The organism is Leifsonia sp. ZF2019, from assembly GCF_019924635.1.
Classification (GTDB): Bacteria; Actinomycetota; Actinomycetes; order Actinomycetales; family Microbacteriaceae; genus Leifsonia.
Map to the genome: position 1 here is coordinate 3,556,176 of NZ_CP065037.1, position 57,084 is coordinate 3,613,259.

The 57,084-nt window shown below is 71.7% G+C and carries 53 protein-coding genes (2 of these 53 running past the window's edge); 19 read left to right on the forward strand and 34 right to left on the reverse strand.

The genetic code is table 11. The features are described from left to right. Positions 1-474, forward strand: partial view of an L-2-hydroxyglutarate oxidase gene (lhgO, locus tag IT072_RS17480; protein WP_223358106.1) — the 3' end only. The gene continues 711 nt to the left of window position 1, outside the view; only the last 474 of its 1,185 coding nucleotides appear in the window; its start codon lies beyond the left edge, outside the window; it ends in the stop codon at positions 472-474. 10 nt (positions 475-484) lie between these two features. After that, the gene (locus IT072_RS17485; protein ID WP_223358107.1) at positions 485-1,687 is read left to right on the forward strand and encodes a glycosyltransferase family 4 protein; all 1,203 of its coding nucleotides are present in this window, start codon (positions 485-487) and stop codon (positions 1,685-1,687) included. A gap of 19 nt (positions 1,688-1,706) precedes the next feature. Here IT072_RS17485 and IT072_RS17490 read toward each other — a convergent pair whose 3' ends face one another. Further along, the gene (locus tag IT072_RS17490; RefSeq protein WP_223358108.1) at positions 1,707-2,402 is read right to left on the reverse strand and encodes an SDR family NAD(P)-dependent oxidoreductase; all 696 of its coding nucleotides are present in this window, start codon (positions 2,400-2,402) and stop codon (positions 1,707-1,709) included. A 108-nt stretch (positions 2,403-2,510) separates the two neighbouring features. Here IT072_RS17490 and IT072_RS17495 point away from each other — a divergent pair, with 108 nt between their 5' ends. Further along, positions 2,511-3,158, forward strand: coding sequence for a TetR/AcrR family transcriptional regulator (locus IT072_RS17495; protein WP_223358109.1), 648 nt, complete (start codon positions 2,511-2,513; stop codon positions 3,156-3,158). Positions 3,159-3,241: 83 nt separating this feature from the next. Here the strand turns inward: IT072_RS17495 and IT072_RS17500 are convergent, their stop codons facing one another. The 14 genes from IT072_RS17500 to IT072_RS17565 form a co-directional block, all read right to left on the reverse strand. Further along, positions 3,242-4,162, reverse strand: a complete 921-nt coding sequence (locus IT072_RS17500; protein WP_223358110.1) for a glycosyltransferase family 2 protein — start codon at positions 4,160-4,162, stop codon at positions 3,242-3,244. A gap of 126 nt (positions 4,163-4,288) precedes the next feature. Beyond that, the gene (locus IT072_RS17505; RefSeq protein WP_223358111.1) at positions 4,289-5,422 is read right to left on the reverse strand and encodes a hypothetical protein; all 1,134 of its coding nucleotides are present in this window, start codon (positions 5,420-5,422) and stop codon (positions 4,289-4,291) included. A 153-nt stretch (positions 5,423-5,575) separates the two neighbouring features. Beyond that, positions 5,576-7,597 (reverse strand): O-antigen ligase family protein, encoded by a 2,022-nt coding sequence (locus tag IT072_RS17510; protein ID WP_223358112.1) that lies wholly within the window; start codon positions 7,595-7,597, stop codon positions 5,576-5,578. Positions 7,598-7,616: 19 nt separating this feature from the next. Continuing rightward, on the reverse strand, positions 7,617-8,369 hold the full coding sequence (locus IT072_RS17515) for a hypothetical protein (protein WP_223358113.1): 753 nt from the start codon (positions 8,367-8,369) through the stop codon (positions 7,617-7,619). After that, positions 8,366-9,622 carry a rhamnosyltransferase WsaF family glycosyltransferase gene (locus tag IT072_RS17520; RefSeq protein ID WP_223358114.1) on the reverse strand — a complete coding sequence of 419 codons (1,257 nt, stop codon included), beginning with the start codon at positions 9,620-9,622 and terminating at the stop codon, positions 8,366-8,368. The genes IT072_RS17515 and IT072_RS17520 overlap by 4 nt, the downstream gene beginning before the upstream one ends. 2 nt (positions 9,623-9,624) lie before the next feature. Further along, complete coding sequence (locus IT072_RS17525) at positions 9,625-10,719, reverse strand: glycosyltransferase family 2 protein (RefSeq protein ID WP_223358115.1); 1,095 nt, start codon at positions 10,717-10,719, stop codon at positions 9,625-9,627. Beyond that, positions 10,716-11,822: a DegT/DnrJ/EryC1/StrS family aminotransferase gene (locus IT072_RS17530; RefSeq protein ID WP_223358116.1), complete on the reverse strand. Its 1,107-nt coding sequence runs from the start codon at positions 11,820-11,822 to the stop codon at positions 10,716-10,718. The genes IT072_RS17525 and IT072_RS17530 overlap by 4 nt, the downstream gene beginning before the upstream one ends. Positions 11,823-11,990: 168 nt before the next feature. Further along, on the reverse strand, positions 11,991-13,496 hold the full coding sequence (locus tag IT072_RS17535) for a lipopolysaccharide biosynthesis protein (RefSeq protein WP_223358117.1): 1,506 nt from the start codon (positions 13,494-13,496) through the stop codon (positions 11,991-11,993). After that, entirely contained in the window at positions 13,493-14,530 is a 1,038-nt protein-coding gene (locus IT072_RS17540) for a glycosyltransferase family 2 protein (RefSeq protein WP_223358118.1), read from the reverse strand. Before IT072_RS17540 ends, IT072_RS17535 begins: the two co-directional genes overlap by 4 nt. Further along, entirely contained in the window at positions 14,527-15,171 is a 645-nt protein-coding gene (locus IT072_RS17545) for a NeuD/PglB/VioB family sugar acetyltransferase (protein WP_223358119.1), read from the reverse strand. The genes IT072_RS17540 and IT072_RS17545 overlap by 4 nt, the downstream gene beginning before the upstream one ends. Before the next feature lie 233 nt (positions 15,172-15,404). After that, entirely contained in the window at positions 15,405-16,541 is a 1,137-nt protein-coding gene (locus tag IT072_RS17550) for a DegT/DnrJ/EryC1/StrS family aminotransferase (RefSeq protein ID WP_223358120.1), read from the reverse strand. After that, complete coding sequence (locus IT072_RS17555) at positions 16,541-17,533, reverse strand: NAD-dependent epimerase/dehydratase family protein (RefSeq protein WP_223358121.1); 993 nt, start codon at positions 17,531-17,533, stop codon at positions 16,541-16,543. The genes IT072_RS17550 and IT072_RS17555 overlap by 1 nt, the downstream gene beginning before the upstream one ends. Beyond that, positions 17,530-18,612 carry a Gfo/Idh/MocA family protein gene (locus IT072_RS17560; protein ID WP_223358122.1) on the reverse strand — a complete coding sequence of 361 codons (1,083 nt, stop codon included), beginning with the start codon at positions 18,610-18,612 and terminating at the stop codon, positions 17,530-17,532. The genes IT072_RS17555 and IT072_RS17560 overlap by 4 nt, the downstream gene beginning before the upstream one ends. Before the next feature lie 68 nt (positions 18,613-18,680). Continuing rightward, positions 18,681-23,255: a DUF4082 domain-containing protein gene (locus IT072_RS17565; protein WP_223358123.1), complete on the reverse strand. Its 4,575-nt coding sequence runs from the start codon at positions 23,253-23,255 to the stop codon at positions 18,681-18,683. 197 nt (positions 23,256-23,452) lie between these two features. On the opposite strand from IT072_RS17565, the gene IT072_RS17570 reads away from it, so the two are divergent. Next, positions 23,453-24,307 (forward strand): glycosyltransferase, encoded by an 855-nt coding sequence (locus IT072_RS17570; RefSeq protein WP_223358124.1) that lies wholly within the window; start codon positions 23,453-23,455, stop codon positions 24,305-24,307. Positions 24,308-24,424: 117 nt separating this feature from the next. Here the strand turns inward: IT072_RS17570 and IT072_RS17575 are convergent, their stop codons facing one another. The 3 genes from IT072_RS17575 to ypfJ are packed head-to-tail and all read right to left on the reverse strand — an operon-like array spanning position 24,425 to position 27,504. After that, positions 24,425-25,642, reverse strand: a complete 1,218-nt coding sequence (locus tag IT072_RS17575) for an amidohydrolase (RefSeq protein ID WP_223358125.1) — start codon at positions 25,640-25,642, stop codon at positions 24,425-24,427. Beyond that, a complete protein-coding gene (gene pip / locus IT072_RS17580) occupies positions 25,639-26,598 on the reverse strand; it encodes a prolyl aminopeptidase (protein WP_223358126.1) in 960 nt (319 codons plus the stop codon). Before pip ends, IT072_RS17575 begins: the two co-directional genes overlap by 4 nt. 21 nt (positions 26,599-26,619) lie before the next feature. After that, positions 26,620-27,504: a KPN_02809 family neutral zinc metallopeptidase gene (ypfJ, locus tag IT072_RS17585; RefSeq protein ID WP_223358127.1), complete on the reverse strand. Its 885-nt coding sequence runs from the start codon at positions 27,502-27,504 to the stop codon at positions 26,620-26,622. A gap of 120 nt (positions 27,505-27,624) precedes the next feature. On the opposite strand from ypfJ, the gene IT072_RS17590 reads away from it, so the two are divergent. Then, positions 27,625-28,608, forward strand: a complete 984-nt coding sequence (locus IT072_RS17590) for a malate dehydrogenase (protein WP_223358128.1) — start codon at positions 27,625-27,627, stop codon at positions 28,606-28,608. Positions 28,609-28,644: 36 nt separating this feature from the next. Here the strand turns inward: IT072_RS17590 and IT072_RS17595 are convergent, their stop codons facing one another. From IT072_RS17595 to IT072_RS17610, 4 genes are all read right to left on the reverse strand, one after another. After that, a complete protein-coding gene (locus tag IT072_RS17595) occupies positions 28,645-29,457 on the reverse strand; it encodes a zeta toxin family protein (protein WP_223358129.1) in 813 nt (270 codons plus the stop codon). Next, entirely contained in the window at positions 29,454-29,990 is a 537-nt protein-coding gene (locus IT072_RS17600; RefSeq protein ID WP_223358130.1) for a winged helix-turn-helix domain-containing protein, read from the reverse strand. The genes IT072_RS17595 and IT072_RS17600 overlap by 4 nt, the downstream gene beginning before the upstream one ends. Positions 29,991-30,058: 68 nt before the next feature. Next, the gene (locus tag IT072_RS17605; RefSeq protein ID WP_223358131.1) at positions 30,059-32,158 is read right to left on the reverse strand and encodes an acyl-CoA dehydrogenase family protein; all 2,100 of its coding nucleotides are present in this window, start codon (positions 32,156-32,158) and stop codon (positions 30,059-30,061) included. A gap of 171 nt (positions 32,159-32,329) precedes the next feature. Next, complete coding sequence (locus tag IT072_RS17610) at positions 32,330-32,893, reverse strand: hypothetical protein (protein ID WP_223358132.1); 564 nt, start codon at positions 32,891-32,893, stop codon at positions 32,330-32,332. A gap of 131 nt (positions 32,894-33,024) precedes the next feature. Between IT072_RS17610 and IT072_RS17615 the strand changes: the two genes are divergently transcribed. The 3 genes from IT072_RS17615 to IT072_RS17625 all read left to right on the forward strand — a co-directional run bounded on the left by IT072_RS17615 (position 33,025) and on the right by IT072_RS17625 (position 34,667). Then, positions 33,025-33,633: an RNA polymerase sigma factor gene (locus IT072_RS17615; protein ID WP_223358133.1), complete on the forward strand. Its 609-nt coding sequence runs from the start codon at positions 33,025-33,027 to the stop codon at positions 33,631-33,633. Beyond that, positions 33,626-34,132 (forward strand): hypothetical protein, encoded by a 507-nt coding sequence (locus IT072_RS17620; RefSeq protein ID WP_223358134.1) that lies wholly within the window; start codon positions 33,626-33,628, stop codon positions 34,130-34,132. The genes IT072_RS17615 and IT072_RS17620 overlap by 8 nt, the downstream gene beginning before the upstream one ends. 112 nt (positions 34,133-34,244) lie before the next feature. Next, positions 34,245-34,667: an Hsp20/alpha crystallin family protein gene (locus IT072_RS17625; protein ID WP_223358135.1), complete on the forward strand. Its 423-nt coding sequence runs from the start codon at positions 34,245-34,247 to the stop codon at positions 34,665-34,667. Positions 34,668-34,788: 121 nt separating this feature from the next. On the opposite strand, the gene IT072_RS17630 is transcribed toward IT072_RS17625, so the two are convergent. Then, the gene (locus tag IT072_RS17630; RefSeq protein ID WP_223358136.1) at positions 34,789-35,232 is read right to left on the reverse strand and encodes a DapH/DapD/GlmU-related protein; all 444 of its coding nucleotides are present in this window, start codon (positions 35,230-35,232) and stop codon (positions 34,789-34,791) included. Positions 35,233-35,401: 169 nt separating this feature from the next. Further along, positions 35,402-37,384 carry a DNA helicase RecQ gene (gene recQ, locus IT072_RS17635; RefSeq protein WP_223358137.1) on the reverse strand — a complete coding sequence of 661 codons (1,983 nt, stop codon included), beginning with the start codon at positions 37,382-37,384 and terminating at the stop codon, positions 35,402-35,404. A 94-nt stretch (positions 37,385-37,478) separates the two neighbouring features. Between recQ and IT072_RS17640 the strand changes: the two genes are divergently transcribed. From IT072_RS17640 to IT072_RS17650, 3 genes are all read left to right on the forward strand, one after another. Continuing rightward, positions 37,479-38,063 (forward strand): dihydrofolate reductase family protein, encoded by a 585-nt coding sequence (locus tag IT072_RS17640; protein WP_223358138.1) that lies wholly within the window; start codon positions 37,479-37,481, stop codon positions 38,061-38,063. After that, positions 38,063-38,932, forward strand: a complete 870-nt coding sequence (locus tag IT072_RS17645; protein WP_223358139.1) for an EamA family transporter — start codon at positions 38,063-38,065, stop codon at positions 38,930-38,932. The genes IT072_RS17640 and IT072_RS17645 overlap by 1 nt, the downstream gene beginning before the upstream one ends. A gap of 94 nt (positions 38,933-39,026) precedes the next feature. Then, positions 39,027-39,281 (forward strand): hypothetical protein, encoded by a 255-nt coding sequence (locus IT072_RS17650; RefSeq protein ID WP_223358140.1) that lies wholly within the window; start codon positions 39,027-39,029, stop codon positions 39,279-39,281. A gap of 45 nt (positions 39,282-39,326) precedes the next feature. Here IT072_RS17650 and IT072_RS17655 read toward each other — a convergent pair whose 3' ends face one another. Beyond that, positions 39,327-40,550 carry an IS30 family transposase gene (locus IT072_RS17655; protein WP_442786773.1) on the reverse strand — a complete coding sequence of 408 codons (1,224 nt, stop codon included), beginning with the start codon at positions 40,548-40,550 and terminating at the stop codon, positions 39,327-39,329. A gap of 152 nt (positions 40,551-40,702) precedes the next feature. On the opposite strand from IT072_RS17655, the gene IT072_RS17660 reads away from it, so the two are divergent. Genes IT072_RS17660 through IT072_RS17675 form a run of 4 tightly spaced genes read left to right on the forward strand, consistent with a single transcriptional unit; the run spans position 40,703 to position 45,463 of the window. Continuing rightward, positions 40,703-42,274, forward strand: a complete 1,572-nt coding sequence (locus IT072_RS17660; RefSeq protein ID WP_223358141.1) for an amino acid permease — start codon at positions 40,703-40,705, stop codon at positions 42,272-42,274. 47 nt (positions 42,275-42,321) lie between these two features. Further along, complete coding sequence (locus tag IT072_RS17665; RefSeq protein ID WP_223358142.1) at positions 42,322-42,915, forward strand: ECF transporter S component; 594 nt, start codon at positions 42,322-42,324, stop codon at positions 42,913-42,915. 5 nt (positions 42,916-42,920) lie between these two features. Then, positions 42,921-44,663, forward strand: coding sequence for an ABC transporter ATP-binding protein (locus IT072_RS17670; RefSeq protein ID WP_223358143.1), 1,743 nt, complete (start codon positions 42,921-42,923; stop codon positions 44,661-44,663). Further along, on the forward strand, positions 44,660-45,463 hold the full coding sequence (locus IT072_RS17675; RefSeq protein WP_223358144.1) for an energy-coupling factor transporter transmembrane component T family protein: 804 nt from the start codon (positions 44,660-44,662) through the stop codon (positions 45,461-45,463). Before IT072_RS17670 ends, IT072_RS17675 begins: the two co-directional genes overlap by 4 nt. Positions 45,464-45,470: 7 nt before the next feature. On the opposite strand, the gene IT072_RS17680 is transcribed toward IT072_RS17675, so the two are convergent. Continuing rightward, positions 45,471-45,791, reverse strand: a complete 321-nt coding sequence (locus tag IT072_RS17680; protein WP_223358145.1) for a DUF7882 family protein — start codon at positions 45,789-45,791, stop codon at positions 45,471-45,473. A gap of 134 nt (positions 45,792-45,925) precedes the next feature. Between IT072_RS17680 and IT072_RS17685 the strand changes: the two genes are divergently transcribed. Continuing rightward, the gene (locus tag IT072_RS17685; protein WP_223358146.1) at positions 45,926-46,186 is read left to right on the forward strand and encodes a hypothetical protein; all 261 of its coding nucleotides are present in this window, start codon (positions 45,926-45,928) and stop codon (positions 46,184-46,186) included. Positions 46,187-46,205: 19 nt separating this feature from the next. Here IT072_RS17685 and IT072_RS17690 read toward each other — a convergent pair whose 3' ends face one another. Further along, a complete protein-coding gene (locus tag IT072_RS17690; RefSeq protein WP_223358147.1) occupies positions 46,206-46,991 on the reverse strand; it encodes an EAL domain-containing protein in 786 nt (261 codons plus the stop codon). Positions 46,992-47,167: 176 nt separating this feature from the next. Here IT072_RS17690 and IT072_RS17695 point away from each other — a divergent pair, with 176 nt between their 5' ends. Both IT072_RS17695 and IT072_RS17700 read left to right on the forward strand, forming a co-directional pair. Beyond that, positions 47,168-47,989 (forward strand): alpha/beta fold hydrolase, encoded by an 822-nt coding sequence (locus IT072_RS17695; RefSeq protein WP_223358148.1) that lies wholly within the window; start codon positions 47,168-47,170, stop codon positions 47,987-47,989. After that, positions 47,986-49,368 (forward strand): sensor domain-containing diguanylate cyclase, encoded by a 1,383-nt coding sequence (locus IT072_RS17700; protein ID WP_223358149.1) that lies wholly within the window; start codon positions 47,986-47,988, stop codon positions 49,366-49,368. Before IT072_RS17695 ends, IT072_RS17700 begins: the two co-directional genes overlap by 4 nt. Before the next feature lie 12 nt (positions 49,369-49,380). Here the strand turns inward: IT072_RS17700 and IT072_RS17705 are convergent, their stop codons facing one another. The 5 genes from IT072_RS17705 to IT072_RS17725 all read right to left on the reverse strand — a co-directional run bounded on the left by IT072_RS17705 (position 49,381) and on the right by IT072_RS17725 (position 53,576). Beyond that, positions 49,381-50,031, reverse strand: a complete 651-nt coding sequence (locus tag IT072_RS17705) for an HAD family hydrolase (protein WP_223358150.1) — start codon at positions 50,029-50,031, stop codon at positions 49,381-49,383. A gap of 146 nt (positions 50,032-50,177) precedes the next feature. Continuing rightward, on the reverse strand, positions 50,178-50,639 hold the full coding sequence (locus tag IT072_RS17710) for a hypothetical protein (protein ID WP_223358151.1): 462 nt from the start codon (positions 50,637-50,639) through the stop codon (positions 50,178-50,180). 82 nt (positions 50,640-50,721) lie between these two features. Then, entirely contained in the window at positions 50,722-51,195 is a 474-nt protein-coding gene (locus tag IT072_RS17715) for a MarR family winged helix-turn-helix transcriptional regulator (protein ID WP_223358152.1), read from the reverse strand. Beyond that, positions 51,179-52,921, reverse strand: coding sequence for an MFS transporter (locus IT072_RS17720; RefSeq protein ID WP_223358153.1), 1,743 nt, complete (start codon positions 52,919-52,921; stop codon positions 51,179-51,181). Before IT072_RS17720 ends, IT072_RS17715 begins: the two co-directional genes overlap by 17 nt. Positions 52,922-53,084: 163 nt before the next feature. Beyond that, positions 53,085-53,576, reverse strand: a complete 492-nt coding sequence (locus IT072_RS17725) for a hypothetical protein (protein ID WP_223358154.1) — start codon at positions 53,574-53,576, stop codon at positions 53,085-53,087. Between the two features lie 121 nt (positions 53,577-53,697). On the opposite strand from IT072_RS17725, the gene IT072_RS17730 reads away from it, so the two are divergent. Next, positions 53,698-54,783, forward strand: coding sequence for an alkene reductase (locus tag IT072_RS17730; RefSeq protein ID WP_223358155.1), 1,086 nt, complete (start codon positions 53,698-53,700; stop codon positions 54,781-54,783). 73 nt (positions 54,784-54,856) lie between these two features. Here the strand turns inward: IT072_RS17730 and IT072_RS17735 are convergent, their stop codons facing one another. Together IT072_RS17735 and pfkB are read right to left on the reverse strand one after the other, a co-directional pair. Continuing rightward, on the reverse strand, positions 54,857-56,980 hold the full coding sequence (locus IT072_RS17735; protein ID WP_223358156.1) for a PTS fructose transporter subunit IIABC: 2,124 nt from the start codon (positions 56,978-56,980) through the stop codon (positions 54,857-54,859). Positions 56,981-57,012: 32 nt separating this feature from the next. Then, positions 57,013-57,084 carry the 3' portion of a 1-phosphofructokinase gene (gene pfkB / locus IT072_RS17740; protein ID WP_223358157.1) on the reverse strand. The gene runs 876 nt beyond the window's last position, so 72 of the gene's 948 nt are visible here — the last part of the coding sequence; its start codon lies off the right edge, out of view; it ends in the stop codon at positions 57,013-57,015.

A 57,084-nucleotide genomic window follows, 5' to 3' on the forward strand; every position in this document is an offset into this window, starting at 1 on the left:
ATCTACCCCGTCCCCGACCCCGACCTCCCCTTCCTCGGCGTGCATCTGACGCGCGGAGTCGACGGCGGCGTGCACGCCGGCCCGAACGCCGTGCTCGCGCTCGCTCGGGAGGGGTACCGATGGTCCGACATCCGCCTCGGCGACGCGTGGGACGCCGCGACCTATCCCGGCTTCCTGCGCCTGGCGCGCCGCAATCTCGGCACCGGCGCCGCCGAGGTGGCGCGCTCCTTCTCGCGCACCCTGTTCGCCCGCAGCCTCGCGCGGCTGGTTCCGGCCCTCCAACGCGACGACATCGTGCGCGCCGGATCGGGGGTCCGCGCGCAGGCCATGCGGCGGGACGGCTCCCTCGCGGACGACTTCGTCATCCAGCCGGCGGCACGCCAGCTGCACGTGCTCAACGCCCCGTCGCCCGCAGCGACCAGCTCGCTCGAGATCGCCGCCCACATCGTCGCCGCGGCCGACGGACTGGACTGAGGAGCCCGACGTGGACGTGACACCGGACCCGCCGCGGGTGCTCTACAGCTTTCCGCACACGCTCGGACGCGCCGGCATCGCCGAGACCGCCCTGCAACAAGTGCGCGGTCTGGCCCGCGCCGGGGTCCCCGTCGTCCTCTTCTGCACGTCGGCGATCGGCGTCGAGCTGCCGCCCGGCGTCGAGCTGCACGAGACCCTGGTGCTGGCGGGCCGCCGCATCCCGCACCGGGCGCTCGGAGTGCAGCGCGCGTACGACCTCCACGACCGCCGGGTGTCCGCCTGGCTGCGCCGCCATCCCGACGCCGTCGACGTGGTCCACGCCTGGCCTCGTGGATGCCTGCGCACGCTCGCCACTGCGGCCGGGCTCGGGATCGCCGCGCTGCGCGAGTCCCCCAACGCGCACACGACCAGCACCGTGCGGGCCTCCGCCGCCGCGTCCGCCGATGCGGGCATCCCGCTGCCCGCCGACCACTCCCACGCCGCCTCCGCAGCCGTGCTGGACCAGGAGGACCGCGAGTACCGCGCCGCGACCGCCGTCCTCGTGCCCTCGGACTACGCCCGGCGCGAGTTCGTCGCCCAGGGCTTCCCCGCCGACCGGCTGCTGCAGCACCGGTACGGATGCGACCTGCAGCGGTTCCCCGCCCGCGGCCCGTTCGGCCCGCACCCTTTCCGTGCCGTGTTCATCGGGCGGGGCGACCCCACGAAGGGGCTGCACGTCGCGCTGGAGGCCTGGGTCCGCGCAGCGATCCCGGACGGCGAGCTCCTCATCGCCGGCCGGATCCAGCCCGACTACGAGGCGGCCCTTCTCCCCCTGCTCGAGGAGCCCGGCGTCCGCCGCCTCGGTTTCGTCGACGATGTGCCGGCCCTGCTCGGCACGGCCGATGTGCTGCTCCTCCCGAGCTGGACCGAGGGCAGCGCGCTCGTCATCCTGGAGGCGCAGGCGAGCGGCTGCGTCCCCCTCGTCAGCGACGCCGGCGGAGCACTCGGCACCCCCGGCGAAGACTACCTGCGCCACACGGTCGGCGACGCGGACGCCCTCGCCGACCAGCTGCGCTCCCTCGCCACAGACCCCGTCCGCCTTGCGCGGCTCTCCGCGCACCTGACGGCCGGCCGGACCGCGTTGGGCTGGGATGCCGCAGCGACGGCGCTCATCGGGTGCTACCGGGAGGCGCTGCTGATGCGGGCGGCGGAGGGGGTGGAGCGGGCGCGCTAGCGTCCGGCGGCGCGGACGGTCAGGGGCGCTGCTCGGCGATGTGGACGTGCGTCTCGACCCGCTCCGCCGCCATCCGCCACAGACGCTCGGCGATCTCGGCCGGATCGATCGCCGTGGGACCGGCGTGCGGCGAGCCCTGCACGGAGCCGTTGATGACGACCTCGCCGACGTAGACGCCCTCCGGGCGCAGCCGGGCGGCGAGGAGGCCGACCAGCTTGGTCTTCGCGGAGCACTCCAGAGCGACGCCGTCGCCGCCGAACGACACCGCGTACCCGTCGATGGCGTCGTCGTGCAGTCCCAGCGCGCCGTTGACGACGAGGACCGCACCGGAGGCGGTCCGCAGGTCGTCGAGTGTCGTCTGGACGGCGGCGAGCAGACCCGCGACGCCGATGTCGAAGACGTGGGCGACGGTCTCCGGGTCCGCGATCAGGACATCGTCCACGACGACGTTCCGGTAGGCGGTGAGAGCGACGGCGGAGACCGGCCCGAGGTCGGCGCGGATCGCCCGCAGTGTGGCCCGGAGCGAGTCGGGGTCGCCGGCGTCGCCGACGAACGCGTGGGCGGCGACACCCGTGGCCTCCAGCTGCGCGACGCCGGCCTGAAGCCGTTCGGCGCGCCGTCCGACGAGGGCGATCGACCAGCCCTCCCGGCCGAAGCGGTGGGCGATGGCGTGGCCGTTTCCTGGGCCGTATCCGATGACGATGAGCACGGGCATGGTGTGCGCTCCTCCGGTGTCGTGCAGCCCGGGCCGGGCCGCGAGAGGACCAGCCTAGCATTAAGTGGAATAGGAGCTTCCGTTTCCGTTTCGGCGTACTCTGACGCCATGAGCACGACAGCATCTCCTGCCCGACGGCCGCGGGCCGACGCCGAACGCAACCGCCGACGGGTCCTCGACGCCGCGACGCAGGTGTTCGCCGAGCACGGCCCGGCTGCGACGCTGGGCGACGTCGCCCGCGCAGCCGGTGTCGGGGTGGGGACGATCTATCGCAAGTTCCCCGACAAGCAGGCGCTTCTCGACGCGCTGTTCGACGACAAGATCGACGGGATCATGCGGATCGTCGACGAGGCGTCGCTGATCTCGGACGCGGGCGAAGCGTTCCGCAGCTACCTCTTCGGCATGATCGAACTCCACGCGTGCGACCGCAGCATTGCCACCGTGCTGTTCGCTCCCGGCCGGTACGACCGATTCCCGCCCGAGCTGAGCGAGAGGCTCGGCTCGACGGCGGACCGCCTGATCGCCGACGCCGTGGCGGCCGGCGAACTACGCCCGGGCTTCACCCGGCAGGACACCATCGCGCTCGCGGCGATGGTCAGCACCATCGCACTCGCCGCGCGCGACACCGACCCCGACCTGTGGCGGCGATACGCCTCGGTCGTGGTCGACGGAACGCGCCCGGGTGCGGGCGACCGGCTGGCGCCGGAGCCGCCGGCGTTCCGCGCCATGACCGAAGCCCTCAGCAGGGTGCTCTGAAGCCCCCGTGACATCATCCGCATCGGCCCGCGAGCCGCTTGAGGAGCCAGGCCTGGAGGCGCAGGCGAGCGGATGCGTCCCCCTCAGACCGCGACCCCGGCCACCCGCACTCCACCGGGCAGCGCGTCGCGCCGTCCGCGGGAGAACAGCGCGGCCAGCGACGCCCGGGCGCTGGCCTCGTTGATGCGCAGGAGGTTGTGGACGACCAGGGTGCCCGCGAACGCCGCGGTCGCCGCCCGGCCGTGCCACTTGCCGTAGTAGCGGAGCTTGTTGACGGTCTGGAGGGCGTCGAGACCGGCGGAACGCCCCGAGCCGCCCTGCTCGTGGACGACGACGGCGGACGGCACATAGACGAGAGGGAGGCCGGCGGCGCGGAGACGGCGGCAGTAGTCGGTCTCCTCGGAGTAGAGGAAGAAGCGCTCGGCGTCCCACGGGCCGAGGGCGCGCGCGGCCTCGGTGGGGACGGCGAGGGCGGCACCGGTCGCCCAGTCCGCGGTGCCGGCGCGCTCGTAGCGGTCGGGTTCGCGGACGAGCTCGGCCAGCGCGCCGGGCCGGGAAGCCCAGTGGTCGCCGAAGAGGGCCTCGCCGAGCGAGCGCAGCACCGTCGGCTCGCGCCGCAGGGAGGGCTGGGTGGCACCGCCGTCGTCGCGGATGCGCGGGGCGGCGGCGGCGCCGTCGGCCGCCTCCACGAGGGCGCGCAGCGCGCCGGGCTCCAGCGTGAGGTCCGGGTTGAGGAAGACCGTGACCGGGGCGGCGGGCGCGGCGGCGAGACCGACGTTCAAGCCGCCGGAGTAGCCGATGTTGCCGGGCGACGCGACGACCGTCACATCCGGTTTGCCGGCGAGGGCGGCGGCGAGGCCGTCGGTGCCGTCGTTGTCGACGACGACGAGATGCCAGCGGACGCCGTCGGCGGCGGCAGGGAGGGAGGCGACCAGCCGCGGCAGGTCGGCGGCGCTGCGGTAGGCGACGGCGATGATCGCGCAGTCGAGGTCGTGTGCTCCCACGGCGGCATCCTATTCACGAAACCGAGGGATGCTCAACTCCCCGTGCGGGGCACACGGTATGACGGAGCGGCCGGCCCCGAAGGGTCCGGCCGCTCTCTTCACGCCGTTCCGATCAGGCGCTTCCGGTCAGCCGCGACCCGGGGTCGCCACGGTCGCACCGGAGGACTGGAGCACGTTGCCCGTCCACTGGTTGCCATTGCCGGTCGCGTACGCGATGGCCGGACCGTAGCCGCCGCACTTCTTGTCGTACTTGTCGCCGAAGGTGTTGCCGATGAAGCGCGTGTTGCTGGCGCCGTAGCTGCCACCGAGGCCGGCGTAGACGCAGTAGCCGCCGCCGTCGAACAGATTGCCCTGCACGAGCACGTTGTTGAACGCGGCCATCTGACTGTAGAGGGCGAGCGAGGCGGAGACGTTGGGCGCATCCCCGGCGTCGAGACGGTTGTTGGTCACCGTGAGGTTGGTGCCGCCGAGGCTCAGGATGGCCTCGTTGTGGCTGCCGCCATTGGCCGGGTCGCCGTAGACGACGATGTCGTAGACCCACGAGTTCTTGATCGTGACGTCCTTGACCAGACCGAAGCCCTTGCCCCAGCCGTGGATGACGCAGCCGTCGCACGTGAATCCGGTGTAGCCCACCGCGGGCGAGCCCGAGTCCTTGGCGCCGTTGTACGGGCCGATGATCTCGACGCGCTTGATCATCGTGTTCGGCGCGGCGCCGTTGTCGCTCGTGTCGATGCGGCCGTGCACCTTCGAGTTCTCGATGGTCACATTGGCCGCACGCACGAGCACGTCGCCGTTGATATCGAGTCCCGAGATGACGGTCCCGGCCGTGGTGATGGTCATGCCGCCCGAGGGGGTGAGCTTCACCCCGGCGGGCACGCCGGTGTTCGACGCGTCGGGCCAGGCGCCCGATCCGGCGTTCGGATCGGTCGTCGGCGACGTGGTGGGCGTCGACGACGGCGTCGGAGACGGGGACTTCGTCGGTGCCGGGGTCGACGTCTTGGTCGGCGTGGGGGCGGGGGTCGCGGTCGGCGAGGGGGACGGCGCCGGTTCGGTCGTCGGCTTCGATGCGCTGTAGCGGTGGTGCTTCTTCCAGTCGTTCCACTGCTTGGACGCCGCGGAGGCGGTCGTGCGGTGCTGACTGAAGCTGTGCGCAGAGGCGACGGAGACCGTGGTCAGGGCGAGCGCCACGGCGATCGCGGAGGCGATGGCCGTGACCTTGCGCACACGCGTGCCCAGGATCGATCTGAAGAACTGCTTCACGAGGGGGATGTTCCTTCCAGTGTCGGCGGGGGTCGACCTGTGAGAGGTGATCACTGACAAGACCCGCGGCTCCGGCCCCCATTTGGGGGCATGGCCGCGAATCGCCTCCCTGTATAGCACAGATGACGAAACATCATTAATCGTGAGCGGATGTTATCCGTTCTCCCAAACGCTTGTCAAACGAAACGCCGCTCCCTTCTTTTTCGGCGCGGGTCGCGTGGGCCGCTGGCGAGGCACGGCGAGCAGCAGCGCCGCGAGCGCGGCCACGAAGCCGCCCAGCACGGCGCCTCCCGCGATGGCACTCGTGCGGCTCACCGGCACGCTGAACACCTCGATCGACGAGAACGAGTCCTCGAGCCGGATGTGCAGGTCCGGGTTGGTCGCCGGCCCCTGCAGCGCGTCGAGCTGCTGCTGCAACGTCGTCCGCAGGGTGATCAGCTTCTCCTTCGCCTCGTCCACGGTCACCCCGCGTGCGGCGAGCTGCATCAGATCGCCGTAGCCGAGCACGTCCGTGTAGGGTGCGAGGCTGCCGGAGCCGACGGCGACCGCGTAGTAGTCGACGCCTGCTGCGGCCAGCTCGTCGTGCACCTGCTGTCCGTCCATCCGGTACTTGAGCACGACGGAGAGGCCGTCGGTGTCGATGCGGGTGTCGAAGGCGTTGGTCGACTTGGGAGGGTCCACCTGCGGGACGACGGACTCCCGCGCCTCGAAGACGCCCTCGGCGCGCCGGGAGGCCAGGAAGCAGGCGGCGAACACCGCGAGCCCCGCGGCGACGGCGCCGAGCACGATCGCCCAGCGCGGCAGCAGCGCGGGCGGCTTCGGGGCGGCGACCGTGGGCCGGCCGCCCGGTGCGAGCGCGGCCTCCGCCCGGTGGACGCGCCACGCGCCTCCCGCCGCCCCGACCAGCAGGCAGAGCGTGCCGAACGCCATCGGGAAGCTGAAGAAGTCGAACGTCGCCGCCAGGATGGCCGCGCAGGCGATGCCCGCGGCGATGGCGAACGCCTGGGTCTGCACGAAACGGTCGCGCGCACCTGACCCGGCGATCAGCGACGCGACGAACGGCACCCCGAAGAACGCGATGAGGGCGAGGGCGCCGATCAGCCCGGCCTCCACCGCCGTCGCCAGGTACTGGTTGTCCAGCGTCCGGTAGATGCTCGGGATGAAGGTGTTGAGTCCGCGCCCGATCAGCGGGGACTGAGCGAAGAACGCCTCCACCGCTTGGAAGTCCTGGGTGCGCCCGCTGATCGAGTTGTCGCTCCCCGCATCGGCGAAGAGGTTCCCGATCGCGCCGTAGAGGCCGGGCACGAAGAGCCGGAAGACCAGCGCGGCGATCGGGGCGATGAGGAGGAACTTGAGCCGCTGCGACGTCGAGGCGATGAGGAGTGCGAACAGCACGCCCAGCAGGAGGGCGATGGCGCCCGACCGGGCGACCGTCAGCGGGAGGGCGCCGAGGATGACGATGAACTGGGCCCACGCCCACCAGCGCCGGTTCGCCGCGTTCAGCGCGTAGTGCGCCGCGAGCGGCAGCAGCATCCCGAGCACGGCGGCGAACTCGATCGAGTGCGTCGCCGTGCCGCTGATACGACGGAAGCCCGCGCGCACGTACAGGCCGCCGATATCGCTGTTCGCCTGCAGACCGGGCAGGTGGAGGAGCGACACGACATCGAGGCCGGTGAAGAACTGCAGGATGCCCATCGCCGCCAGGCAGGCGCCCATGAGCACCGCGAACCGGAGCAGGGAGGACAGCGCGGCGCGCGTGCGCATCGTGTCCGCCGCGTAGAGGATGACACCCATCCCGCCCGCGAGCGAGATCAGCCCGCGCAGGGAGGACGACACCTCCTCCGCGCTGATCGGCCGCAGCATCCCGCCGACGAAGCTGAGGACCATCGCCGCCGAGTAGGCCAGCGCCATCCAGTGCACCGGCGTCAGCCCGATGCGCTCCCGGCTCGAGCTCAGCCGCCCGACGATCCACAGCAGCAGGACGAGGCAGCCGAAGACCGTCGCCGGGGTCCCGGCGGCGCCGAGCGGCTTGATGACGTAGATCGCGGGCGAGAAGACGAGCAGGACGAGATAGATCTGGAAGACGACCAGCGGGTCGAGGCGTCGCCGATCCCTCGCCCGGGGCGGGTCGACGACCTGCCCCGTGCGATCGGGCTTCCCGGCGAGGACGGTCACGTCGGCTCCGTCGTCCCCGTCAGCCGCCGAGGCCGGAGTTGTGCGATGTCAGCGCCGGCCGTGCCGCCTTGCCTCCTGCGGCGCGCTTCGCCGTCGAGAGCAGCTCTTCCTGCACCGGGAGCGCCTTGATCGCGTCGGTGCGCTTGCGGACGGGGGCGGCGGCCCGCTGGGCGTGCCCGGCGCGGATGCGCTCGGCGATCGCGACCGCGATCCCGACCACCAGCATCACACCGGCGAAGCCGATGAGGCCGTTGCGGATGGGCGTGCTGTAGGAGATCGTCGGCTTGCGGTCGGTGGTCAGGTTCGTGGTGGTGACCCACTGCTCCTGCGGTGCGCCGGCCTTCTGCTGCAAGGCGTCGAGCCGTGACGGCACCAGCTTGCCCAGTGCGTCCAGCGTCGAGCGCGCGTAGGCGAGGTCGCTGTCCTCGACCGAGATCGTCATCAGCGGGGCCGCCAGCGAGGTGTCGCGGCTGACCGTGTACTTGAGGTCGGGGTGGTGCTCCGAGAAGGTCCGGACCGTGTCGCCGTCCATCAGCGAGACGGCGACCACGTCGACGGACAGCGGGACGCCGTTGCCGAGGGTGAGGAGCGGATTGCCCGCGACCCCCTTCACGTCCTTCACCGGCGAGAGGAAGAGGTAGCTCGACTCGACCGTGTAGGTGCGCGGGGTCTTCATGAACAGGAAGCCGCCGACGCCCAAGGCGACCACGAGACCGGGAAGGAGCACCCACTTCCAGCGGACCACGATGGCCCAGATGCTGCGCAGTGTCATGATCGCTCCATCCTCGCGGTGGCGGTTTCGGGCTCGGCGGGGGCATCCCCGCGGGCGCAGGCGCGCTCGACGGCGCGGACGACGGCCTGCTTGGCCGGCTCCCAGCTCAGCGCGTCGACGGAGGCGCGGAGCGCACGCGGGCCGGCGGCCCGCTGGATGCGCAGCGCGTCGGCCAGGGCGTCGGCCACGCCCTGCGGCGTCGGTCGCGCCCACGCGACGTGCGGGTTGTCGAGGTCGGCGCGCGTGCCGGGCCAGTCGTTGACGACGGGCACGACCCCGGCCGCGAGCAGCTCGCTGGCGATGAGGGAGACGTTCGTGAACGAGAGGGCGAGCCCGGCGCCGCAGCGGTTGTAGAGGTCGTTGAGCGCGTCCGGGGTCAGGTGCGCGTGCACCTCCGCCGGGAACGGGAGGCGCTTGGCCGGGATGCCGAAGGTGTGGATGGTGACGTCGGGGTGATCCCGGTGGAACCGCTCCAGTGCCAGCACCCCGAGCTCGTAACCGCGCCGGGCGATCCCGGGCTTGGCATAGAAGACGACGTCGTCGCGGCCGGTCTGCGCCGTCACCCCGTAGCGGGAGGTGTCGCAGCCGAACTCGGCGACCGTCGACTCGACGCCGAAGCGGTGGCGGAGTTCGTCGGCGACCATGTGGCCGACCGTGATCGACTCGAAGCCGAAGCGGTAGGTGTCCTCCGCGAGCTGGTAGGCGCTGCCGCGCGGGTAGAAGTAGGGCTCGAAGTCCTGTGCCAGGTAGAAGCGGCGCCCGGGGACGCCAGCGCCGCGGCTGGCGAGCACGTGCGCGGTGTTCCAGGCGGTGGCGATGTACGCGTCCATCCCGCCCAGGCCGTCGGCGAGGTCGCGGATCTCGGCGCGCACGCGCGGCCACCAGGTGCGGATGAGCTGCTCGGAGGCGGCTGCCGGACCGCCGTGGCCGTCGTAGACATAGAGCACGCACGTGTGCCCCGCCCGCTCGAGCGCCTCCACGAACCGGAACATCGTGGTGTGGCCGCCCGACGCCGGGCCCGGAGCGCTGACGACCCACCCGATCCGCAGCGGCTCGCCCTCGGGGACGACGCGGCCGGCGGGCGCCGGGACGACGCGGGCGGAGTCGGCGACATCGTCCGCGAGCAGGTTGAGCTCCTCCGCGTTGTCGCCCCACTTGCGGTGCGCCTTGCGCAGAGCGCGTGCGGTCAGGCCGCCCACGCCCTCGTCGCGGAGGATGCCGGTCGCCCGGTTGACCATCGAGGAGACGGACACGGTCAGACCCCCCTCGCGCGCCAGGCGAACCGTCCGAACTCGCGTGAGGCGCGGAAGAGTCCGGCCCGCGCCACGACCGTCGGCGAGAACCGGGCGCGGGCGGGCCCGACGCGCTCGGCGTGGGCCACGGTGCGCGCGTGCGGGAGGCGGTCGACGTCGACCCCGCGGGCGGCGGCGAACTCGAGGTACGCCTCCGTCTCGGCGGAGCCGCCGCGGCCTTTCGCGTACGCGGAGGCGGCGCGGGCGAGCGCCTCGTCGGCGAGGGCGCGCTCGGCGATGCTCAGGAGACGCTGGTTCTCGGCCTCGTCGCCCATCCCGTCGCTGAAGAGCACCTCGAACGCGAGGGCCCGCTCGTGCAGATCGGAGAGCACGTCGTTCGACCGCGAGAGGCTGCCGTCGTGCTCGCGGTGCCAGGCCTGGTCGACGCCCGCGACCCAGCCGACGTCGGAGGCGCGGGCCACGCGGAACCACATCTCCATGTCGTGCGTGTGGGCGAGCGGTCGCTGGCCGCCGACCTCGTCGACGACGCTGCGGCGCAGCACGACCTCGGGCGACGTGATGCAGTTGACGCCGCGACGGCAGCGGTCGGCGAGCCAATCGCCGCCGCGCCAGACGTCCCAGGCCTTCACCCGGTCGCGGTGCCCGGAGGGGACGACGCCGCTGAAGTGCACCGGGTGGCCGTAGATCAATCCGACCTCCGGGAACGCCTCCCCGAGGGCCACCGAGCGGGCGAGCGAGCCGGGGGTGAGCAGGTCGTCCGCGTCGAGGCGGACGATGTACTCGCCGGTCGCCTCGGCCAGGCCGTCGTTGAAGGTGGCGACAGCTCCCTGGTTCTCGGCGTGCGCGAACACCCGGACGCGCGCATCGAACCGGGCGAGGCCGCGCGCGACCGCGAACGACTCGTCGGTGGAGGCGTCGTCCACGACGACGACGTCCACGCGCACACCCTCCTGGGACAGCGCGCTGGCCACCGCCTCGGGCAGGTAGAGCGCGTAGTTGTAGCAGGGGATCACGACCGTGACGGTGGGCTCGCCGGTCGCCGCGACCGGGGCGTGGCGCGCGGGACCGACGCGGTCCGGCGCGATCGGGGCGCTCATCCGAGGCTCCGGCGGAACGCGGCGATCACGTGCTCCTGCTGCTCGGCGTCGAGCCCGGGATGGATCGGAAGCGAGAGGATCTCGGCGGCGTAGGCCTCGGAGCGCGGGTGCGAGCCGCCGAGGTGGGCGAAGGCCGGGGTGCGGTGCACGGGTGCCGGGTAGTGGACGGCGGCGCCGATGCCCTGGGCGTTCAGCTCGGCGACCACGCGGTCGCGCTCGGGCACCCGGACGACGTAGAGGTGGTGGACGTGCTCCTCGCGGTCGCCGCGCCGCGGGAGGACGACCCCCGGGAGGCCGGCGAGCGCTTCGTCGTACCGGTCGGCGACGGCGCGGCGACGCTCGTTCCACGCGTCGAGGCGCGCGAGCTTGGCCGAGAGCACGACCGCCTGCAGCCCGTCCAGACGCGAGGTGGTGCCGATCTCGAGGTGCTCGTACTTGGCCGTGCCGCCGTGGTTGCGCAGGCGGCGCACCCGTTCGGCGATCGCGGGATCGGACGTGGTGACGGCTCCGGCGTCGCCGTAGGCGCCCAGGTTCTTGCCGGGGTAGAAGCTCGTGGCGGCCACGTCGCCGAGCGCCCCGGACCGGAGGCCGCTGTCGCTGCTGCGTGCGCCCTGCGATTGGGCCGCGTCCTCCACGATCGCGACGCCGGGGCCGACGGCCGCGCGGAGCCGCTCGATGGGGGCGAGCCTGCCGTAGAGGTGCACGCCGACGACGGCGCGGGTGCGTGGCGTGACGGCGGCGGCCGCCTGCTCCACGTCGATGAGGTAGTCCTCGTCGCAGTCGACGAGCACCGGGACGCCACCCGCACGGGCGACCCCCTCCGCCGTCGCGACGAACGTGTTCGCAGGGATGATGACCTCGTCGCCCGCCGCGACGCCCGCCCCGCGCAGGGCGAGCTCGACCGCATCGGTCCCGCTCCCCACGCCGACCGTGTCGGTGACGCCGCAGTAGGAGGAGTACGCGCGTTCGAACGCCTCGGCCTCGGCCCCGAGGATGAACCCCGTCGTCTCGAGCACGCGGTCGAAGCCGGCGCGGACCTCGTCGGCGATCTGCGCGTGCTGCCACGCCAGATCGACCGCGGGAACCTTCTGACTGACGATCATGAGACCAAAGATCCTTCCTCGCGTCGGGCACGCGAGCATCCCCAGAAGAGGCGGGCGGGTCGGTCGGGTAAATGACTCTTCCTCACCTCTTGCAGAATGAGAATACCTCGCTTTTTCGGGATGGTCTTGCCCCCTAACGGGGCGCAGACCGGAAGAGGCGGGGCGGGCTCAGCGCGCGTGCTCGGCGCTGCGACCGGCGGCCAGCGCCGCCTTCGCCCGGCGCAGGAACCAGCGGAGCACGCACGCGGCGTACACGATGCCCCCGGCGAGGGCACCGCCCAGCAGGGCGAGCAGGGCACCGGGGAGCAGAGAGGCGACGAGGAGGCCCGCCGTGGCCGCAGGGAGCATCGCGACCGTCGGCACCAGGCACGCCCGCACCAGTGCCCCGAGGCGGACGTCCGCCCGCCGAAGGGCGATGAAGTACGCGGGGAGCACGAAGACGAGGGACACCGCGAGGTGCACCCATCCCGCGCCGACGATCCCCCAGGACGTGGTCGCGACGATCAACGCCGGGATCAGCGCGACGAACCAGACGAGCTGCGTCCAGAGCACGGCACGGGAGGCTCCCCGCGCGAGGAGGAACGACGCGAACAGGTCGAAGAGGGCGCGGAGGGCCCCGAACAGGCCGAGGGCCGCGAGCACGCTCGCGGACGGGAGCCACTTCTCCCCGTAGACGACCACGATCAGAGGCGCCGCGAGCACCGCGAGGAAGCCGCCGGCGGGGAGCGCGATCGCCCAGGTCAGTGCGGCCGTCGCGGGGAGGACTCCCCCGCCTTCCGTGCGCGAGAAGAGCGGAAGGGCGATCGATCGGACGATCTGCCCGATCGCGCTCATCGGCCAGTTGGAGATGTTGAAGGCGAGCACGTAGAAGCCGAGAGCGGTCGCCCCGACGACGTGGGCGATCACGACGTTGTCGATGTTCAGCAGCGACCACGAGAGCACGTTCGCCCCGGCGACCGGGATGCCGAACGCGAGCACGGCGCGGGCGACCGAGCGGTCGAAGCCGTAGCGCGGCCGCTCGCGCGCGAAGACGAACTGCAGCACCAGGGTCACCGTCTGCGCGACGACCCGTCCGACGGCGAGCGCCATCACTCCCCAGCCGGCGGCGAGCAGGCCGAGGGTGATCCCGGTGCCGACGACGAAGTCGATCGAGGCGATGACGAAGAGCTGGCGCTGGGCGAACCTCCGCTGGAGCGCGGCGTACGGCACGACGCCCGCACTGCCGAGCACGAGGGTGACGGCGAGTACCGCGATGGCGCCGGAGGCGGCGGGGCTCCCCATCAGGTCGGCGACCGGCTGCGCGGTCGCGATCATCACGATGGTGAGTGCGCCGCCCACGGTGAGGCCCAGGGAGGCGACGGTCGGAGCGAGGCGCTCGTGGTCGGGCGAGCGGATGAGGTCGGCGCTCAGGCCGAGATCCGCCAGCGTCATCAGCACCGACTGCACGGTCAGGGCGACCGCGTACACGCCGAACTGCTCGGGCGCGAGGATGCGGGCGAGCACGATGCCGACGGCGAGGCTTCCGATGCGGAGCACCAGGTTGTTGACGGTGCTCCAGGCGAGCCCGCCTCCGACCGCGCGGCCGAGGGACCGGCGGGGCGGTGCGGGCGCGGCGGGCGCCTGGGCCGCCTCGTTCGCGACGGCCGGATCCGGGGTCGGGGTCGGGGTGCTCACAGGCCGTATCGCCTCCACCGCCGCCAGCGCAGCGCTCCGGTCACGCTCGTCACCTGCGACTCGACGGCGCGCCGCAGTGCGCCGGGCGGGCGGTGCCGCCGGGTCGCCGTCTGCCGCCAGAGCCGGGTGGCCGTGATTCCCGGCCAGGTCTCGGCGGCGAAGGCCGAGAAGTCGTCGGCCAGCTCGGGGTCCAGCCCGCCGCCACCGGCACGGGCGACCCGTTCGAGGCGCACCGCCTCCGTGGCCAGGGTGCGGTGGGCGGCGTCGCGGCGCTCCCGCGCTCGGGGCAGACCGGCTCCCGGGCCGTCGAAGAAGGAGGTGAACGTGTCGCGCCGGGCACGGATCTCGGTCAGCAGGCCGCGGTAGTCCGTGAGGTGCATGTTCGCGTCGTGCACCCGGTAGAAGCCCTGGTACGGGCCGGCGACACGGCCGACGTCGGAGATCGCTGCGGCCCGCATCCACAGTTCCATGTCCGCGGTCTGCGGCAGGTCGGGGTCGTAGCCGACCAGGCGGTCCATCACGTCGCGGCGCAGGATCGCCTCCGGGTTGACGATGAGGTTGGTGCCGCGGTCGCAGATGCGCTGAAGCCAGCGATCCCCCTTCCACACCTGCTCGCGGGCGCGCGCCCGCAGCTGCGGCGGCGGCGTCTCGCTGAATTCGGGCGCGTAACCGTAGACGAGGCCGACGCGGGGGTGCCTGCGCATCAGCCCGGTCGATCGGGCGAGCGCCCCGGGCGCCAGCAGGTCGTCCGCGCTGAGCAGCACCACGTAGTCACCCGTGACCTCCGCCAGCCCGTCGTTGTAGGTGCGGATGTGGCCGCGGTTCTGCTCGTGCTCGATCACGCGCACCCGGGCGTCGCGGGAGGCCAGCGCCCGCGCGACGGCCACGCTGCCGTCGGGCGACGCATCGTCGACGATGATCACGTCCACGTCGACCCCGGGCTGCTCGAGAGCGCTGCGCACCGCGGCCGGCAGGTAGTGGCCGTAGTTGTAGCACGGGATGACGACCGTCACCCGCGCCAGCGCGGCGCTCACGATCGGCCCTCCGGGTGCGGGACCCCAACGGGCCGGGCGGGGACGCCCACCCAGGTCTCGCCGTCGGGGACATCGGCGAGCACAGCCGCACCCATCCCGATCACCGCTCCGGCGCCGATCGCGAGACCCTGCCGCACCGCGGCGTTCATGCCGATGTAAGCGGCCTCCCCCACCCGCACGGAGCCGGCGAGCGAGACCCCGGAGGTCACGGTGGCGAAGTCGTGGAGGCGCACATCGTGCGTCAGCGTGGAGTTCGGCATCACCACGACGTGGCGGCCGATCGTCACGTCGGCCGTGAGCACGACCCCGCCGAGCAGGATGCTGCCCGCGCCGACCGCGCAGCCGTCGGGGACGCGCACCGCGTCGTCGATCAGGGTCGTGTACCTCCGGTCGTCGACGCCGAGCGCGTCGAGCCGGTCGACCACCGATCGGCGGCCCGCCCCGGAGCCGACGCACACCAGGAGGTCGGCGTCGTATTCGGCCGCGTGTGCCATTCCGCCGAGCACCTCGGCGCCGGCGACGCGTGTGCCGCGCAGGGCGGGGTCGTCGTCCAGCACGCCGATCACGCGGTGCCGGCTCTGGGCGGCGGCGGCGGCCTCTCGTGCCAATCCGCTCGCGCCGAGCAAGAGCAGGTCTCTCACGGTGCTCCCCCATCCGAAGTCCGTTTCCACCGCGGGCGAGACCCCCGCGGACACGTAACTGATTCATCCTCACTTACGCACAACTGAGAATAACTCACCTGCGATCTCCGCGTCTCCCCCTCTCCGGGGGCCGCTCACGAAGCCTCCGCCGAGGCGGCGAATTGTTCGCCGCCTCGGCGTTTTCGCGCGCACTTTTCGCCGCCTCGACGAGGCGGGAGGAGGGAGGGCGCAGGTCAGGCGAGGGAGGCGACGGGGACCGCGGCGCGCAGAGCGTCGACGACGCGGTCCTGCTCGGCCTCCGTCAGCTGGTGGAACAACGGCAGGATGAGCGTGCCGTCGGTCAGCCGCTCGGTGACGGCGAGCGACGCCGCGCCGGTGTCCCGGTCGCGGTACGCCGGCTGGCGGTGGGAGGCCATGATGCCGCGCCTCGCCGAGACGCCCGCCTCGGCGAGGGAGGCCAGCACGCCTTCGCGGTCCGGCACCTCCACCCAGTACGACTGGAAATTGCCCGTGCCGTACTCGGGATCGGTCACCGGGCGAACCCCCGGCAGGTCGGCCAGGAGATCCGCATAGCGCGCCGCCAGCTCGCGGCGGCGCTCCACGATGGCCGGGAGCTTCGCCAGCTGGACGATGCCGATGGCGGCCTGGAGGTCCGTCATGCGGAAGTTGTAGCCGACCTCGGTGTACTGCTCGGCGGGCGCGAGGAGGCTGGCCTGCCGATCGGCGGCGGAGATGCTCATGGCGTGCTCACGCAGGTGGCGGGCGCGATCGGCCCACTCCGCGTTCGCGGTCGTCAGCATCCCGCCCTCGCCCGTCGTGAGCAGCTTGCGCGGGTGGAACGACCAGGCGGCGACGTCGGCCGTCGCTCCGACCGGGCGGCCGCGGTACGTCGAACCCGCGCCGCATGCGGCATCCTCGACCACGACGATCCCCCGCGGGTCGGTCAGGGCCCGGATGGGCGCGAGGTCGGCCGGAACGCCACCCTGGTCGACCACGATCACCGCGCGGGTGCGGTCGGTGAGCGCAGCGGCGAGGGTCTCGGCCGTGACGTTGCCGGTGCGCTCGTCCACGTCCGCGAAGACGGGCCGGGCGCCGACGTAGACCACCGCGTTGGCCGTGGCGATGAACGAGAAGGACGGGACGACCACGTCGTCGCCCGGCCCCACCCCCGCCACGACCAACGCGAGGTGCAGGGCGGTGGTGCAGCTGGAGGCCGCAACGGCGTGGGGGGCCTCCATGGCGGCCGCGAACTCCTGCTCGAAGCGGGCGACGCGCGGCCCCTGGGCCACCCAGCCGGACTCGATGACCTCGGTGACCGCGGCGACCTCCTCGGCCCCGAGCCACGGCTTCATGACGTTGATGCGCTCCATCACGCCACCAGCTCCCGCCCGGCCGCGATCTCGTCGCGGAGCGGACGCCACCAGTCGACGAGGTCGCGCAGCCCCTGCTCGAGCGGCACTTCGGCGGTGAAGCCGAGGTCGCGCGCAGCGGCGGTCGTGTCGGCGAGGCGGCGGGTGACGCCGTTGACGGCCCGCTCGGGGCCGTGCTCGACGGGGAGGTCGGAGTCCATCGCCGCGAGCAGCGCCTCCGCCAGCCCGAGCAGGCTCGTCTCGACCCCGGAGGCGACGTTGTAGACGCCCTCGCGCACGTCGCTCGCGGCGGCCAGGATGTTCGCGCGCGCCACGTCGGACGCGACCACGAAGTCCATCGTCTGCAGCCCGTCGCCGAAAATCAGCGGCGGCGTGCCGTCGGCGATCCGCTCCATCCAGCGCACCAGGACCTCGGTGTAGAGGCCGTGCACATCCATCCGCGGCCCGTAGACGTTGAAGTAGCGCAGCGCGACGTAGTCGAGGCCGTTCATCGCGCGGAAGCTGCGGAGCATCCCCTCGTTGAACGACTTCGCGGCGCCGTAGAAGGTGTCGTTGTTGTGGTGGTGGTGCCGCTCCCCGGTCGGGAACTCCTCCGCCAGGCCGTAGACCGAGGCGCTGGAGGCGGTGATGAGCTTGTCGACGCGCTCGGCGACGGCGGCCTCGTAGACGTTGAACGAGCCGTCGACGAGCACCTCCAGCGCGAGACGCGGCTCCTCCGCGCACTGGGTGATGCGGATGGCGGCCTCGTGGAACACGATGTCCTTGCCGCGCGTCACGTCGTGCACCAGGTCGCGGTCGCGCAGATCGCCCTCGACCAGAGTGACGCGGCCCGAGGCCAGGGCGCCCTCCAGGTTGGCGACGCGACCGCGGACCAGGTTGTCCAGCACGTCGATGTGGGAGGCGCCGGCGTCGAGCAGCTGGTCGACGATGGTGGAGCCGATGGTCCCGGCGCCGCCGGTGACGAGCACGTCCGCTCCCTGCAGGGCGGTCATCGCGCGCCTCCCGCCAGCTCGAACTCGGTCGCCAGGTCGATGGGTTCGTCCACCGGGGTGACGGCACCGCCACCGGCGAGGCTGCGGGATGCGGCCTCCAGCACCGAGAGCACGCGCAGCCCGGCACGGCCGTCGGTGCGGGGGGCGCGGGCCTCGCGGATGCTGCCCGCGAACTCCTGCGCCATCGCTCCGAGCGCCTCGCGTTCGGGCAGAGCAGGGGACCAGGTGTCGCCGAGCCGGTACGAGACGGTCGCGTCGCGCCGCTCCGCGCCGTCGATCGCCTGCAGGTCGAGGTCGACGCCGCGGTCGTACACGCTGAGTCGCTGCTGCGGGTTGAGGTCGTCCCAGACCAGGGTCCGCTTGGTGCCGCCCACGATCATCTGACGGATCTTCGTCGGGCTGAGCCAGTTGACGTGCACGTGGGCGATCGCACCACCGGCGAGCGGCATCATCAGGTATCCGACGCACGACTTGCCCGCACCGAGCGGATCGGCCCCGTGCGCCGAGACCGTGGTGGGCCGCAGACCGCCGGGGAGGATGAAGTCGATGATGGAGAGGTCGTGGGGAGCGAGGTCCCAGAACACGTCGACGTCCGGCTGGACGAGACCGAGGTTGATGCGGGTGGAGTCGACGTACAGGATCTCGCCGAGCGTCCCCTCCTCGATCAGCTCGCGCATCTTGAGCACGGCGGGCGTGTAGCAGTAGGTGTGGTCGGCCATGAGCACGAGGCCGCGTTCGCGCGCGGCGGCCACCATGGCCTGCCCGCGCTCGCCGGTGTCGGCGAGCGGCTTCTCGACCATGACGTGCTTGCCCGCCGCGAGGGCGGCGCGGGCGATGTCGTGGTGCGTGCGGGCCGGGGTCGCGATGGCGACCGCGTCGATGGCGGAGTCGGCGAGCACCGTCGCGAGGTCGGTGTCGATGCGGTCGAGTCCGACCTGGTCGGCGACACGGCGGGCGCGCGCGGCGTCCAGGTCGCAGATCGTGACGAGCTCCCAGTCCGGGCTGCCGCGGAAGTTCCGGGCGAGGTTCGGGCCCCAGTACCCGGCGCCGATGACGGCGATGCGCAGTCGTGTTGTCATTGTCGTGCCCCCAGCACCTTTCTGTCTGCTCCGGCCGCTTCGGGTGCGACCGGATGCGGGATCCGTCGTCAGGACGACGGGGTGAAGCGGATGTCGACCCAGTAGTTGTGGGTCACCACCTGATCCGGGAAGCCGGTCGAGTACGAGTACGCGCCGCCGTTCGCCGGGATCGTGAGCGCCCCGCTCGTGACCGCCGACGCGAGCCCGCCGACGGTCACGGCGTACGTGGACGCCGTGGTGTGGTACGAGGCCCGGTACTCGACACCGGCCTGGATCGGCACCGGCGTCGCGAACGTCACCTCCTGCCAGCCGCTCGCGGTCTCCGCCGTGTAGTTGGCGGTCGCGAGCACCTGACCCGTCGCGCTCCACAGCGTGGCCGTGTGCGTCCCGGTGTCTCCTGCGCCCTTGTAGAAGCGGATGCCGGAGATCGTCCCGGCCGTCGACGAGCTGAAGCGCACGCCGAGCTGGACGGGGCTGCCGTCCGGCCAGGAGGTCGACCCCGGAACCGAGGCGTCGGAGAAGAGGGTGGTCGAGGCGGGCGTGGTCGTGCCGCCTCCGGTCGAACCGCCGCCCGTGCCGCCGCCGGAGCCGGTCGAGCCGCCCGTCGTCCCGGTCGAGCCGCCCGTCGTCCCGGTCGAGCCTCCCGTCGTCCCGGTGGAGCCGCTGCCGGAGCCGCTCGACGCCGGGGCGAACACCACGTCGACGAAGTAGTTCGTCGCGTTGTAGCTGTAGGTCGGGAAGCCGCCCGCTGGGCCGTAGAAGTACCGGCCGTTCCCGGTCGTGCCGGCGGTGAGGGGTCCGGCCGTCTTGGCGGTGGCGAAGTCGTTCGACGTGTACGAGTAGTTGCCCTTCGGCGCCAGGTACGAGACCACGTAGGTGCTCCCGGGCGTCAGGGTCAGCGGCGTGCTCAGCTGCGCGGTCTGCCAGCCGGTCGCCGTCTCGTTCGTGAACGTGACGGTGGCGAGGCGGTTGCCGCTCGCATCCCAGATCGAGCCGGTGTGCGTCCCGGTGTTCGTGGCCCCCTTGTAGAACCGGATCGCGGTCACGGTGCCGGCCTGCGAGCTCGAGAACGACATCCCGAGCTCGACGGCGGAGGGGTCGTCCGTCGCCGCGAGCGTGGCCGGGGTGCTGCTGCCGAAGAAGGAGTAGGTGGTCGGCTGCGCGACGGAGGCCGTGGTGAACGACCAGTTCTGGGTCGGCAGTGTCGCGCCGTCGGTCGAGGTGACCCCGGAGACGCTCACCGAGATCGTCGCCCCGGCGGGCAGTGCCGCCGACGGGGTGAAGGTGAGGGTCTTGCCGTCGGCGGAGAGCGCCGTCGCTCCGGCGATCGCCGTCGAGCCGCTGGTCACCGTGTAGGTCGCCCCGGCGTTGATCGGCGCCGAGAGGGTGATCGAGATCGGGCTGTTCGTGGCGACCCCGGTCGCTCCGCTCGCCGGGGACTGCGAGCTCACTGCGATCGCGGGCGCCTGCTTCGTGAAGACGACGTCGACGAGGTAGTTCGCGGTGGAGCTGCTGCCCGGGAAGCCGGTCGGGTACGTGTAGGCGCCCGCGTTCGTCCCGGCGCTCAGCGGAGTCCGCGTGATCCCGGAGCCGCTGAAGTCGCCCGGCGTGACCGAGTAGGTGCCCGTCGGCGAGGAGTAGGCGGCGACGTAGGTCGTGCCCGCCGCGATGGTCACCGGTGACGAGAACGTCACCGTCTGCCAGCCCGACGTCGACTCGCCGCTGAAGGTCGCGCTCGCCAGGAGCCCGCCGGTCGCGGTGTAGAGGTAGCCGGTGTGCGTGCCCGTGTTGCCCGCGCTCTTGTAGAACCTGACCCCCGAGACCGTGCCGGCGACCGAGCTCTGGAACTTCACGCCGAGCGTGACCGGGCTGTCCGTCACCTGGAGGATGCTCGGGGTGGTCGAGTCGGTGAAGAGGCCGCACGGGCAGGTGCCGGGCGCGGGGTCCGGCTTGACCGTGGTGAAGCTCCACGTGCCTCCGCTCGAGAGCGTCAGGCCGCCCGTGTCCTTCGCGGTCATCGTGACGGAGTACTGCACGAACCCGTTCAGGGCGGCCGACGGCGTGAAGGTCGCGGTCCGGGTGGTGGACGCGTACGAGACGGTGCCGGCGACCGGGTTGCCCAGCTGATCCTTGACGGTGAACGCGATGGTGGACGCGGTGACCGGCTTCGAGAACACGGCCCCGATGGTCGACGACGTCGGAACGCTCGACGATCCCGGGAGCGGGAACTGCCCGGTCGCGGTCAGCGGCGAGCTGTCGGTGGTGGTGAAGACCGCGTCGACCCAGTAGTTGGCGGAGTCGTAGCTCGAGGTCGGGAACTGACCGGGCGTCGTCGTGTAGACGCCCGCACCGGCGGCGCCGTACCCACCCGCCACGGTCAGCGGGCCGGCGGTGATCCCGCGGTAGTAGAAGGACTCGTTCGTGGCCGAGTAGTGCCCGTTCGGCGCCGTGTACGAGACGACGTAGGTGGTCCCGGACGAGACCGCGACGGCGGGGCTGAAGTTGGCCGTCTGCCATCCGCTGGCCGTCTCGTTCGTGAACGTGACGGTCGCGAGGCGCGTGCCGCTCGCGGTCCACAGCGACCCGGTGTGCGTTCCGGTGTTGGAGGTCGCCTTGTAGAAGCGAACGCCCGACACGAATCCGTCCTGGTTGGGCGTGAACTGCAGGCCCGCCTCGATCGGCGTCGCGTCACCCGCGTCAGCAGTGGCCGGAGCGGCGGTGCCGAACACGGTGTACGGCCCGGTGACGGTGAACGACCGGCTGGCGGGCGTCGCCGCGAAGTTGCCGCTGTCGTCCATCGCCCTCACCTTGACGGCCTGGGAGCCCGCGCCCTGCTGCGTGTACGTGTACGTCCAGCTCGTCGTTCCTGTCGCCGCGTGGTAGGTGGAGCCTCCGTCGGTCGATACCTCGACGCCGGCGACGACGCCGCCCACGTCGCTGGCGGTGCCGGTCAGGGTGACCTTCGCCCCGTTGGCGATCGAGGCGCCGGAGGCCGGGGCGGTGATCGAGACGGTCGGAGCCGTCGTGTCGGTGGACTTGGTGGCCGCGACGAGTCCCGCCATCAGCGTCCCCGGCTGCGCGTTCATGTCGGCCAGGAGGTTGACCTGCGCCTGCTGCATCCGCACGTCGGCGGGCGCGCCGTCTCCGTCGTGCTCCTGGTCGAGTCCCCACGACCATTGGATGGTGCCGGCCGAGAAGACCAGGGCCCCGCTGGCCGCGCGGTACAGGGTGACGTGGTGCGTCGTCGTCCCGGGGATGACCGTGTTGCCGTAGTCCTGCAGGTACTGGGGCACGGCGCCGACCGTCGTCGAGAGCTGCACCAGTCCGGCGGGCCGGAAGCCGTTGTCGACGTCTTCGTCCGACTCGTAGCCGATGGTGTGGGGCGCGAGCGCCGTCGTGGAGCCGGCCGCCATGCTCGAGAGGCCGGTGTTGCGCCAGAGCCTGGTCTTGCCCTGCGCCGCCGTGACGGTGATCGCGAGGTCGCTGAAGTTGGACATGTACTGCGTGCCGGTCAGGCCGTTCTCCGGCATTCCCGCGCCGTTGGCCTGGGAGGCGAACCGCGGATCCCGCCAGGTTCCCGTCCACTCGGCAGTCGGGTCGATCTTCTTGTCGGCCCAGGTCTCCTTGTACGACACCAGCGTCCGGTAGGCGGTCGGTGTCCCGGCGACGGAGTTCTCGTAGCGCGTGTGCCAGTACATCTCGTTGCCCGACAGGAACTGCAGGTTCACGCCGGCATCCCGCGCCGCGAGCACGTTCGCACGCTGGTTCGCCGACCAGTACTCGTCGTGGCCGACGGAGAGGAAGACCTTGTGCTTCGTGAGGAGCGAGCCGTAGCGGTCGGTGTCGACGCCCGCCATGTAGGCGACGTTGTACCCGTTCTTCTCGAGGAATCGGACCTCGGGATACTCGTTGGCGAAGTAGAAGTCGCGCCCGCTGTTGTCGCCGCGCGTGACCACCGGCCGGTTGTAGCTGATCTTGTAGGCGCGGCCGTTCGCGGCGCCCTGGTAGAAGTCGGAGCCGCCGTAGGTGTTGTACGCCTGCCACGTCGGGTCGGAGGTCTGGAAGAGCACGGGGGCCGTCGACGCGTCGTTGCGCACGATGAACGTGATCTGGCTCTTGCCGCCGGTGTCGGTGCGGGTGAGGAGGGCGATGTAGACGCCCGAGACGACATCCGTCGGGACGTTCCAGGAGGCCGACTGGGCCCAGTTGCCGCAGTCGTAGAGCTCGGTGGTCGCGTCCGTGACGCACTGCGGCTGGATCTGCGGGAGGGCGGCGGAGACGGGGACGTCGGCGATCTTGCGGGCGCCCAGGCCCTGGTAGTAGCCGGTGCGGAAGATCTGGATGGTGTAGGCGTGGGCGTCGGTGTCGACCTTGAAGCCGATCGTGCCGCCCACATTCACACTGATATCGGTGGAGAAGCCCTGGATGCTGGGGTCGCCCGCGCCGCTGATGTCCCACACCGAGGGGTCGGTGCCGGCGAGCGCGTTCTCGCAGACGATGGGGTTCGCGGCGGTGCCGCAGCCGCTGGCCGCCCGCGCCGCCTGTCCGAACGCCACGGCGAGCCAGGTGACCAGCACGACGACCATCACGGCGGCGACCGCGCCGAGCGGTGACAGGCGACGCCCCGTGCCTGTCCCGCGCATCCAGATAGACTGAGCTTTACTCACATCTGAGAGATTGTCACATTTTCGCGCCGGCTGCGCACCCCCCAACGGGGGACGAACCGCATTCTCCTGAACGAGTACGATCGGAGCATACCTGACGAATCCTCGTCTTTGATGCGCTCACGGGGGAGGATGGTCGGTCCGGTCTCGAGTCTCGACAGCACGGAAGGGGAACCGTGGACATCCGCACGGTGAGCGGGGCGGTCATCGTCCCGGCGCACGACGAGGAGGCGGTGCTCGCGCGCACGCTCGATGCGCTGCGGCCGGTCGCCGCGAGCGGCACCGTCGACGTGATCGTCGTCTGCAACGGTTGCTCGGACGCCACCGCCGACATCGCGCGCCGCTACGCCGGCCTCACCGTGATCGAGATCGAGGCGGCCTCCAAGGTCGCCGCGATGAATGTCGGAGATGCCGCGACGCAGCGCTGGCCGCGTCTCTATCTCGACGCCGACATCCAGATCGAGCCCGAGGCGGTGGCCGCCGTGCTGCACGAGCTCGCGCGCCCCGACGGCCCTCTCGCCGCCCGGCCCGCCTCGGTGGAGGACGTGCACGACGCGACCTTCCCGGTCCGCGCCTACTACCGCGCGCGTGCCCGTATCCCGGAGGTCGGAGTGCGCCTCTGGGGCGCGGGCGGGTATGCGGTGTCGCAGACCGGGCACGCACGCTTCGAGCGATTCCCCGACATCGTGAACGACGACTCCTGGATCCACAACCTCTTCACCGACGACGAGAAGGCGGTCCTCGACACCCCGCCGATGCTCGTCCGGGTGCCCCGCACGACCACCGCCCTGCTCGCCGTCATCACCCGGCACCGCCGGGGGCAGCTCGACCTCGGCGTCTCCCTGGGCGAGCAGTCTTCTCAGCGCGCCCGCGCCATCCTGCGGAGCGCGAAGGGCCCGCGCAGTGCCGTCGACGCCTTCTGCTACGCCGCCCTCACCCAGATCTCCCGGATGCGCTCGCGCCGTGCCGACGCGACCCAGTGGTCACGCGACCCCAGCACCCGCGAACCGTCCCCGGCCTCCCCCCGCTGACCGCCCCGCCCCGCGCAGACCGAGCCGCCCCACCGCGCCCGCCCCGCGCAATTCCGGAGATCTTCCACGCCCGCCTCAGAGTCACCGTTCGAACGGCGGATTCGCCGGCGCGTCGCCTCAGAAGGCCGGAGTTCCGGAGACCCGCACCCCGCCCGCCAGCACCAGCTCACGCGGAGGAGCCAGCACCAGCGCCTCCGGCACGTTCTGCGCGTCGACCAGCACCACGTCGGCGGGAGCGCCCGCCACCAGATCGTGCACCGGTCGCCCGACGAACACCCCCGCCTCGCTCGTCGCGAGACGCACCACGTCGGTCAGCTCTTCGTCGCGCCGGGCGCCGGAGAGCTGGGCCAGCCGGGTCGCGAGGCGCAGCATGTCGCCGTCGCCGTACGGCCCCCACAGGTCGCGGATGCCGTCGGTTCCGAGGCCGACCGGCACCCGCGCGGCGCGGAGGTCGGCGAGCGGAAGGCGAGACGCGTTGATCGGCGCGACCGTGGTGATCGACACCCCGGCCTCCCGCAGCTCCTCCACCAGCGCGCGCTGCCGCGCCGGCGGCAGGTCGCCGATGGCGAAGCCGTGTGCCACGTTGACGCGGCCGGCCAGCCCGAGCGAACGCGTCCGCTCGACGATGAGATCGTACTCGAACGCGCCCAGCTCTCCGCCCTCGTGCAGGTGGATGTCGAGACCGACGCCGCGGCGGTCCGCGATCTCGAACAGTGCGTCCAGCTGGCCGACCGGATCCCGGTCGATCAGTGCCGGGTCGAGACCGCCGACGTGGTCGGCCCCCTCGGCGGCCGCGCGATCGAGCAGTTCGAGCACACCGGGGCGGCGCAGCACGCCGTCCTGCGGGAACGCGACGACCTCCAGCGCGACCGGCACGCCGAGCGCGGCCACGGCCTCCCGCACCACGGCGATGCCGCGCAGTCCGACGCCGAGGTCGACGTCCACGTGCGACCGGAACGCCGTCGTGCCCTGCGCGACCAGCGCGCGCAGCAACTGCAGTGTGCTGTCCGGGCTCGGGATGCCGAGCTCGTCGCGGTGGGCGCGCTCGTGCGCGATGCGGCCCTGGGTCGTGGCCTCCCCGCCGTACGGCACCCACTCCCGCCCCCACCAGCTCTTGTCGAGATGGGCGTGCGCGTTGACGAGCCCCGGCAGCGCGAGCAGCCCGCGGCCGTCGATCGTCTCGCCGCCGACGAGCTCCGGCCGCGCGGGATCGTGCGGCTCGACGGCTGCGATCGTGCCACCCTCGATCAGGAGGTCGGAGGCGGCGCCGCCCCACGGCCGCACGTCGGTCAGCAGCACCGCGGCCTGCGCCGTGGCGTCGTGCGCACCGCTCATCGGTCCGCGAATCGGTCGGTCGCCTCGATCAACGCGTCGAGGATGCCCGGCTCGTCGTAGGCGTGCCCGGCGTCCGGGATCATCCGCAGCTCGGCCTCCGGCCACGCCCGGTGCAGGTCCCACGCGGTCATCGGCGGGGTGCAGACGTCGTAGCGGCCCTGCACGATCACGCCGGGGATGTCGGCGAGGAGGTGCGCGTCGCGGATCAGCTGCCCGTCCTCGAACCAGCCCCCGTGTGTGAAGAAGTGGTTCTCGATGCGCGCGAAGGCGACCGCGTACTCCGGCTCCGTGAACGTCGCCACCAGCTCGGGCCGGGGACGCAGCGTGATCGTGGACGACTCCCACCGCGACCACGCGACCGCCGCCGGACCGTGCACCGCCGGGTCGGGGTCGGCGAGCAGCCGAGCGTAGGCGCGGATGAGGTGGCCGCGCTCCTCCACCGGCACCGGCTCCAGGAAGCCTTCCCACAGATCGGGGTACAGCGCGGCGGCCCCGCCCTCGTAGAACCAGTCCAGCTCCTCGGCGCGCAGCGTGAAGATCCCGCGCAGCACGAGTTCGGTCACGCGCTCGGGATGCGTCTCCGCGTACGCCAGCGCCAGGGTGCTGCCCCAGGAGCCGCCGAACACCTGCCACTTCTCGATCGCGAAATGCTCCCGCAGGCGTTCGATGTCGGCCACCAGGTGCCACGTCGTGTTGAGCGACAGGTCCGCCTCCGGCTCGCTCGCGTGCGGGAGGCTCTTGCCGCAACCCCGCTGGTCGAACAGCACGATGCGGTACTTCGCCGGATCGAAGAGGCGCCGGTGCGACGGGGTCGTCCCGCCGCCCGGGCCCCCGTGCAGGAACACGACTGGCTTGCCCTCCGGGTTGCCGCTCGCCTCCCAGTACAGCTCCTGGCCGTCGCCGACGTCCAGCATTCCGGTCTCGTACGGCTCGATCTCGGGGTACAGGGTTCGCATGCTGTCGAGGCTACCGGCCGGTCAGAGCCGAGCCGCGGACACCGAGAACGTGTCGCACGCCTGCGCGCCCTGCTGGTAGCCGGTGGTGAACCAGCGCTGCCGTTGCTCCGCCGACCCGTGCGTCCATCCCTCCGGGTCCACCCGCCCGGTCGACGCCTGCTGGATGCGGTCGTCGCCCACCGACGCCGCGGCGCTCAGCGCATCCTGGATCTGCGCCGTCGTGATCGGCTGCAGGAACGCCACCCCGTTCTCGTCCGCCGTCGTCGACGCCGCGGCCGCCCACGAACCGGCGAAGCAGTCCGCCTGCAGTTCGAGGCGCACGCTGTCGGACGCCGCCCCCGCCGCGCGGCTGGTGTGCTGCGCCATGATCCCGCCGATGTTCTGGATATGGTGGCCCCACTCGTGCGCGACCACGTACATCTCTGCCAGCGGTCCGCCGCTCGACCCGAACCGGGACCGCAGCTCGTCGTAGAACCCGGTGTCGACGTAGATCGTGCGATCGGCCGGGCAGTAGAACGGCCCTGTCGCGCTCGACGCGGACCCGCACCCCGTGCTCGTCCCTCCGGTGAAGAGGACGAAGTCCGGCGAGCTGTACCGCCCGCCGAGCGCGGGCAGCTCTGTCGCCCAGTACGCCTCCAGCGACGCCGCCGCCCCCTTCATCCGGCAGTCGACGCTCGCATTCGCATCCGCGCCGGTCCGGCAGTCCTGCAGCTCCGAGCCCGTGCCGATCTGCTGGGAGCCCGTCGCGTCCCCGCCGACCAGCCCGCTCACATCCACCCCGAGCAGCTGTGCGATCAGGAACACCACGACCGCGCCGACCCCGACCCCGCCGGCCGCGATCCCCGCCGTGCGCCCACGGCGCTTGACCTTGCCGCCACTGATGTCCGCGTCGGGATTGAACGTCATGCGGCACACGGTACCGCGGAGCGGGGGTCCCGGGTATGGGTGGCGGTGCGCAGGCCGGGGCAGCGGTTTCTCCCGGCCCGGCCCATCCCGCTCGCCGTGCACCCGGGCTAGGCTCGCCCCATGAGCCCCACCCCTGTCACCGTGACCGTCACCGGCGCGGGCGGCCAGATCGGTTACGCCCTTCTTTTCCGCATCGCCTCCGGCCAGTTGCTCGGGCGGGAGGTGCCGGTGCGGTTGCGGCTGCTCGAGATTCCCGCCGGGCGGTCGGCGGCGGAGGGGACGGCGCTCGAGCTGCAGGACGGCGCCTTTCCGCTGGTGCGCTCGATCGATGTCACGGAGGACGCCGGCGCCGCGTTCGACGGCGCGAACGTCGCGCTGCTGGTCGGCGCCCGGCCGCGCGGGGCGGGGATGGAGCGGGCCGATCTCCTGGAGGCCAACGGCGCGATCTTCGGGCCGCAGGGTGCGGCGATCAACGCGGGCGCGGCCGACGACATCCGGGTGCTGGTGGTCGGCAACCCCGCCAACACGAACGCCCTCATCGCGAGCGCACACGCCCCCGATGTCCCCGCGGAGCGGTTCACCGCCATGACCCGGCTCGACCACAATCGGGCCGTCGCGCAGCTCGCCGCGAAGCTCGGCGTGCCCGTGTCGGCGATCGAGCGCGTCATCGTGTGGGGCAACCACTCCGCCAGCCAGTACCCCGACCTGAGCCACGCCACGGTCGACGGGCGCCCGGCCTCGGACCTCGTGGACGAGCGCTGGCTGGCCGACGAGTACATCCCGCGCGTCGCGAAGCGTGGCGCCGAGATCATCCAGGTGCGCGGCTCCTCGAGTGCGGCATCCGCGGCGAGCGCCGCCATCGACCACGTGCACGACTGGGTGAACGGCACCGGCGACCGCTGGACCTCCGCCGCGATCGTCTCCGACGGCAGCTACGGCGTCCCCGCCGGCCTCATCTCGTCGTTCCCGGTGCGCGCCGTCGACGGTCAGTGGAGGATCGTCGACGGCCTGGAGATCGACGCCTTCTCCCGCGAGCGCATCGACGCCTCCGTCGCCGAGCTCATCGAGGAGCGGGACGCGGTACGGGAGCTGGGGCTGCTGTAGCGCAGACGGCCGAGCCGGGCACTCGGCGGAGGACCGTCACTCCGTCTCGATGAGCCGCAGCTCCGACTCCCATCCGAGGTCGCGCGCGAAATCGTGGAGACGTCGCGCGTTCTCGGAGGTGACCGTCGGCTTGCCGGACCGGTAGTAGGCCCGGATCGCTGCCGGGGCGACGAACCGACCGCCCAACGGGTCGGAGCGATCCGAACGCACCCGCCACCACCGGTCCAGTGCTCGGTCCACGGCGATGTCTGCGGGTGCCTCGACGTCGAAGACGACGAGCCGGTCGTACCCGTAGGAGTCGAGCTCTTCGAGCAGCTCGGCAGTGTGGTCGACACTCGAGAGCGTGCCATGCACGATCACGTTCTCGCCGTCGGCGAAGCAGGCGCGGCGCATCGCGGCGGCCACCTCGGTCGACTCGGCGTGGACGAATCCGGACAGCTCTCGCAGCGACACCGGGAGGTCGTCCCCGAGCGTGCGGGCGGTCCACGCGTCGAGCAACCCGTCCGCGTCCGCGTGCGCGAGCAGGTCGTCCTTGAAGTCATCGGCGTCGATACTCCGGAAGGCGACCAGCTCGGCCTCCTCAGCCAACGCCGTGCTCTTGCCCGCGCCGGGAGGGCCGGCCGTCACAACGACCGCGAGCCGCCCTTCGGCCGGCGGAATCGGGCTGGCCGCCCGACTCTGCTCCACCAGGGACTCGTGGAGCCGGACGCGCGCAACCTCGTAGAGCTCATCCGTCGCATACAGGGTGCGAGTGCTGGTGCCGGGCTTATCCGACCACGGGTCGTCCAGGCTCCAGCCGCGCAGCAGAGCGGACAGCTCCCTCGCGACGGAGTCGCGACTCGACGTCACCGCGCGTTCGCCCGTCGACGCGCGATCGCACGTCGCACGGCCTCGTACTCCTCGTCGCTCAGCAGACCGTCGTGGAGCGCCTCGGCGAGTTGCTTCGTCGTCCCCAGCGCGCCCGCCGCACCATCCGTCGCCGAACGCTTGCGCGGGGTGCTGCTCGAGAAGGTCATCCCCTTGAGGAGCTTCAGCATCTCGGTCGAGCTGATCTCGCCCGTCGAACGCTGGAGGATGATCTCGCGCGGAGTGACCTCGGTCGCGGGAACGACCTCCCGACGTTTGAGGCGTCGCGAGACCTCCGGCTGCGACAGCCCGGCGACGCGGGCGATGTCGCGTTGCGACAACCCCGCGTCGTGCATCGCGTAGATGCCGCGGCGGATGCGGCGCTCCGCCAGCTCGCGCTGCTCGCGCCCGGCGGCGATCTCCGCGATGGCCGCCACGGCGCGACGTCGCTGGGGAGCGCTCGTCAGCTTGGCGATCAAAGCTTCGAGCTGGCCGGACGGCTCCGGACGTTGCCGGCTGTTCTGAACGATGGCCACAGACATTCACCTCCGACAGGACCGAATGATACAAATGGTATCACCCGCACCTGACGACCTGCCCGCGCTCAGCGCTTCTTCTGGCTCTTCTCCTGCGCGGGCAGAGTCCCCGCCGCGCGCGCCTCGGCGAAGTACGCCCGAGCCTCCGCCTGGCGCTCGCCCTCCGCGCCGCTGGCGATCTTCGCGCGCACCAGCTCGGGCCCGTAGCCGAAGGCGTCCACAAGGTCGACGGCGTGCGGGCGGATGCGGGCGAGCAAGCGGTCGATGTAGGCGGTGACGGCCTGCGCGCGCTGCGGCGAAAGCCGGCCGTGGATGAGGTACCAGGCCGCGTGCTTCTCGATCAGGCCGAAGCCGAAGAGGTCGCGCAGCCACGTGAGCACCTGCTTGGTGCCGGCGTCGGGGGCGTGGTCGAGCGCATCGGTGAACGCCTCCCACTGCAGCAGCTCGCCGTGCGCCCGCGCGGCCTCGATCAGCTCGTTCTGCTGCGAGTTGAACAGTTCGGCGGCGGCCTTCTTGCCCAGCTTGGAGGCGGGGCGGAGGCGCCCGGCGATCTCGGCGATCATCGACTCGACCCGGTCGGTGAGGAGCTCGCGCTGCGTGGCCGACTCCTGCAGCCAGTTGACCGAGCGCGCGGTGGAGCCGAAGTCGCGGACGGTCTGGGCGACGCTGCGCAGTCCGCTGCCGTGGTAGGCCCGGCCGGCGGCCTGCGTGACGACGTAGCGGGCGAGAGCACCGGCGTCGGCCTTGGCGAACTTCTTGCTGTAGTCGGTGAGCAGGCGCTTGGCGACCAGCTGGAGCAGGACGTTGTTGTCGCCCTCGAAGGTGACCCAGATGTCGACGTCCTGGCGGAGGGAGGTGAGCCGGTTCTCGGTGAGGAAGCCGGCGCCACCACACGCCTCCCGCGCCTCCTGCAGCGTGTCGAGGGCGTGCCAGGTGCTCAGCGGTTTGAGCGCCGCCGCGATCGTCTCGAGGTCCTGGCGGTCCGCATCGCTGTCGGCCTTGCCGCTGAAGACGTCGTCGAACTTGTGCAGGAACACCTCGTGGGCGAAGCCCGCCGCGTAGGTGGTGGCGAGCAGCGGGAGCAGCCGGCGCTGGTGGCGCTGGTAGTCGAGCAGCACCTCCTCGTCGGTGTCGCTGCCGGCGGTGAACTGGCGCCGCTCGTTCGCGTAGGTGAGCGCGATCTTGAGGCCGATCTTCGACGCGATGGTCGCGGAGCCGTCGAGCGAGACGCGGCCCTGCACGAGCGTGCCCAGCATGGTGAAGAAGCGGCGCCCCGGGCTCTGGATGGACGACGTGTACGTGCCGTCCTCTGCGACGTCGCCGTACCGGTTCAGGAGGTCGGTGCGCGGGATGCGGACGCCGGTGAAGTGGAGGCGGCCGTTGTCGACCCCGTTCAGCCCACCCTTCTGTCCGTCGTCCTCCCCGCCGATGCCGGGCAGGAACGAGCCGTCGGCGTCGCGGATCGGGACGTAGAAGGCGTGGACGCCGTGGTTGACGCCCTGCGTGACGAGCTGCGCGAACACCACGGCGGCGGTCGCGTCGACGGCGGCGTTGCCGAGGTAGTCCTTCCAGGCCCCGCGGAACGGGGTGTCGAGCACGAACTCCTGCGACGCCGGGTCGTAGGTCGCGGTGGTCGCGATGCTGGCGACGTCGGAGCCGTGGCCGGTCTCCGTCATGGCGAACGCGCCGGGCACGTCGAGCGACATGATGCCGGGCAGGTACTTCTCGTGGTGCGGGGCGGTGCCCAGGTGGAGCACCGCGGCACCGAACAGCCCCCACTGCACGCCCGATTTGATCTGCAGCGACGGGTCGGCCGCCACGAGCTCCTCGAACGCGGCGATGTTGCCGCCGTGGTCGTCGCCTCCGCCGACCGACTTCGGGAACGCGCGGTGCACCTGGCCGTTCTCGACGAGCAGGCCGAGCTGCTCGAAGACGCGCTTGCGGTGCTCGGCGACCGGGAGTCCCTCGATCTTCTGCAGCTCGGGTCGGCCCGCCAGCTCGCGCGAGGCCAGGCGCACGTCGGCCCAGTCGCCCAGCAGCTGGCGGCCCAGCGCCTCGACGTCGACGCGCGGGGACGGACCGGCGGCGGCGGAAGACGCGGGCTCGGGGGCGGGTGCGGGTGCGGGTGCGGGTGCAGCGGCGGGGACGCGCTCGGCAGTGTCAACCATGAGTTCCTCTTCGATTCTCTCGTGGGTCGCTGACACGCTACGTCCGCTCGCGCGGAAGCGGAAACGCGCGGTGCGCCGCCTACAAACGCCGGTCGCACGTCCCGCCGGGCGGTTGTGGGATCCTCCAAATCCGGGAGCCCCTGCTTGGAGGATCCACAACCTCCGCGCGGCTTACTTGATCGTCACCGAGTTGGCCAGGTCGTTCATCGCGCCGACGCTGGAGGCGTTGACCTGGTAGCCGAAGCTCGAGCCCGAGTACGCCGGACCGGACCAGATCTTGGTCGTGCAGCCCGCGAAGCTCTTGAACGAGCTGACGCGTCCCGCCCAGCCGACCGAGCTGAGCGGACCGAACTGGTAGACCGTGGAGCCGTTGCAGGCGCCGGAGTTCGTGATCTGGAAGACGGCGCCGCCGTAGCCGGCGTCGTCGAAGAGCTGGGTCTGGACATAGGTGGCGCGGGCGCCGGTGCCCGGGGCCGCGGGCGTCGCCGACGAGCGCTGTGCCCCCGGCCCGATCACCACGAGGTGCTGCTCGGCGAGCACGGCCGCGTTGAGGTCCTCGCCCGGGTCGACGCACACGAGCGAGGCCGTGCCGAGGTCGTAGGAGCACGACGCGAGCGGAGCCGCCGCGGCGTTCGCGGCCGCGGCGGGCGCCACGGCGAGTGCGAGCGCGGCCAGGCCGGCGAGCAGGAGGCGGGCTGAGCGGGCGGATCGGGTGGTTCGGGTGGTTCGGGTCATCTCGGGTCCCCTTGAGTGTCATTGTGCCGGCGGGTTCCAGCACGTCTCGATTCTCTCGACGCCCCTTCCGACCTTCTTCGGTGCGCGCACCGATCCTGAGAGGATCGGCCCAGGAGGCACATTCCCTAGTCATGAGCGATCTCGCCAACGAGACCGACGCCACGGGCGCGGCAGCGTCCGACGTGTCGGACGTCGCTCTGCTGGCGGAGCTCGCGGCAGGGAGCAAAGCCGCGTTCTCGCGCCTCTACGACCGCCACAGCCGCATCGTCTACGCGTACGCCGCCTCCCGTCTCACCACCCGCGACGACGTGGAGGAGATCAGTCAGGACGTCTTCGTCACTCTGTGGCGCAAGCGGTCCGCTCTGTCGATCGCCGGCGAGTCCGCGCTGCCGTGGCTGCTGGTGACCTGCCGCAACCTCATCCTGAACCGGCGACGGGCGAACCAGTCGGCCGCCCGCCGCCGCACCGACGCGCCCGTCGACGACACGCTTGCGGACACCGCTCCCGGGCCGGACGTGATGACCGAGCGCGCGCAGCTGCTCGCGCTCGTCGAGGCCGCCGCCGCGCGACTGCCCGAGCCGGATCGGACGATCTTCGAGCTCTGCATCCGGGGGTATGCGAGCTACGAGGAGGCCGCGGTGGCCGCCGGGATCAGCGCCGGTGCGGTGCGCAATCGACTCAGCCGGCTGCGCACGCGCCTCCGGTCCGAACTCCAGACACTCAGGGGGACCGATGACTGACCGCAGTCTGCTCCCGGACGACACGCGATTCGAGGAGCTGAAGGACCGCCTCCTCGACACGATCGCGACGGACGATCGCCGCCGCACACGCCGCCATCGGCTCGCCGCGATCGGTATCGCCGGCGTGCTCGTCGCCGGCACGACCGCCGGCGGTATCGCCATCGCCCGGGCGAGCCAGGGCGAGATCAACGACACCGTCGAGTGCTACGGGACCGCCGACCTCAACGGGCCGTCCTTCACCTCGGCGTGGCAGCCCGGCGACCTCGAGGCGACCACCCCCACCCCGCTGGAGCAGCGCATCGCGCTCGCGGAGGACCAGTGCGCGGCGGGGTGGCGTATCGGGTCTTTCCGCCCGCAGGGCAGTTCGAGCGACGCGGACGAGCCCGTCCCCGCCTTGAAGGCCTGCCAGCTGCCCGACGGTCGCCTGGCCGTCTTCCCCTCGGAGCGGGCGGTGGCGGACCTGTGCGCACGCTTGGGCCTCTCGCTCCCGACGCCTTGAACCCGGATCCCGCGAGGAAACCGTTGGCACTCTCATAGGGAGAGTGCTAATCTGGTGCCGGGTCACGGGGACCCTCGTGACCCTTCGTTCGCATCGCGAAAGGAGATTGATCATGTCTGTCCCATTTGATGTCGTGAGCCAGTTCGACCGCATCGCGTCGAGCATCTTCGACACCGGCCGCTCGCCTCGCCTGATGCCGGTCGACCTCTTCCGTGAGGGCGATCAGTACGTCCTGAGCGCCGACCTCCCGGGCATCGACCCCTCGTCGGTCGACCTCGACGTCGACGGCCAGCTCCTCACCATCCGGGCCGAACGCCTCGCCCCCGCCCGCGAGAACGTCAAGTGGCTCGCGCACGAGCGGCCGTTCGGCGCCTACATGCGGCAGTTCACCCTGGGCGACGGCGTCGACGTCGAGAGGATCACCGCCAACTACGAGCACGGCGTGCTCTCGGTCATCATCCCGATGGCCGAACGCGCGAAGCCGCGCAAGATCAGGGTCGGTACGGCCGACGAGCGCAAAGAAGTGGCGGCGTGACTGACGTCGGTCCGCGCTGAAGACGGCACGACTCACCCGCTGACAGCGAAGGAGCCATTCTCCGCACCGACAGGTGGGGAGAACGGCTCCTTCGTTCGTCTGCGGCGACGCGGGGTGGCGGTCAGGCCGCGCGGCGCGCCTGACGCGGCACCGCGCGGAGCGCATCCCGCGCGTGGACGCCTTCCCGTCCGGCGAGGACCGTTCCCGGCTCCAGCTGGGCATCGCGCTCGATACGCGCACCGTTGCCGATCATGGCGTTCGCGCCGATCTTGGCGTTGCTGCCGATCTTCGCGTTGCTGCCGACCACACTGCCCGCGCCGATGTGGACATTCGCGCCCACGAACGTGCGGTCGCCGACGGTGGCTCCACGGTCGACCCAGCTGCCCGCGCCGACATAGGCGTCGAGCCCGACCCGGGCCTCCGCCTCGACATAGGCGGTCGGCTCGATGTAGGCCGACTCCGCGACACGCGCCGTCGGAGCGACCAGCCCCCGGCCGTTGGCGTGCCGCCGATACTTGATCACTGCGCCGGTCTCGTCCTCGAGCTCCTCGATCATCCGTGCCATCGTCTCCTCCTTCGAGATCGTCGCCTGTGCGGACAGTGTCCTGCCCGAACATCGGTACAACACTGGGAGGCGTCCGAAGATTCCCTGATCGCCCCAGCGAATCGCCACCGTACGCCCGACCGCGCGACGAGACCAGGGGATCAGGTGGGAGTCGGCAGGGAGTCGGGTGCTACCCCTCGGCAGCCACCACGTCGAGCAACGCCTGGCCGTACGCTTCCCGCTTCTTCGCCCCGATCCCGCTGATGCCGTCGAGGTCACCGAGGCTGGCGGGGCGGGCGGAGGCGACGGCGCGCAGGGTGGCGTCGCCGAAGACGATGTAGGCGGGGACGCCCTGCGACTTGGCCTCGCCGGCGCGCCACGCGCGGAGCGCCTCGAAGAGCGGCAGATCGGCCGCGGAGACGTCGGCGGGTGCGGCGCTGCGGGAGGAGCGGCTCGCCCGCTCGGGGCGTTCGGGCTCCCGGCGCAGGATGACGGGACGCTCCCCGGCCAGCACGGCCGCACTGTCGGGGGTGAGGACGAGCACGCCGTACTCGCCCTCCGGCTTGAGGAGCTCCTGGGCGATGAGCTGCCGCACGACGCCGCGCCACTGGCTCTCGCTGAGGTCGGCGCCGATGCCCCAGGTGGAGAGGGCGTCGTGGCCGTACTGCTCGACGCGGGGCGTGCGCTTGCCGCGCACGATGTCGACGAGGTGGCCGGCGCCGAAACGCTGGTTGCGCTCGCGGGCGAGCCGCACGACGGTGGAGAGGAGCTTCTGCGCGGGCACGGTGCCGTCCCAGCTCTCGGGTGGGGTGAGGCAGGTGTCGCAGTTGCCGCACGGCTCGGAGCGCTGCCCGAAGTAGCCGAGCAGGTTCACCCGACGGCACTGCACCGTCTCGCACAAGGCGAGCATGGCGTCCAGATGCTGCGTGAGCCGGCGGCGGTGCGCGAGGTCGCCCGGGGAGTCGTCGATCATCCGGCGCTGCTGCACGACGTCGTGCAGGCCATAGGCGAGCCAGGCCGTCGAGGGGAGGCCGTCGCGGCCCGCGCGCCCCGTCTCCTGGTAGTAGCCCTCCACCGACTTCGGGAGGTCGATGTGGGCGACGAAGCGCACGTCCGGCTTGTCGATGCCCATGCCGAAGGCGATGGTCGCGACCACGATCACGCCCTCCTCGCGGAGGAAGCGCGACTGGGTCCGCGCGCGCAGCCCCGCGTCGAGACCGGCGTGATACGGGAGGGCGGTGAGCCCGCGTGCCGAGAGGAACTCGGCCGTGCGCTCCACGGAGTTGCGCGAGAGGGCGTAGACGATGCCCGCCTCGCCCGGGTGCTCCACTGTGATGAAGTCGAGCAGCTGCTTGCGCACCTCCACCTTGGGCACGATGCGGTACTGGATGTTGGGGCGGTCGAAGTCGGCGACGAAGTGCTGCGCCTGCTCGAGCCGGAGCCGCGACGTGATCTCGCGATGCGTGGCCTCGGTGGCGGTGGCGGTGAGCGCGATGCGCGGCACGCCGGGCCAGCGGTCGGCCAGCTCGGAGAGCGCGAGGTAGTCGGGCCGGAAGTCGTGGCCCCACTGCGAGACGCAGTGCGCCTCGTCGATGGCGAACAGTGCGATGCGGCCGCGCTCGAGGAAGCGCTTGGTGGCCTCCGACGACAGCCGCTCGGGCGCGACGTAGAGGATGTCGAGCTCCCCCGACAGGTAGGCGCGCTCGACGGCCGCACGCTGCTGGCCGTCCTGCGTGGAGTTGAGGAACGCCGCACGCACGCCCACCGCGGTGAGCGCGTCGACCTGATCCTGCATGAGCGCGATCAGCGGGGACACGACGACACCGGTGCCCTCCCGCACCAGAGACGGGATCTGGTAGCAGAGGCTCTTGCCTCCGCCCGTGGGCATCAGGACGACCGCGTCGCCGCCTCCGACCACCTGGTCGATGATCTGCGCCTGCTGGCCGCGGAAGCTGTCGTAGCCGAAGACCGTCTTCAACGCCTCCACGGCGGTTGCGAACCGCGGCGCGGCGACGGCCGTCGGGACCGGGGCGGCAGGCGCAGCGTTCGCACCGGCGGGGGCGTCGCCGAACGGCGCCCCCGCGTACGGGTCGTCTCCGAAGTCGGGCAGCGGCGGCTCCTCCTCCAGCGGCGGTGCGTCGCGGTCTTCCGGCACCCAGGCGTTCCAGCTCATCCCTCGATCGTAACGACGACGCCTGACCGTCGACCCGGCGCACGGAATCGGTGGATTCTCGCCGCTTTCCACAGCCCTCCGGTACGATCGCCGCATGCGCCGGCTCGTCGTCACGGAGTTCCTGTCGCTCGACGGCGTCGTCGAGGCGCCGGGCGGCGAGCGCACGCACCCGCACTCCGGCTGGACCTTCCCGTTCGCGTCGGAGGATCTGCAGGCGACGAAGCTCCAGGAGGTGCGCGAAGCCGGTTCCCTGCTGCTGGGCCGCCGCACCTACGAGCAGTTCGCCGAGGCGTGGCCGCCGCGGGAGGGCGAGTTCGCCGACCGGATGAACGGCCTGCGCAAGGCCGTCGTGACCTCCCGCCCCGGTGCTCTCGCGTGGAACGCGGAGCGGCTCGACAGCGCGGCGTCCGGCAGCGTCCGCTCGGCGATCGCCGCGCTGAAGGAGGCCGACGGCGATGACGACGGTGCGATCCTGGTCGCCGGCAGCCCGACCCTCGTGCGCGCCCTGATCGTCTGGGGCCTCGTGGATGAGCTGCGCCTCCTCGTCTACCCCGTCCTGCTCGGCGGCGGGCAGCGCATCTTCCCGGACGACCGCACCAAGTGGACGTTCGAACTGGCCGGGCTCGACCGGTTCGACAGCGGCGCCGTCCTCCACGTCTACCGCTTGGCCGGGAGCTGATGCCGGCCGTCGCGCTCGGCCTCCTCAGCGCACTCGTCTACGGTTCGGCCGATTTCGTCGGCGGTGTCGCAGCACGGCGTATCGGGGCGCTCCGGGCGACCGCTGTCGGCGCTCTGAGCGGACTGGCGCTCCTGCTCCTGTCCCTCCCCCTGGTCGGCGGCGCCTGGACCCCTGCAGCGGTGGGATGGGGCGCTCTGTCGGGCATCGTCGGCTCGGTCGCCGTCTTCCTGCTGTACGCGTGCCTCGCGATCGGCCCGATGAGCATCCTGTCGCCGCTGACCGCGGTGGTGTCGGCGATCGTGCCGCTCACCTGGGGCCTGATCGGCGGCGACCGCTTCGCGCCTGTCGGCTATGTGGCGCTCGGCGTCGCCCTGATCGCCGTCGTGCTCGTCGGTTTCGTGCCCGAGCGCGGCGCCGTGCGGCCGAGCGGCAGAGCGCTGCTCATGGCGGTGGGCGCCGGGGTCTTCATCGGCACCTTCCTCATCCTGCTCGACCAGACGCCCGCCGACTCGGGGGTGGTCCCCCTCATCGCGAACCGCGCGGTGAACGGCGCGATCATGTGGACCGTGGTGGCCCTGGTCGTCGTGCGCGCTCGCACCCGGACGGCGGAGGCGCCGGGAGGTGCCGCATTCACGCGGCGCGGCACCGGCCTCGCCGCCGCGAGCGGGGCCCTCGACGCGTCGGCCAACGTCCTCATCCTGATCGGCCTGCGCGCCGGCGACCTCTCGACGATGTCGGTGCTCGTCGCCCTCTACCCGGCCGGCACCATCCTGCTCGCCGCGATCGTCCTCCGCGAGCGCATCGCCCCCGTCCAGTGGATCGGCCTCGCCCTCGCGGTCGCTGCGGCCGGCATGCTCGCCGCGGCGTAGCGCGTCCCGACGCTCGCACATTCGGCACGAATCGCGGCTTAGGCTCCGGCATTCCCGCGATGTGTGCCGAATGTGCGGGGCTAAGGTCATGACGATGGACATGTTCACGAGCCGCGAGCACCGGTTCTCGCTCGGGACCGACGCCGACTCAGGGACGCCCTACGCCTCCCTCCCCGTGAGCAACGGCGTCGTCGACTACGAGGAGTACTACCGGCTGAGCCCGGAGCAGTACGCCCGATTCCTCGCCGATCACGGCGCCGCGCTGGCCTTCGTGGAGGACTGCCGCCGGCACGAACACGACGACCTCCTTCTGCAGCAGCCGGGCTGGAACCGCGGCACCCCGGTCTGAACGCTCGCACATTCGGACCAAAGCGCGGCTTACGCGACGGCGGTTTCAGCTGGTGAGTGCAACACCTTGTAGGTATTGGTCGAGTTTCTCGGCTGGGGTGTGGAAGTTCAAGGTTTGTCGGGGGCGGATGTTGAGGAGGCGTTGGGTTTCGGCGAGGTCGGCGTCGGGGATGGTGTTGAAGTTGGTGCCCTTGGGGTAGAAGTCTCGGATCAGCCCGTTGAGGTTCTCGTTGCTGCCGCGCTGCCAGGGTGAGTGAGGGTCGGCGAAGAACACCGGGCAACCGGTTGCGATAGTGAAGCGGGCGTGTTCTGCCATCTCGGTGCCCTGATCCCAGGTCAGGGTCGAGAACAGTGCGGACGGCAGGTGGCCGATCATCTCGGTGAGCCGGTCGATGACCGTGGCGGAGTCCCGGGTTCCGGGCAGCCGGCCCAGGAGGGCGAACCGGGTGGAGCGTTCGACCAGGGTGATGATCCCGGAGCCTGCGGGTCCGACGACGAGGTCGCCTTCCCAATGTCCCGGGACGGCGCGGTCGGTGACCTGGGCTGGCCGGTCGCTGAGCCGGGCACCGTCCAGCCAGGGCCGGTTGCTGCGCCGCGGCAGTTTCGACTGCGGGATGCGTCCCGCCCGACCGGTCCGCAACGCTTTGACCACGGTCAGCTCGTGCCGCAACCCGCCTTTGCCCTGAACATAGAGGGCCTGGTAGATCGTCTCAGCCGTCACCCGCATATCCTCTCGCCCCGGGAACAGCAGCGGCAGCCGACCCGCGACCTGCTGCGGGGAGAACCGGGCGTTCAACTGTTCGACCACCGCGGCCCGCAACCACGGATCCTGATCGAGTTTGCGCGGCTTGGGCCGGGCCCGCCGCTGACCGGCGACCTGATGCGCCACCCCCGCCTCATATTGCCACCGCCCCCGATACGACCACCTGGAACGGGCAACCTCCCGCGACACCGTCGACGGTGCCACCCCGACCAGACCCGCGATCCGGCGCAACGAGAACCCCTGCGCCAACCCTGCCTGGATCAACGCCCGATCCGCCAACGACAACCTGCGCCCATGACCCCCCGCCGCGCCACCCGCACCCGACAGCCCGACACGCAACAAACCAGCACGACTCCCCGGCTCAAACCTCATGCCCGCAAGCCTGGCCCACCGCTGCACCCGACCACGCGGCACCCCCACCACCACCGCCACACTCACAGCCGAAGCACCAGCCAACAACAACCCCAACGCCTCAACCCGCGTCTCCAACGACGAATGCAACCCCATCCCAACCCTCCACATCAACAAAGGGTGTTGCACTCACCACCAGAAACCACCGACGCCAAAACCGCGATTCGGTCCAAATCGCGGGAGAACTGACCAGCGCAGTCGAGCCCCGTCGGAGGGTACTGTCGATAGCCGAGCAGGGAGGGGAGCCGATGAGCGCACCGCACGATCCGGCGGACGGGCTGGAGAACCGCCGGGAGCACCTGGGAGATGTCAGCCAGGCGGTCCAGGACTTCGCCAGCGAGCAGGAGGGGTACCACAAGGGGCTGTCGGCGCGGCAGCTGCAGATGATCGCCATCGGCGGCGCGATCGGCACCGGGCTCTTCCTGGGCGCGGGAGGCCGGCTCGAGCAGGGCGGACCACTGCTGGTCTTCGTCTACGCGATCTGCGGGTTCTTCGCCTTCCTGGTGCTCCGGGCGCTCGGCGAGCTCGTGCTGCACCGGCCGTCGTCGGGGTCGTTCGTGTCGTACGCCCGCGAGTTCTACGGCGAGAAGATGGCCTACGTCGCCGGGTGGATGTACTTCCTCAACTGGGCGATGACCGCGATCGTCGACTCCACGGCGATCGCGCTGTACGTGAAGTACTGGAGCGTCTTTACGGTCGTCCCGCAGTGGCTCCTGGCCTTGATCGCCCTCGTCGTGGTGGTGAGCCTCAACCTGATCTCGGTGAAGGTGTTCGGCGAGATGGAGTTCTGGTTCGCGCTGATCAAGGTGGGCGCGCTGGTGGCGTTCCTCCTTGTCGGCATCGTCGTGCTGGCGGCGGGATGGCCGACGGACCTCGGGCCGACCGGTTTCGCGATGCTGGCCGAGAACGGCTGGTTCCTGCCGCACGGCGCGGCGACCATCGGGATGGCGATCGTGCTCGTGCAGGGCGTGGTGTTCGCGTACGCGGGCGTGGAGCTCGTGGGCATCGCGGCAGGCGAGACTGAGAACCCGGAGAAGATCATGCCGCGCGCGATCAACAGCGTCGTCTTCCGCATCGCCGTCTTCTACTGCGGCTCCGTCCTGCTGTTGGCGCTGCTGCTCCCGTCGAGCGCGTACAGCGGGAGCGAGAGCCCCTTCGTCACGTTCTTCAGCCACCTCGGCGGTCCGCAGCTGAGCGCGGTCGTCGGGTCGATCATGAACTTCGTCGTGCTGACGGCGGCGCTGTCGAGCCTCAACGCGGGCATGTACTCGACGGGGCGCATCCTGCACTCGATGGCGCAGTCCGGGGCGGCGCCGGTGTTCACCTCGCGCATGAACGCGCGCGGTGTGCCCTACGGCGGCATCCTGCTGACGGCCGCGATCGGCGTGCTCGGCGTCTTCCTCAACCTGGTCGTGCCGAAGCAGGCGTTCGACATCGTGCTCAATGTCGCCGCCCTCGGGATCATCACCAGCTGGGCCATGATCGTCCTCTGCCAGATGCAGCTGCGCCGCTGGGCGCTCCAGGGCAAGCTGCAGCGGCCCGCGTTGCGGCTGTTCGGCGCACCCTTCACCGCGTATCTGACGCTCGCCTTCCTGGTCGCGGTGCTCGTGCTGATGGCGTTCGACTACCCGACGGGGACGTTCACGGTCGCCTCGCTGGTGGTCATCGTCCCGCTGCTGATCGCCGGGTGGTACGCGCAGCGGTCGCGCATCCTCGCGATCGCGCAGGAGCGGGAGGGGTACACCGGCGCGCATCCGGTCGTCGCCTCGCGCAGACACCCGCGCCCACGTCGCGACCGGCACGACGGACCGCGGGGATGACGTCCGTGTTGTAAGGCTAGGCTTGCCTCTCTTAGGCTGAGGGAGACATGAAGAACACCAGCACGCGACTCCTCCTCACCTGCGCCGCGATCGGCGTGGCGGGTGGGATCGTCTTCTCGATCTCGGCCTATGTCTCGGGCACGCTCGCTGCGGCGGCACCGATGTTCTACGGCGCGGTGATCGGCGTGTACTTCCTCCCCGGGGTGATCGCCCAGGCGCTCCTGCGTCGCGGCGGCGTCGCGCTCATCACCTCCGTGATCGCGGGCCTGGTGTCGGTGCCGTTCCAGCCGATCGGCTTCGCTGCGGTCATGGCGGCCGGATCCATCGGGCTGCTGCAGGAGGTGCCGTTCGCGATCACGCTCTACCGCTATTGGCGGGCGTGGCTGTTCTACACGGCGGTCACCATCGCCGGGCTGATCTTCGGCGTCGGCGTGTTCGTCGCGCAGGGCGCCGACCTGGCCCAGCCGTGGGTGCAGGTCGTGCACATCGGGCTCTTCGTCGTCAGCCCCATCCTCTTCACCTGGCTGGGTCGGCTCGTGGCCGCCGGGCTCGACCGCACCGGCGCCGGCCGCGGCCTGCAGCTGCCGATCGTGCGGCCGCGCCGCCGCGACTCCGACCCGCTGCCGATGACGGCCGCCTGACCGCCGTGGCGGAGGGGCCGGCGCCCCTGCGGGCGCACGGGGTGCGCATCCGGCACGAGGGCGCTGAGGTGTGGACGCCCGACGGTGTTGACCTCCGGATCGCTTCTGGCGAGGTGCTCCTGGTGCTCGGCCCGAGCGGCTGCGGCAAGTCCACGCTCGCCCTCGCCCTCAACGGACTCGTCCCGCACGCGGTGTCCGCCACCCTCGAGGGCACCGTCGTCGTGAGCGGCGTCGCAACCGCCGACGCTCGCGTGGCCGAGCTCAGCGAGCACGTCGGGATGGTGTTCCAGGACCCGGACGCGCAGCTCGTCACCGGCACGGTGCTCGACGAGGTCTGCTTCGGCCCGGAGAACCGGCTCGTCCCCGCGGCGGAGGTGCTGGAACGCGCCGAGCGCGCGCTCCGGGCGGTCGGCCTGTGGGACCGCCGCGCGGACGACCCGGACACCCTCTCCGGCGGCGGCAAGCAGCGCCTCGCGATCGCCTGCGCGCTGGCGCTCGACGCTCCGCTCCTCGTGCTCGACGAGCCGACCGCCAACCTCGATCCCGTCGGCGCCGACGAGGTGTACCGGCTCCTGGGGGAGCTGACGCGCGAGGGTTCCGGCCGCGCCGTCGTGCTCGTGGAGCACAACCTCGACGCCGCGATGGGGATCGTCGACACCGTCCTGGTGCTCGACGCGGCCGGCCGGATGGTCGCGCACGGCCCGGCGGCGGAGGTGCTCCGCGATCGGGCGGAGGAGCTGGCAGGCCTCGGCGTGTGGCTTCCCACCGCCACCCTCGCGGCCCTGCGTCTGCGCGCGGCTGGGTTCGTGCTCGACCCGCTGCCGCTCACCCCGGAGGAGCTCTCCGTGGGGGTGGGGAGTGTCGCCGGCGGGCTCTCCGGCGATCCGGTCGGCCGGCCCGCCGAGACAGCTGAGATCGAGGCGATAGAGGCGACCGGCGACTCCGATCCCGCCATCGCCGTCTCCCGTCTCACCCTCCGACGCGGACGCCGGGAGGTGCTGCGCGATGTCTCCCTGCGGATCGACCGCGGCGACTTCGTGGCCGTCGTCGGGCCCAACGGCGCGGGCAAGAGCACGCTGGTTCAGGCGATCGCGGGCGTTCTGCGGCCGCCGCGCGGGGCGGTCGCGCTCGGCGCACTCGACCCCTCCCGCGCCTCCGTCTCCGAGCTGTCGGGGGCGGTCGGATTCGTCTTCCAGAACCCCGAGCACCAGTTCGTCGCCCATAGCGTGGTCGACGAACTCGCCTTCGGCCTCCGGCAGCGGCGTCTCCCCGAGCAGGAGGTCGACGACCGCGTCGATCGGATGCTGACGACACTCGGCCTCGGGCCGCACCGCGAGGCCCACCCCTTCCTGCTGTCCGGAGGCCAGAAGCGACGCCTCTCGGTCGGGACCGCACTCATCGCGGGCGCGCCGCTGCTGGTCCTCGACGAGCCCACCTTCGGCCAGGACCGCGCCCGTGCGGCGGAGCTGCTGGAGCTCCTGGCCGCTCTGAACGCGGAAGGGACGACGGTGGTCGTCGTCACCCACGATCTCGGTCTCGCCGCCGAGTACGCCTCGCACGTCGCGATCGTGGACGACGGCCGCATCGCCGCGTTCGGGGCGACGGCGCGCATCCTGAGCGATGCCGACCTGCTGGAGCGCGCCGGACTCCGGCAGCCGCCCCTGGTCCGCGCCCTGGCGGACGAGCGCGTGCCCGCGGGGCTGCGCGGAGCGACGCGGCTGCGCGACCTCCCCGGGGGGACGGCATGACCTTCCTGTCGGCAGACCCCTTCGGCACCGGCGCGCCTCCCGCCGCCCGCTTCCTCCACCACCTCAACCCGCTCTCGAAGGTGGCGGCGGTCGTACCCGCGTGGATCGCGCTGCTGTTCACGCGGGACGTCCTCACACCCCTCGTGCTGCTCGTGCTCGGCATCCTGCTTCTGCTGGCGGGTGCGCGCCTGCGCCCGTCGCTGGTGGTGGCGCTGCTCGCCGGCGTCCCGATCGTCGTGCTGGTGATGGCGGCCAGCTTCGGGTTCTGGACGGACCCGTCCCGCGTGGCCGACCGGACCGTGCTGTTCTCCATCGGGGCGTTCGACTACACCGCCGGCGCGCTGGCCGTCGGGGTCGCGACCTCCTTGCGGCTCACCGCGCTCGTCGTGCTGGCGCTGATCGGCGGTCTCACGACGACCGGACCCGATCTCGCGCGGGCCCTGGTGGCGCACCTGCGCATCCCGTACCGCATCGGATACACGGCGGTCGCGGCCTACCGGTTCGTGCCCCGCTTCGGCGCCGAGCTCACGCTGATCCGGCAGGCGCAGCGCGTCCGGGGGGTGGCCCCCGGCCGGGGACCGATCGCCGCCTTCCGCCGCGCGTTCGCCGCGGTCGTGCCGCTGCTCGCGTCGGGCATCCGGCATGCCGACCGGATGGCGCTGGCCATGGAGTCGCGCGCGTTCGGCGCCCACCCCACGCGCACCGAGCGCACGCCGTCACGCTGGCGGGCACGCGATACGGTGTTCACGCTGCTGGCGTGGGCGGTCACCGCGGCGGTGTTCGTGCTCACGCCGCGCTGAGCGCGGGTCAGGATCCGGCGGCGGTCTCGCCGGTGGCCGACTTCTCGTCCGTGATGACCAGGCCGGACGCGCGCCCGGCGGCCACGATCATCGACTCGATCCAGTCGCGGTTGATGCTGATGGCGCGCGAGCCGCTGTAGTAGATGTGGATCGGGACGCCGTTGTCGACCCAGATCGCGTGGCGTCCGCTCCCGCGCTCCACGGGGAGGGGCCAGGAGAGGAAGAAGTTCTCTCCGCGGCGGAGCTTCGTGCTGATCACGATCTGCAGGTGCGTGAGCACCCGGTCGTCGATCTCGAAGCTCTCGCCGTTGTACGACAGGGTTCCCACGATCAACCTTTCGCGAGCGCCGGGACGGGTGGGGCGCTCTCCACGAGGATACCCGCGGTCCGGTATCGCTTTCGCGTGCGCGCGGTACAGTCGGAGGTGCTCGTCCCCCACCGACACCGGAGGTCCCCCCGAATATGATCGTCAACCGCCTCACCGTCGACGGCAAGGACTACTTCCTGCCCGAGCCCGTCTCCGAGTTGCGCACGAAGATCCTGGAGGCGGTCAAGGCGGGCGGCGGCTACGTCAACATCCCACCGCTGCGCGGCGGCCCCGGTGTGGACATCCTCTTCTCGCCCGGAATGCCGGTGACGTGGACGCAGATCGACGTCGGCGGCGAGGGCGATGCCGACGACGCCCCCGTCGTTCCCACCGACGCGGACCTCGACAGCCTCTGACGGACCGGGTGCCTCCGGGTCACGCCCGCGCGGCGTCGCGCAGCCACTCGCCGAAATGCTGCTCCGGCGCAGGTCGGGCGATGTAGTAGCCCTGGGCGCGGTCGCAGCCGGCGACCCGGAGCCGGTCGAGCTGCGTGCGCGTCTCGACACCCTCGCCGACGGTGCGCATCCCGCGCTCCCGCGCGAAATCGACGACGGTCGCGATCGAATGGTCGCCCTTGACGGGAGCCACCAGCCGGCGGTCCAGTTTCAGTTCCGAGGCGCGCAGGTCGATGACGCGGCGCGGTGACGAATGCCCGGCGCCGAAGTCGTCGATCGAGACGACCACGCCGATCTCACGCAGTCGGTCCAGTCGCCCCGCGACCCGTGCCGGGTCGGCGATGATCGTCTCCTCCGTCACCTCAAGGGTGAGGAGATGGGGATCGATCCCGGAGTCCGCGAGCTCCGCGCGGACGCTCTCGTAGAAGTCCTCCGTGGCGAGCTGCGACGGCGCCACGTTCACGGCGACATCGAGAGGCTGCCCGCTGCGCTGCCACTCCGCCGCGGCCCGGCAGCCGGCATGGAGCATTTGGCGACCCAGCTCGTGGATCGCATTGGTCTGCTCGGCGATGGGGATGAACACCGCGGGGGGCACGAAACCGAACTCGGGATGCTCCCAGCGTCCGAGCAGTTCGGCCGCCACGACCCGCCCCGTCGACACCTCGACCTGCGGCTGGAAGTAGGGGATGATCTGTTCGCGGCGCACGGCTTCGGGCAGATCGGCGGTGAGCCGCTCGATCCGTCCGTCATCCGTCACGTTGGTCATCACATCCCAGGCTGGCGGATTCGAATTCCCCCGTCAACGGGGGTTGCGGATTCGGCGATCGGGTGTAAGGGGCGTTCGCAACGGCTTACTCCGCCTCGACATGCGGCTCCGGCACCGGATAATGGGAGGACAGACGGGCCCGCCCCGGGGTGCCGGGCCGCCGATCGAGGAGCCGTATGACGACCGTCACCACCGACGAATCCGCCCGGATCCTGAGCCGCAGCAGCGTACGCGTGCGGGGCGCCGCGACCGGACGTCCACTGGTCTTCGCCCACGGATTCGGCTGCAGCCAGGAGATGTGGCGGCTGGTCGCGCCCGCGTTCGAGGCCGAGCATCCCGTCGTCCTCTTCGATCTCGTCGGCTCAGGGGCGTCGGACCTCGCCGCCTACGATGCGGGCACGTACGACTCCCTGCACGGCTACGCCGACGACGTCATCGAGATCGCCGAGACACTCGATCTGCACGACGCGGTGCTGGTGGGCCATTCGGTCAGCGCGATGATCGGTGTGCTGGCGGCCTCCCGCCGGCCCGACCTGTTCGGCGCGCTCGCGCTCGTCTCCCCCTCCCCCCGCTATATCGACGACATCGATTACCGCGGCGGGTTCAGCCAGGCGGACATCGACGCTCTGCTCGACGCGCTCGACCGCAACTACCTCGGCTGGTCGGCGGCCATCGCCCCGCAGATCATGGGCAACCCCGGCACCCCCGCCCTCGGCGACGAACTGACGGAGAGCTTCTGCCGCACGGATCCCGAGATCGCGCGCCAGTTCGCCCAGGTCACCTTCCTGTCGGACAACCGCCGCGACCTGGCGAAGGTGGGCGTGCCGACGCTCGTGCTGCAGTGCTCCGAGGACATCATCGCTCCGGTCGAGGTCGGGCGGTACGTGCACGAGAGCATCCCGGGCAGCGTCTTCGTGCAGCTGGAGGCCACCGGCCACTGCCCCCACCTGTCCTCCCCGCGAGAGGTCATCGACGCCGTACGGGGGTTCCTGGCGTGACGGCGGGCGAGGACGCCGCCGATCCCGAGCTCTGGGAGGCGGCCCCCTGCGGCCTGCTCACGGCCGACGGCGACGGGCGCATCACCCGCGTCAACACGACCCTCGCCTCCTGGATCGGCCGACCGGCCGCCGAACTCGTCGGAACGCCGTTCGTGGAGCTTCTCGACCCCGGCAGCCGGATCTTCTATGAGACCCGCCAGCTGCCGACACTGCGGCTCGACGGTGCCGTGCACGAGGTCGCGCTGACCGTGATCGCCTCGGACGGCGCCCGCATCCCGGGCCTGATGAACGCCACCGCGGTCGCCGGGCCGGACGGCTCGGCGGAGCGCATCGACATCGCCCTGTTCGACGTCACCCGCCGCGAGGACTGGGAGCGTCAGCTGCTCTCCGCGCGGCGCTCGGCCGAGGAGTCGGAGGCGCGCGCACGAGTGCTGCAGGAGGCCTCGGCCGCCTTCGTCACTAGCGACACGGAGGCGGCACTGGCCGAGACCCTCGCCGAGAGCGCGCGCAGCGCCTTCGCTGCGACAGGCGCCGCCGTCCACATGGCGACGGGTGCGGGTTTCGTGCTCACCGGCGGCGCAGAACCCGCCGACCTCCGCACACTCCTGGACGAGCGGGCCCGCGCGGACCGCATCCTCGTCCTCCGCGTCGATGAGGAGCAGGACCGGTCTCTCGCCGAGGCGCTGGAAGAGGCGCGGGTCGCCGAGCTCACGGTCACCCCCCTGGTCGAGGGCGACTCCGTGATCGGCGCCGTCACCTGCTTCTACGGCCGCGCCCGCGGCGTCGACGCCCTGGAGACCGGCCTGCACGAGGCGCTCGCCCGCCAGGCCGCCCAGGTGCTCCGCCGCATCCGCTTGCAGGCGCAGCTCGAGGCGTACGCCCTGCACGATCCGCTCACCGGGCTCGACAACCGCGCCGCGCTGCGCTCGTCCCTCGCCGACGCGCTCGCGAGGGCCGCCGAGGAGCACGCCCCCGTCGCTCTGATCTTCGTCGACCTCGACGGCTTCAAGGCGATCAACGACGACTTCGACCACACCGAGGGCGACGCCGTGCTGCGCGAGGTGGCCTCCCGGCTGGGCCGCAGCATCCGTCAGGGCGACAGTGTCGGCCGGTTCGGCGGCGACGAGTTCCTCATCGTGTGCGAGGGCATCGACGAACCGGTCGCCGAGGCGATCGCCGAGCGCATCCGCGAGGCGATCCGGCGCCCCCTCACCGGCATCGCCGACGAACGCTCCATCAGCGCCAGCATCGGCGTCGCCGTCCACCGCCCCGCCGGCCGGGAGCCGCTGTCCACCTCCGACATCGTCCGCTCTGCCGACGAAGCGATGTACGCGGCGAAGCAGGCCGGCAAGGACCGGGTCAACGTGATCACGGTCTGAGCGGGCACACGCTCAGACCCACTCGCCCACCCGACGCAGCAGCTCCGCGGGATGGTCGTACACGCGCGATGCCCCGGCCTCCCGGAGCTCCTCGGCTCCGCTGCCGCCGCACCGCAGCCCGATGGCGCGGATGCCGGCCCGGCCGGCCGCGCGCATGTCCCACACCGAGTCGCCGACCATGACGGCGTCCTCGGGGGAGGCTCCGACGCGGTCGAGCGCGACGTTCAGGATGCCCGGGTCGGGCTTGGCCTCGTCGACGTCGTCGGCGGACGTCGTGGCGGTGACGGCGTCATCGGCGGCGAGGGTGTCTCGGAGGAGCTGGAGCTCGTCGTCCGGGGCGGACGTCGCGAGCACCGTCGCGAGGCCGCGCTCGCGCAGGGCACGGAGGAGGGCCCCGGCGGCCTCGAAGGCCCGTAGCCGATCGGCCTGCTCTCGGTAGAAGCGGGAGTGCAGCTCGCTGGCGCGCTCGACCCAGTCGTCGTCGCGCTCGCCGACCAGGCTGTTCAGGAGTCGTTCCGAGTCCTGGCCGATCGCCCGGTGGATGCGCCACGCGTCGACCTGGACCCCCGACGCGTCGAAGGCGCGTTGCCAGGCGTCGACGTGCAGGTAGTTGGAGTCGACGAGGGTGCCGTCGACGTCGAACAGGATGGTGGAGGTCGTCATCCCTCCTGCCTACTCCCGGTTCGGGGCGATGCCAATCCTTCCCGTCCGACCCCCTTGACAGACCGGTCCACTCCCGTACGTTGGTGAGTGCACTAATCGGATGGCAGGCCGGACCGGATGGCCGGGCGGCAGTACTGCGTTCCCGATTAGGGCGGCGGCCCGGGGACGGGGGTCTGACCGGGTCGCCGCCCCGCATCCTCGCCGGGAGCGACCGGGGGACGAACGAGACCATGCTGATCGCGCAGCAGCAGGTGCACAGCCGTGCAGGACTCGGATGGGACGCGACGGGCGTGCTCGGCACCGCCGCCGAGCACGGTCAGCATCGTCCGACACACTTCGTCGGTCGGCGCGACGAAACGCATCCGTTCGGTGTCCAGGCCGGTGACCGCGATCGTGGAGAGGCGCCACTCGCCGCCCTCGGGATGCCTGAGGGCGGCGTCGACCACACGGAGAGCGACGAACCCGACCGGACCCGGCGCGTCGAGGAGGAGGAGTTCCGTCGCCGAGCGCGACGGGTCGACGGCGGAGAGGACGGCCCGCAGCCGGGCGAGCTGCGCCGACGACCGCGGGTCGCCGCCGAGCGGGTCGTCGATACGAGGGATGCCCATGCAGGAGAGACGGTGAATCCGCCGCCCGGTGACGCGATCGGGTCAGAACCGCGCGATCGGCTCAGAACCGCGCGGGACGGAGTCAGCGAGCCGAGGGCGTTCCGCCGTGGTGGACGACGGCTGCGGCCTCCTCCAGTGCCGGGAGGGCCGCTCGGAGGGCCTCCACCTGGCTCGGGTCGAGGCCTTCCAGGATGCGGGACACGGCGCGCGCCCGGTCGGAGCGCGCCTCCAGCAGCAGTTCGATGCCGGCGTCGGTGCCCGAGACGAAGAAGGAGCGGCCGTCATCGGGGTCCGGCGTGCGCTCGACCAGGCCGCGCGCCTCCAGCTCGGACACCAGTCGGGTGACCGTGGGCGCGGCGACGTGCTCGATGCCGGCGACCTCGCTCGGTCGCAGCGGACCCTTCCGCACGATCGTCGAAAGTGCGGAGAGCTGACCGTGGCTGAGCCCGCCGGTCGCGGACCGGATCCTCCGGTTCAGCCGGCCCACGGCGAGCGCGAGCCTCCCGGCCACATCGCCGCCGTCGGGCTGGGGCGTCGCGTCACGCTCGGGCTGCACCTACGTCCTCGCCTTCGTCGCTGGTGGACCGCTCGGCCGCGGCCCCCTCCCCATGAACATACTTGGCGCCGCCCGCGAACGAGGCGATTGCGCCGATGATGCTCATGATGGCCGCGGCGAGGAACACGATGACGAGGCCGTCGTGGAACGGGCCGGAGATCAGCTGGGGGAAGAATTCCTTGCCCGTCAGGGTCGCCGCATCGACGTGCGGGCTGGTCAGCAGACCCGTCGGCTCCAGGAGGCTCTGGATGGGGTTGTAGCCGAGGAAGGCGGCGAACAGGCTGCCGACCGGCGGGGTGTTGCCGATCTGGGCGGCGACGGTCTGCGGAACCCCGTGGGTGGTGAGCCCCTGGGTGAGCGCGGTCGGGAGCGCGACCGAGAGGCCTGCGATCATCAGCGAGAAGAAGATGCCGATGGAGAGCGAGCTGCCCGCGTTGAGGGCGACGCCGGCCATGCCCGAGGCGGCCCCGCGTTCGTTCGGCGGCACGCTGTTCATGATCGCGGTGCGGTTGGGCGACGAGAAGAGGCCGGAGCCGATGCCGTTGAGACCGGTCAGGAGCGCGAACTGCCAGTAGTCGAAGTTCACCGGGATGAGCAGGAGGCCGATGAACGTGGCCGCGACCAGCACGAGGCCGACGGTGGCGAAGGCACGGGACCCGAACCGGTCGGAGAGAGCCCCGGAGATCGGTCCGGCGATGAGGAAGCCGATCGTGATCGGCAGCATGTAGATGCCGGCCCAGAGCGGCGTCGACTCGTAGCTGTAGCCGTGCAGCGGAAGCCAGATGCCCTGCAGCCAGATGATCAGCATGAACTGGAGGCCGCCCCTCCCGATCGCCGCCAGGAACCCGGCGAAGATGCCCGCGGAGAACGGTCTGATCCGGAACAGCCGCATGTCGAACATCGGCGCCGGCACCTTCAGCTCGACGAAGACGAACGCGACGAGCAGCAGGATGCCGCCGACGATCGAGCCGAGCACCCACGGGTTGCCCCAGCCCTGGCTGCTGTCACCGTAGGGCTGGATGCCGTAGGTGATGCCGGTGAGGAGTGCGATCAGGCCGATGCCGAACGTGGCGTTGCCGAGCCAGTCGATGCGTCCCGGGTTCTTCTGCCCCACCTCGTGGAGCGACTTGATGGACCAGATCGTGCCGATCACGCCGAACGGCACCGACACGAAGAACACCATCCTCCAGTCGATCTCGGCGAGCACGCCGCCCAGGATGAGGCCGATGAACGATCCGGCGATCGCCGCGACCTGGTTGAGTCCGAGCGCGAATCCGCGCTTGTTCGCCGGGAACGCATCCGTCAGGATCGCCGTCGAGTTGGCGAACAGCATCGCGCCGCCGACGCCCTGCACGAACCGCCACCCGATCAGCCACATCGCGGCCGGCCCGCCGGTGAACGGGTCGAGGCACAGCGCGATGGCCGCGATCGTGAAGATCACGAAGCCCAGGTTGTAGATGCGCACCCGACCGTACTGGTCACCCATCCGGCCGAACATCACCACGAGTACCGCGGTGACGAGCATGTAGCCCATCAGCATCCAGAGCAGGTACGAGACGTTGCCCGGCTCGAGCGGGTTCAGCTTGATGCCGGTGAAGATGGCGGGCAGGGAGATGATGACGATCGACGAGTTGATCGTCGCCATGAGCATGCCGAGCGTGGTGTTCGAGAGCGCCACCCAGCGGTAGTGCGGGTGGTCTTTGGTGAAGATGCCGGTGCGGGCCACGGGAGTTTCCTGACGAGACGATAGTTGATTTATATGCATTAACTATATAACCGCACACACCCGCCCGCCGCCGCCCCCGCTGCCCCCGCTGCCCCCGCCGCCGAAGTTCACGAAGTGGTCACCATTCCGCCCGAATGAGCGCAACGACGTGAACCTCGGCGCCTCAGGGCGTGGGCGGGGCTTCGGGTTGGGGACTGCCGACCACGGCGCCGATGGTCCACGACCGATGGCGCTGGTCCCAGTACATCCACCAGCTGCACGAGTCCGGGCGGGGCACGGTGTAGGCGGGCTGGCCGTCGGCGACGACGAGGACCGCCTGCGGTCCGTCGCCCTCACTCAGGTGCGCGGAACGGTCTGCGCGCTGCTGGCCGAGGCACTCGCCCATGATCTCGTCGACGTCCACCATCGGCGACCCCGGCACCAGGCGGTCGACGGCCTGCCGGTCACCGGCCTCGAGAGCGCGCAGCAGCGCGGGGACGGCCCGGGCCGCGCTCCCCGACGGCGGCGCACCCCCGCTCGCGACCACACCGTCGTCGCCCGCGCTGAAGCCGAGGTGGATGATGTAGCCGGCGCCGGCCAGCGCGACCGCGGTGAGTGCGATCGAGGCGGCGACCGCACGACGGCGCAGGCCGTCCGACCGTGGCGGCCGGCTCATCGACGCATCCCCCTGTCGCGCATACCTGCACCCTAAGCACAGAGGGTGAAAGCCGGATCATGGTTTCCTGAGACGCGGACACTCGGGAAATACACCCTGCGTCGGTCCGGTTGGTCTCGAGGTGAATATCTTCAGCCCCTCCGCCTTCGGCTCGCTCACCCTCCGCAACCGCCTGGTCATGGCGCCTCTCACGCGCATCCGGGCGGGAGAGGACGGAACGCCGGGCGACCTGCTGGTCACCTACTACGCGCAGCGGGCCTCCTTCGGCATGATCGTCACCGAGGGGACGTGGCCAGTGCGGGAGGGACGCACCTGGATCGGGCAACCCGGCCTGGAGACCGAGGAGCACGTCGCAGGCTGGCGCCGGGTGACGGACGCGGTGCACGCGGCGGGCGGCACGATCGTGACCCAGCTCATGCACGGAGGCCGCGTCTCGCACCCCTCCATCACCGGGACCGGGCGGGTGGTCTCGGCCAGCGCCCTTGCCGCGCCGGGGACCATCCGCACGCCGGAGGGCAAGTCCGACCTCCCCGTCGCGCACGCGCTCAGCGCCGACGAGGTGCGGGACGCCGTCGCCGGGTACGCTACGGCGGCTCGGAACGCCATCCGCGCCGGCTTCGACGGTGTGGAGGTGCACGGGGCCAACGGGTACCTCGTCCACCAGTTCCTGTCGCCGGCGAGCAACGAGCGCACGGACGACTACGGCAGCAGCCCCGAGAACCGCGCCCGCTTCGCGATCGAGGTCGTGGCGGCGGTCGCCGACGCCGTCGGGGCCGACCGCGTCGGCATCCGCCTCTCCCCCGAGCACAACATCCAGGGCGCCCTCGAGAGCGACGCCGCGGAGACCGCTGCCACCTACGCGGCCGTCGCCCGCGGTCTCGCACCGCTCGGCATCGCGTTCGTCGACATCCTGCACGCGGATCCGGCCGGCGAGCTCGTGCAGGGCATCCGCCGCGAGCTCGGTGCGCCGCTGATCGCGAACACCGGCTTCGGCACGGTGACGAGCCGCGAGGAGGCCGTGCATCTGGTGGAGGCCGGCATCGCGGACGCGGTGGCGGTCGGCCGGGCGGCCATCGCCAACCCCGACCTCGCCGAGCGGTGGGCCGGGCGCCACGACCTCAACGACCACGACGCCTCGACCTTCTACGTCGGCGGGGCACGCGGCTACATCGACTACCCGACGCTCGCGGAGTCGGCCACAGCATAGCCACGGCCGCCGAGGTTCACGTCGTCGTCGTCATTCCGCCGGAATGGGCGCAACGACGTGAACCTCGGTGGAGTCAGACGAGCGCGGGCTCGGCCGACGTGTCGGCGGCGTCCTCGGCGGCGAGCGTCGCGGCGCGTCGCGGGGCCGCGAAGCGCTTGAGGGCGACGACCACGAGAGCGGTGACGACGGTGCCCGCGGCGAGGGCCAGGAGGAACCCCCAGATCGGGTCGATGGCGAAGAAGACGAACACGCCGCCGTGCGGGGCGCGGGACTCGACGCCGAAGGCCATCGCCAGGCCGCCGGCGACCGCGCCGCCGACCAGGTTGGCCGGGATCACGCGCAGCGGGTCGGCGGCTGCGAAGGGGATGGCTCCCTCCGAGATGAAGGAGGCCCCGAGCAGCCATGCCGCCGCACCGTTCTCCCGCTCCACCTGGGTGAAACCGCGGCGGTAGAGCACGGTGGAGGCGAGCGCCATGCCGAGCGGCGGGACCATGCCCGCGATCATGACGGCCGCCATGATCTGGAAGCTGGCGTCGGTCTGCTGCGCCAGTCCCGCGACGGCGAAGGCGTACGCGACCTTATTGATCGGACCGCCGAGGTCGAAGCACATCATCAGGCCGAGGATCACGCCGAGGGCGATCGCGCCCGCGCCCGTCAGGCTGTTGAGGAAGCCGGTCAGCTGAGTCATGAGCCACGCGATCGGCGCGCCGAGGATCAGGAGCATCAACCCGGAGGCGATGATCGAGGCGCCGAGCGGGATGATGACGACCGGCATGAGGCCGCGCAGCCAGCGCGGCACCGCGGGCCGGCCGATGAGCCAAGCGGCGAAGCCGGCGAGGAGGCCGCCGATCAGGCCGCCGAGGAAGCCCGCGTTCATGAAGACGGCGATCGCGCCCGCGACGAATCCGGGGGCGATGCCGGGGCGGTCGGCGATGGCGAAGGCGATGTAGCCGGCGAGGGCGGGCACCAGGAAGCCGAGGCTCACGCTGCCGATCTCGAACGCGATGGCGCCCAGGTAGTAGCCGAGGCCCTCGGGCGGCAGATTCCAGATGGCGTAGTGCTGCAGCGTGTACACGGCGTTATTCACGCCGTCGGTGCCGTGCGCGAGCGCGATGCCGTAGCCGCCCAGGAAGGGCAGGAAGCTGATGGCGATGAGGAGGCCACCGCCGGCGACGAACGGGATCATGTAGCTGACGCCGGTGAGCAGGATGCGCTGGATCTTGCGCCCCCACGACGCGTCCTGCGGCGCCGCGGACGGCGTGGATCCGGAACTCGCCTGGACGCGCGCACCGTTCGGGTCCGCCGCGACCGCGACCGCCTCCGCGATCAGCTCGCGCGGCTTCTCGATGCCGCTCTTCACGCCGGTGCGCACGACGGGCTTGCCGGCGAACCGGGCCTCCTCGCGCACGTCGACGTCGTTGGCGAAGATCACGGCGTCGGCCGCGTCGATGACGCTCTGCGGGAGGGCCTGGTAGCCGCTCGAGCCCTGCGGCTCCACGACGAGGTCGATTCCGGCGCTCTTCCCGGCCGCGGTCAGGGCGTCGGCGGCCATGAAGGTGTGGGCGATGCCGGTGGCGCAGGAGGTGACGGCGACGATGCGCGCGGGGCGGCCGTCGATGAGGAGGCCCGTGGGGGTGGCGGTGCCGGAGGCCGGGTCCCCGGAGGCTTCCGGGGAGTCGTCGGCGACGTCGGCGACGTCGGCCGCCCGTGCGGGCTCGGCTGCGGACTCGGCGCCGGCCTCGGATTCACCGATCGCCTCGTCGACGAGGGCGACGACCTCCTCCGCCGACGTCGCCGCGCGCAATCCCGCGGTGAACTCGTCGAGCATGAGGCTCCTGGCGAGCTTCGAGAGTACGGCGAGGTGGGCTTCCGCCGCATCGGCGGGGGCCGCGATGAGGAAGACGAGGTCGGCCGGTCCGTCGCTCGCCCCGAAGTCGACGCCCGGCTTCAGCCGCGCGAACGCCAGGGACGGCACGGTCACGGCGACGCTCTTGGCGTGCGGGATGGCGATGCCGCCGGGCAGGCCGGTCTCGTCCTTCTGCTCGCGCGCCCAGGCGTCCTCGAACAGGGCGTCGGCGTCGGTCGCCCGGCCCTCCGCGACGACGCGGCCGGCGAGCTCGCGGATGACGGCGCTCTTGTCGGAGCCGACCGCGAGGTCGAGCCCGACGAGCCGGGGAGTGATGGTCTTCGATGACACGGGTTCCTCCAGGATGGTTCGGATGTCGTGGTTCAGAGGTGGAGCGCGGCGACGCGGATGTCGTCGCCGGGAAGATCGGCGGGGCGGGGCGGCTGGGTGCCGGG

Coding starts and splice junctions, on each gene's coding strand:
- IT072_RS17630 (WP_223358136.1), bottom strand. CDS start 35,232: ATGGCACGGATGATCGAGGAGCTCGAGGACGAGACCGGCGCAGTGATC.
- IT072_RS17625 (WP_223358135.1), top strand. CDS start 34,245: ATGTCTGTCCCATTTGATGTCGTGAGCCAGTTCGACCGCATCGCGTCG.
- IT072_RS17710 (WP_223358151.1), bottom strand. CDS start 50,639: ATGGGCATCCCTCGTATCGACGACCCGCTCGGCGGCGACCCGCGGTCG.
- IT072_RS17650 (WP_223358140.1), top strand. CDS start 39,027: ATGGACATGTTCACGAGCCGCGAGCACCGGTTCTCGCTCGGGACCGAC.
- IT072_RS17555 (WP_223358121.1), bottom strand. CDS start 17,533: ATGACCGCCCTGCAGGGAGCGGACGTGCTCGTCACCGGCGGCGCCGGG.
- IT072_RS17605 (WP_223358131.1), bottom strand. CDS start 32,158: ATGGTTGACACTGCCGAGCGCGTCCCCGCCGCTGCACCCGCACCCGCA.
- IT072_RS17550 (WP_223358120.1), bottom strand. CDS start 16,541: ATGGAGCGCATCAACGTCATGAAGCCGTGGCTCGGGGCCGAGGAGGTC.
- IT072_RS17620 (WP_223358134.1), top strand. CDS start 33,626: ATGACTGACCGCAGTCTGCTCCCGGACGACACGCGATTCGAGGAGCTG.
- IT072_RS17645 (WP_223358139.1), top strand. CDS start 38,063: ATGCCGGCCGTCGCGCTCGGCCTCCTCAGCGCACTCGTCTACGGTTCG.
- IT072_RS17495 (WP_223358109.1), top strand. CDS start 2,511: ATGAGCACGACAGCATCTCCTGCCCGACGGCCGCGGGCCGACGCCGAA.
- IT072_RS17610 (WP_223358132.1), bottom strand. CDS start 32,893: ATGACCCGAACCACCCGAACCACCCGATCCGCCCGCTCAGCCCGCCTC.
- IT072_RS17675 (WP_223358144.1), top strand. CDS start 44,660: ATGACCTTCCTGTCGGCAGACCCCTTCGGCACCGGCGCGCCTCCCGCC.
- IT072_RS17590 (WP_223358128.1), top strand. CDS start 27,625: ATGAGCCCCACCCCTGTCACCGTGACCGTCACCGGCGCGGGCGGCCAG.
- IT072_RS17515 (WP_223358113.1), bottom strand. CDS start 8,369: ATGACACTGCGCAGCATCTGGGCCATCGTGGTCCGCTGGAAGTGGGTG.
- IT072_RS17660 (WP_223358141.1), top strand. CDS start 40,703: ATGAGCGCACCGCACGATCCGGCGGACGGGCTGGAGAACCGCCGGGAG.
- recQ (WP_223358137.1), bottom strand. CDS start 37,384: ATGAGCTGGAACGCCTGGGTGCCGGAAGACCGCGACGCACCGCCGCTG.
- IT072_RS17575 (WP_223358125.1), bottom strand. CDS start 25,642: ATGAGCGGTGCGCACGACGCCACGGCGCAGGCCGCGGTGCTGCTGACC.
- IT072_RS17640 (WP_223358138.1), top strand. CDS start 37,479: ATGCGCCGGCTCGTCGTCACGGAGTTCCTGTCGCTCGACGGCGTCGTC.
- ypfJ (WP_223358127.1), bottom strand. CDS start 27,504: ATGACGTTCAATCCCGACGCGGACATCAGTGGCGGCAAGGTCAAGCGC.
- IT072_RS17665 (WP_223358142.1), top strand. CDS start 42,322: ATGAAGAACACCAGCACGCGACTCCTCCTCACCTGCGCCGCGATCGGC.
- IT072_RS17705 (WP_223358150.1), bottom strand. CDS start 50,031: ATGACGACCTCCACCATCCTGTTCGACGTCGACGGCACCCTCGTCGAC.
- IT072_RS17560 (WP_223358122.1), bottom strand. CDS start 18,612: ATGACAACACGACTGCGCATCGCCGTCATCGGCGCCGGGTACTGGGGC.
- IT072_RS17565 (WP_223358123.1), bottom strand. CDS start 23,255: ATGCGCGGGACAGGCACGGGGCGTCGCCTGTCACCGCTCGGCGCGGTC.
- IT072_RS17725 (WP_223358154.1), bottom strand. CDS start 53,576: ATGAGCCGGCCGCCACGGTCGGACGGCCTGCGCCGTCGTGCGGTCGCC.
- IT072_RS17690 (WP_223358147.1), bottom strand. CDS start 46,991: ATGACCAACGTGACGGATGACGGACGGATCGAGCGGCTCACCGCCGAT.
- IT072_RS17695 (WP_223358148.1), top strand. CDS start 47,168: ATGACGACCGTCACCACCGACGAATCCGCCCGGATCCTGAGCCGCAGC.
- IT072_RS17490 (WP_223358108.1), bottom strand. CDS start 2,402: ATGCCCGTGCTCATCGTCATCGGATACGGCCCAGGAAACGGCCACGCC.
- pip (WP_223358126.1), bottom strand. CDS start 26,598: ATGCGAACCCTGTACCCCGAGATCGAGCCGTACGAGACCGGAATGCTG.
- IT072_RS17655 (WP_442786773.1), bottom strand. CDS start 40,550: ATGGGGTTGCATTCGTCGTTGGAGACGCGGGTTGAGGCGTTGGGGTTG.
- IT072_RS17525 (WP_223358115.1), bottom strand. CDS start 10,719: ATGAGCGCCCCGATCGCGCCGGACCGCGTCGGTCCCGCGCGCCACGCC.
- IT072_RS17615 (WP_223358133.1), top strand. CDS start 33,025: ATGAGCGATCTCGCCAACGAGACCGACGCCACGGGCGCGGCAGCGTCC.
- IT072_RS17685 (WP_223358146.1), top strand. CDS start 45,926: ATGATCGTCAACCGCCTCACCGTCGACGGCAAGGACTACTTCCTGCCC.
- IT072_RS17530 (WP_223358116.1), bottom strand. CDS start 11,822: ATGATCGTCAGTCAGAAGGTTCCCGCGGTCGATCTGGCGTGGCAGCAC.